Genomic DNA, 55,825 nt, shown 5'->3' on the forward strand with positions numbered 1-55,825 from the left:
AGTCCGCAGTGCGAACATCGGCGGCAATATAATTTTGCCCGTTGATGAGGTAGGAGTGAGAAGGAATTAATGCTGTAAATTCGGGTAATTGAGCGTTGGCATGAATTTCCGTGGTCAGCGTATATTGTCCGGACGCATCCCCAAGCCATGCAGTTTTGCCATTGTCAAAGAGTGCGTACCATTCGTTCCACATGCCATCCGAATAGCGCAGCTGTATTCGCCCGATGATCGTAAATGCATTGCCCCCAAACGTACCAGTTGTGCCAATTTGAATGGGCGAATAATCTTCCAAAACGTCGGACATCTTGCCCAGGTTTTTAACCGACTCGGCATCTTTTAAGACGGTGGTTTTACAGTATTCGCACACTGCAAGAACCGAGGCATGTGATCGGAATTCAATTTGCGCGCCACAATTTGGGCAAGGAACAATTTGCATGGATGTGTTGTGTACTTTAGCCGATTAATTTTTTGAGCAATTCGGCTTTAGCCGTTTCGTAATCGCTGGCTGAAATCAAGGCTTTATCCAACAGTCCTTTGAGCTTTTCAAGGCGCACTTCAATGGCGTCTTCGGCTGGCGCAACGGGTGGGGCCGATGGGTTCGTCGATGGAGTTGCCGGTGCCGCCAGACCTTGCGCCATCACTTGACCAAAAGCGACACCGGAAGCCAGGCCTGCTCCGAGCCCGGCCAAACCGCCTTCATTTTGAGCCGCTAGGGGAATGGAGCTGGCAACTTGAAACTGGGTAAAGCCGCCCATTTTTTCAGCACTAAGGCCGCCCTTCATGCCAGCAGAGATGCGTTCGTCCAGAGCCGCTTGCAATTCGTCCGGCAGGCTGACGCTAGTCACATTAAACTCATCTAAACCCAAGCCATATTTTTCAAAAGCTTGTGCTAAATCGCCTTTAACATGCTGCGCCATCAGCGTTTGATTGGCTGCCATATCAAGAAAGGGCACATTGGCAGTACCGATTGAGTTAGCCATTGTCGCTAATGTGATGCCACGCAATTGATCTTCTACTTCGTCGCGGGTGTATTGTTCCCGCGTTCCGCTAATCTCAGTGAAGAATTTTTTGGCATCCGTCACCCGGTATGAATACATGCCGAACGCACGGATTCTAACCATATCAAAGTCTTTGTCACGTATCGTGATGGGTTGAGTTGTGCCCCATTTACGGCCAGTTTGAATTCGCGTGCTGAAAAAATACACGTCGGACTTGAAGGGGGATTCAAACAACTTATCCCAATTCTTCAAATAAGTTAAAACCGGCAAAGTCTGTGTCGTCAGTTTGTGGTTGCCCGGTCCAAATACATCGGCGACTTGGCCTTCATTGACAAAAACGGCGATCTGCGACTCGCGTACGGTGAGCATGCCGCCATTTTGAATTTCGAAATCCTGCATAGGAAAACGCCACGCAAGAACACCTTCGGTGTCTTCATTCCACTGCAAGACATCTATAAATTGTTTCTTAATGAAAGAACCAAGGCTCATGATTTTATCGTCCGAGTGAGAGATCTATTGAAGATGGAAAAACAATTTAAGAGGCACAGTTAGTAAACGTAATTAATAAACGAAGTTAAAAAACGTAACTAAGAAACATTTTTAAGAAATACAGGCAGCGTTAATCGCGCCGATAGACAAGGAAATTGCGCCCATTAACCCACCAAAGGCGGTATTGCCTGACTCAATATGTTCTTTTGAAATGTGCAGCAGCCTGACCGTCACCGCATAAGCTAATACCTGTACGACCATCGCCCCTGCTGCCCAAGCCATAAATTCAAGGTAGTTGGATGTATGCAGCAGACTGGACCCGATGGTGAGCGAGAAGCCGATTAATGCACCGCTCATGGAAAGCATCGCCGCATTGTTCCCTTGTCGAATCAGCAGTACTTCATCGATCGTGGTGACATAGGTGTAGACCATAAAAAAGACCGCGAGAAGCGCGCTGGCCGTCAGTAAATGTAAAGCGTAATTTGTAATTGCAGCCAAGGCGTTCTCTCAAAAGTAAATTAATCAACTACCAGGACTTATGCAAAACAGCCCCAGCGGCGTTGCATTCTCCTTGCCGTACTGAAACTACCAAAGATGTTTACCAAAAACAATTGTTGAAGTATATTAAACCAAAAGATAATCTATGCCCAAAAAAATTTTAATCCTCTCAGTCTTCGTCGTCGCCTCTTGCGGCCTCGCCTATGAACTCATCGCTGGGGCACTTTCAAGTTACTTGCTTGGCGACTCAATTCTTCAATTTTCCACCATTATCGGCTGCTACCTGTTTGCAATGGGCGTTGGAGCTCACTTTTCAAAATACATTCATGACGACGACTTACTGGCCCGTTTTGTTGATATAGAACTGGCCGTCGGGTTAATCGGAGGCATCTCTGCAGCGTTGTTGTTTTTGACCTTTTCGTGGATGTCGGCACCGTTCCGTACGCTTCTTTATGTTTTGGTCTTCATGATAGGTGCGCTAGTTGGCATGGAAGTGCCTCTGGTCATGCGGGTCTTAAATTCGCGACAGACCGAGTTCAATGAACTGGTTAGTCGTGTGCTCACTTTTGACTATCTTGGCGCACTGGCAGTTTCGCTGCTATTTCCTTTAGTTCTAGCTCCCTACCTTGGGCTGGTGCGCACCGGTTTTTTATTTGGGATGCTCAACATTGGCGTCGCGTTGTGGACCATACACACCTTCCGTCATGAATTGAAAAATGTCGGTGCGCGGTTGCTACGTGCAGCAACTATTCTTTGTTTATTAATGGCTGGATTTTCCTTATCTGACCGCATGGTTTATTGGGGTGAACATGGCTTGTACGGCGACGAAATCGTCTTCTCCACCACGACGCCATATCAACGTTTAGTCATCACCCGCTGGAAAGATGATCTGCGTTTGTATATCAACGGCAATCTGCAGTTTTCGTCACGGGACGAATATCGCTATCACGAGGCATTGGTGCATCCGGCCATGCAGGCACTTCCTTGGGCGCGCTCGGTACTGGTTTTAGGTGGCGGCGACGGGCTGGCCTTGCGTGAAATTCTCCGCTACTCAAATATTCAGCACGTGACGCTGGTTGACCTTGACCCGGCCATGACCAATGCGTTTACGCACAGGTCCGAATTAACGCAGCTTAATCACAGTTCGTTCAGTGACCCGCGCGTACATGTCGTTAACGCAGATGCCGCAATTTGGCTGCAAAATAATCAGGATATGTTTGATGCTGTCATTGTCGATTTTCCCGATCCATCCAGCTTTGCATTAGGTAAGCTGTATTCGGTACCGTTTTACGGCATAGTGAAAAAGCACGTTGCGGCGAATGGATTGATTGTTGTGCAATCTACCTCGCCATTTTTTGCACCGCACGCCTTTTGGACTGTAGAGGCGACACTAAAAGAAGTAGGCTTGCTGACCTATCCCTACCATTTGTACGTGCCATCATTTGGCGAGTGGGGATTTATTCTGGCATCACCACAACAGCATTTTGAACCACCCACGCAATATAGCCTGCCTATGCGTTATCTCAGCAAAGAAACAACGCATGAGATGTTCACTTTTCCGCCGGATATGCAGCGCATTCAAATGGAGCCGAATCACTTGGATACCCAGTCGCTGGTGCGTGAATTTGAGCAAGACTGGCGTCAGGTGATACGTTAATGGGCAGATTATGAATCGGCGCTCATTTTTATTGTGGGCTGGCGCCAGTAGTGCAGTAGCAATGGGCAGTGCCGCAGAATTTTGGCGCTGGCAAGAGATTACAACGGACGTCAACTACCCTGGCATGGCTGAGGGGCATTTCTTACGTGACCGGCATAAGCTTCCACCGCCAACAGAAATTATACAAACCGATGTCGTCGTGCTCGGTTCTGGCATTGGCGGTCTGACCGCAGCCTGGAAAATGAACAAGGAAGGCCTTAACGATTTTTTGGTCATCGATGGCCCGCAAGTTTATGGTAATGCAGCCGGTGGACACTTCGGTGATTTGGCGTACCCCACTGGTGCGCACTATCTGCCAGTCCCTTCAACAGAGTCATTTCATGTTCGTGAAATTCTGACTGATCTCGGCATTATTTTACGTAATCCGATGAGTGAGAAGCCTTATTACGATGAGCGATATCTTCTTCATGCACCAGAGGAGCGTCTTCTGTTTAATGGGCGATGGCAAGAAGGTGTCATTCCTAATGAGGGCGTACCACCGGATGAGTTAAAAGAGCACAGTCGATTTTTTAAGGAAATTGAACGCCTGCGTCATCTGCGTGATAGCAACGGAAAACGCATCTTCGCCATTCCCAGCACGTTGTCATCCACTGATCCTGAATGGCAAGCATTGGATAGCATTACCTTTAAAGCTTGGCTCGAAAAAAATGGCTACAGCTCGCCAACGCTGCATTGGTATTTGAACTATTGCTGCCGTGATGATTATGGAACCCGCTACGACAAGGTCTCTGCCTGGGCTGGTCTGCACTATTATTGCAGCCGCTCCGGCAAGGCAGAAAATGCGGAAAGCGGTGCATGGCTGACTTGGCCGGGAGGTTTAAGTCCGCTGGCAGAAGCGATGGATAAGGCAGCAGGTAGTCGCCGTAAAAGCGGTACGGCTGTTTCGCTAAAAACGACGGCCGATGGCGTTGAAGCGCACTGTTTTGAATTGATCAACGGCATTCCGAAAACGTTTATCGTACGCGCCAGAAAAGCGATATGCGCTATGCCCTTGTACGTCGCATCACGCGTTGTCGAATCAATTCAAGATTACGGCTTCGACCCTGCCTTGCACTTGCCTACGTACGCACCTTGGTTAGTGGCCAATTTTTTGATGAATGACTTTCCGCATGAATTACCAGATGCTCCGTTATCGTGGGATAACGTCGTTTATCAGGAACCGGGTCTTGGTTATGTCGTATCGACTCATCAAGATATTCGCATAACACCACCCCCTAAAACAGTCTTCAGTGCCTATGTCGCGCTGTCGGATCAGAGTCCCGATGCAGCCCGAAAATGGATGGCGCGGGTAACAGCTAAAGAATTGCTTGCCGCCGCGAGTGCTGATTTGAAGGCGGCCTATGGCTGGAAATTCGCATCTTGCGTTGAGCGTGTTGATATAACTTTGCGTGGGCACGCAATGGCTGTGCCGTTACCGACGTTTCGTTCTAACCCCGGGCTTAAGGCATTACGCGAATTAGATGGTCCGATACTTTTTGCGCATGCAGACCTATCTGGATTTTCGGTATTTGAAGAAGCCGCTTGGTGGGGATATCGTGCTGCCGGATTAGCGTTGAAGCAAACTTAGTATTGAGGCTGGCGACCATCGTAACTACATACGTTCCTAACTTGTCCCTTTACAGTACGTGGCAAGCCCATCTTTCAAGTAATTGAAAAGAAGCATAATGCGGCGGCAATTGCGCATGTCCTCATGCATCACAAGCCACATATCCAGTTCCAGGGCAACCACCTTCGGCAATACAGGGAGCAAGTTTTGATCTCTGGCGGCGATAGGTTTCTGGCATGCGCCAATGCCTATTCCAGCGCGCAAGGCGGACAATTGCGCCAGTTCATTGTCGCAGCGAAAATTAAACTGATCGCGGCTTAATTGAATTCCTAATTGCTGCGCCGAATGAATGGCGAAGGGGTTGCGGTCATAACCGATTAAGGTATGACCGTCCAGTTGGTCAATTCTCTTGGGCAGGCCGATGACTTCCGCATAGCTGCGGTGCACATATAAACCCACCGCCACAGGCCCTACGCGCCTGGCGATGAGAGCACCTTGGGTTGGCCGAAACATGCGGATGGCAATGTCAGCGTCTCTTCGTAGCATGTCTTCCGGTTCATTGGTCAGCACCAGTTCTAGCGTAATTTCAGGGTACTGTCGGTGAAAAGGCGCCAATAATCCCGGTAATACTTCGCCGCCGACTATTGTGCTTGCAGTAATTCGTACCGTCCCGTGCTCTTTACCCGCTTCTCCGGAGGCGCGCCGAATTAACGCTTCAGCGGCGGCTGCCATTGTTTCAGCATGAGGAATTAATTCAAGGGCGATAGCATTGGGAACCAGACCGACGGGAGAGCGAGAGAACAACGCCGTCTTTAGCTGCATTTCCAATGCCTCGATATGGCGGCCAATTGTGGGTTGAGTCGTGTCCAATGAGCGAGCCGCCGCCGACAAGCTGCCTAGCCGTGCGACGGCGAGAAATGAGCGGTATAACTCCCAACTGGGCTCTTCAGTAGTTAAACGTTTTTGCATAATGGCCATTCGGTTATATGTATTCTAGTTTATCCCATGAAAGACTAAGCTGATACCCATCTTCACTTATTTAGGAATTTTCGGCATGGAAACGACTGCTACTCGCAAGACGGCACTCATTCTTGGCATCACTGGTGGCTTTGGAAGCGCCGTTGCCAATTCACTAGCAGCCCGAGGCTGGCAAGTGCGCGCTCTGCATCGTAATCCGGAAGCCGGGCTAGCTATGTTGCCCGCGTACGACATTGAGTGGCGACTTGGTGACGCCATGAATCAGGTGGATGTTTGTGCTGCAGCACAGGGTGTCGATTTGATTGTTCATGGCCTTAATCCACCGAAGTACCAACGCTGGCGCGAACTGGCTATTCCTATGCTTGCCAACTCAATAGTGGCTGCCAAGGCTTCCGGCGCGCGGTTGGTATTTCCTGGAAATGTTTATCTCTATGGTGATGACGCAGGTGATGTAGTCAATGAAAATTCGCCCAGGAACCCAATCACGGAAAAAGGGAAGATTCGTTTGGAAATGGAGCAGATGATCGCCGAAGGTGCGCGTCATGGGGCTCGGGCGATCATCGTGCGAGCAGGTGATTTCTTTGGCCCCGGCGGTCAAACCAGTTCCTGGTTCGGTTCCGCGATGATAAAGCCAGGCAAGCCCGTTCGTTCGGTAATCTATCCCGGCCAACCGGAGATTGCGCATGGCTGGGCCTTTCTGCCGGATGTTGCTGAAACCGTGGCGCGACTCGCGGAACTGGAAGCAGATTTACCGGATATTGAAATTTATCATTTCGGTGGACACTGGCTAGCTTCGGCTTCCGCAATGATGGCGGCGATTCAGCGCGTGGTGGGGCGGAAAGTGCCGTTGCGTACCTTGCCCTGGCCACTGATGAAGTTGCTCACGCCATTTTCCGGGTTGATGCGGGAGCTGATGGAGATGCGATATTTGTGGCAAAAGCCGCTGCGACTGGACAACAGTAAGCTGCTGCGCGTGTTGGGTGAGGAGCCGCATACGCCCCTAGATGAAGCAATGCGGATAACGCTGATAGGTTTGGGCTGTACGCCGAGCCATTGATTGACGCGATACTTCCAATGCAGGACAAATCTTACGCGGCGTACTTCTTCAGGCGATGCGTTTTATTGGTTGAAATTTCCTGCCACTTACTTCATGAGTAGGTGGCAGGAAACGGCCATAGAAAAATAACTGCAACAATAAACGGTTATTTATTGGCTGGTATTTGTACATCCAACTTTTTTAATATTTCATAGGCGGCAGTCACTCTGGCATCGTTCGGATAGCTTTTGTTCGCAAGTATCACAATACCGATTTTCTTTGCTGGGACATAAAGTGCATAAGCGCCAAAACCGCCAGTTGAACCAGTTTTATTCAAAAAAACATTTGATTGTGGTGCCAGCGGCGGGCTTAATTTAGTGGCTGCCGTATCTTCATTAATCATCGTAGGTGAATTGCCTGCCACCATCTGCTTTAACTTTGCCGTATCAGGATATTGCTCCCAGATTAAATCCTGGATTATCTCGCCAGCTTTAAAATATCCCGTGTGGGTAGCAACTATCGCATTTTGCAATTTTTCGTCCAACTGCACTTGCTGCATATTGGCGTTAATAAAGCGGATAAGGTCAACGGTATTTGTTTTTACGCCATAGGCTTCAGATGCCAGAATATCTGGGTTGACGCGAACAGGCTTATCCGCTTTGTTATAGCCTTGTGCATAATTACCCATTTGCTCCGCAGGTACATTGATGTAGCTGTTCTTCATTCCAAGTGCAGGAAATAATATTTTTTCCATCGCGTCGTCAAAAGGCATATTCATACTTTTGGCGGTGACGATGCCAAGCAAGCCAACTCCCGGATTAGAGTAAGTTCGGTAGGTTCCAGGTTTATACGAGGATTGAAAGTGCTTGTAATAGTCCATCAGCTGATCATAACTTTGAACGCTATCTGGAACTTGTAATGGAAAATTTCCCGCAGTATGTGTCCCAAGATTAAGCAGGCTGATTTTGTCAAAGCTACTGCCACGCAAATTCGGTAAATATTTGCTGACCGGGTCCGATAAGTTAAGTTGCCCATTGGCCTGAGCATAAGATGCCAATGTTGCGGTGAACGTTTTGCTGAGCGAGCCGATTTCAAATAGCGTTGCATTCGTCACTGGCTGCTTGGTGTCTTTCGATGCTACCCCATAATTATAAAAATAATTTTCTCCGTTAAAACTAATCGCGATTGCCATGCCCGCTATATTGTATTTTTGTAGCAATGGTTTAATCGCGTCATCGACGGTATCTTGGAGTTTAGGTTGATCGGTATTGACGGCGGCGAAGCTGGTGCCTGCGATAAAGCATGCTAGTACGGATAATTTTTTGACAGTGTTGACGGTGTTTTGACGCATGATTAATAACCTTTTGTTTCGAACGGAAAAGTGGATGACTCAATGAGTGAGCTGATTATGAAGGATTAGCGGCCATAATGCATGCGAAGCGTTTGCCTAATCTTAATTTTTATTTGATCACTAAGCGAGGCAGCACATCAGTATTTGCATACCTATTTAAGGCGGCGCGGACTAGTTATCCAATTGAGATACATCTGCCAAAATCAAGTTTGCCATCCCATCAAGCACTTTTTTTGTTTTCTCCCAATTGGGCATGACCTGCTTCATTAAGCGATAAAATCGCTTGCCATGATTATGCTCAGCGATATGGCAAAGCTCATGCAAAATCACATAATCGATACACTGCCGTGGTGCTTTAATTAAATGTGGGTTGAGTGTCAATCTGCCGTTTGGTGAACAACTTCCCCATTGTGTCTTCATCGTTAATACGCGGATTGATGGCCTTTCTTTAACCCATAAAGCCTGTTCCAGCATCGCATCTAAACGCTTGATAAAAACGTCTTTTGCTCGCTCTTTATACCAATCTGAAAGCATGTTCTCTATTTTTATTTGACTTTTTTGATGCACCGTAACTTCAAGTTTTCCCCTTAGTAATTTAACGCATTGCTCCATTTCTGGCGCTTCAATCACTTTTAATACATATTGTTTGCCAAGGTAATAATGACTCTCGCCACTCACATATTTACGCGGCGTAATATATGCCAATTGCTTTCTAAAGTCGCGTAGTTGCTCATAAATCCAACGGCTCCGTTTTTTGACAGCATCTAGCACTGCCTGACTATCGGCGTCGTCAGGAGCAGACACCACTACACGGCAATCAGGGTGTACTTGGATCAGCACTCGCGCCGATGTTTGCGACCCTTTTATGCAATCAAAGCTAATCTTTTCATCACCGTAAGTAATGCTCATTTTTTTTACCCCGGTAGGTTCGAGGTTGCGCATAATTGACACAGTCATGATGTAGTTACACTCCGTTTAAACCAACGCGCGTGATTTGAATAATCATTTCTACGATTTTTTTTGCTTGGTCCATTCCGCCGCCAACATCTCTGCATTCCTTAAACATAAGGGGCAATAATTTTTTACGAATATCTGCCTCGATATTTTGCGGATTAATTGAATTCTCAGCGACCGAAGCCCTTGATGATGTACTCCTCAAGCAGCGGCGTTGCCCATTGACGAAACTGTGTACCGCGCACCGAGCGCACTCGGTAGCCAACTGCCAAAACTAGTGGCAGGCTAAAATACTGAACACGGTAATTTTTGCCATCGGCGGCAGTTGTTCGGTAAAACCGAACAACTGAATTTTCATCCAATTCGCCTTCTTCAAAGATGTTCTTGACATGCCCATTAATCGTCCCTTTAGCCTTGCCATACAGATCACAAATCATCGCTTGCGACAGCCACAAGGTATCGTTTTCAAAACGGCATTCAATGCGCACCTTGCCATCATTAGATGAGAACATGACGAATTCGTCATTGGGGGCTAACCGAGAAAGGCGTCAGCTATGATCAACTTTTTTCGACCCTGCTTTTATACCGCCGTATACATTACCAAAGCGACGAGACAGGTACAAAGCAATTGCCAAACCGCCTGACCCGGCTGTGCTTAGATCTAACAGCGATCGAGCGTTGAAATCTGAGAGTTGAAATAGTAAACAATACCCAATAATTATATTTAAAGCCCCCCAAATTACATTCAGCATGGAAGAAGATTCGCCTTGACCTGGCGGTGTTGCAAACGGGGTTGGGAATGGGCGGCCAGACATTCCGTTTGTAATATGAGGAATGCTGTTGGCCAGAAATGCGCCGCCGAAAAAGTATGCAATATAGTAAACCATCAAAAATCCTTTAATGTTTATGGCGTGCTTCGCGCTCGGAGCCATTTAATTTTTGTTTCATAATAATGCCGTATTGCTCGACCAGTCCATTGTCCGTTTGGTACCACCAAGCGTCTGTCACCAAAACACACTGACTGCCTCCCGACCTTCGCATTGTCGACTTTGCCAAGTTAAGCACAGTAATTTAAAATTTTAAATTCGGCAACTTCTTTACTCTATGACAGCAATAGGAATGGCAAAAGACCATTAGTAAACAACCCCGTATGCTTCGGGTTTGCCGACTCCGGTTATACCGATTTCCCTATAGCCGTCATTCAACGAAAGGGTGTGGCGCGCTCATCGGCAGTTTGTGCAGGAAAGGCCGTGTTAAGTGAATACCAATTGAATGATCAATCTGATTTTTCTTGAAGGCATCTAAAGGATGCTTGATATGTTGGATCTCAACCTTTATCCTCATGCCACAATGAATACTGGCAAAATATTACACTGATCTTGAAGTACATACTCACTCGACACAAGATAGGAATGGAAGAAAAATGACGATCGCCGAACTACCTTTTCGGGCAACAACGGAGCAAGCTTGCGACTGGCTTACGCAGCAAACCGGTATGCCATGGACATTAACGAGCTTGATCGAAAACGGTTTGACTCCCTACGTTTGGCTGGACTATGACGCTAACTATCCTGAGCTGTTCGGTGAGGCGAACGGTGGTTACCCGGCGCCGATTTTTTTCGAAGGTGACACTCAACGACTTGCGGCTGGAAGCGAGGATGTACTCATCACGATTACAAAAGACGTTTATACGATAGTGACGCAACTCAAACCTCCTGGTTTTCGGAGGGCCTTGCATGAATTACGTTTTCTGAAAAAGGATCTGGAACGGCTGGCAAACAAACTCAAACGCGAAGCCCAACCCCAGCTCCAGCCAGTCAATATTAAGGAGGCAACGGAATCGCAGAAAGGCATCAACAAAGAGCAGGTATTAATGGCATTTTCCAGCCTGGTAAAAATAGACCTTGAGCAGGCTCTGGACAGTGGTGGCGGTATATTTGGCGACGATGGCGCAAGAGTTAAAGGCAGTGCCAAAAAGGGAAAAAACAAAACTGTCTGGAATCCAATCACGTTGGCGCTGGGATTGAATGACGTATATCGGGTACCCATGTCACGCCTGACAAGAGCATTTAATGCGCATGATTTTTTGGACGCATGGGCTGCGGATTGGAATCATACTCTGGCGCTATTGGGAAAATAAGGCGTTAATATTGCCAGTTGCATCGAAAAAATATCGGTGCGGGGTAGCCAATTAGATTAAGATTTACAGTCTAATTGGAATGCAAATATGCGCATTTAAGCTTACAACGCGAATGCGTCTTTTAATAAATTTTAGTAGGGGTTACTTCAAGTCGATGCTGGCAATTAGTCAAAAAATAAAGTTTTATAGGAAACGTATTCCGTCATTCGAATGCATCCCCGGGTGTCACGATTGTTGTGGCCCAGTGACGACTTCATCTTTTGAAATGTCCTTCCTGCCGGTAAAAACTGACGAAGAGCATGACGCTGCGCTCAACAATTTGAGCTGCCCACATTTAGCAAGTGAGGGATGTTCAGTTTACGAAGATCGTCCGCTAATCTGCCGTATGTTCGGGACAACTCCGAAGCTCTTATGTCCACATGGCAAACGTCCCGAAGAGATGATCGATCCATTGATTGAAGCAGAGATCCACGAGTTCTTCTTATCTACTCGCCAGGTATTGGTTTAAATGTGCGCGTGTCAGCGGGGTTCATTCTTTGAAATAATGCATGTTGTCGCCAACATGCATCGAAGCATCGTGTAAATCAATCGTTATTTTAATGATGTTATTCCGAACGTTATCGCTGGTTTCCGGCTAGAACGGACTTTCCGACGCTTGCCAGCAGGTGAAACTTGATTTGGATTTCGTTTGCGACTATGTCAACGCTTGACCATGCTCCTTCGCCGATGTTGTAGTCAGTGCGCAAAATTACAAACGCACCGTCAAAGCTGGCAGTCTTGCCAGATATGGTCATGTTGGCAGACGTCGTGACAATTTTTGTATGACCTTTGATGGTCAGCGGTCCACTGACTTCATAACGATTTCCACCCAGCGATTTAATGCTGTTGCTAGTAAAACTGGCTTTTGGGAAAGCTTTAACATTGAACCATTGTTTGCCAATCACTTCATCATTACCCTCGTCGGAGCCGATATCGATACTGACCAGATCAAGATTAAATTGTGCTTTTGAGGCGATCAAGTTGGCTGGGTCAAAATTCATTTGCACATCGAATTTCTTGAATTTCCCATTCATGCTCACCCCCATTTGCTTGAAACCAAAAGTAAGCGTGCTTTTATCGGATTGCACAGTGTTGTACTCATCCGTATGGCCGATTGTCGGCAGGCTGAGTGCAATTGCACATGCCAGAAGTAACGCCAATTTCATTTTTACCTCTAAATTTATAACAACGTTAAAACAGCGTAGATCCATATTTTTTTTATTTCCGTTTGAAAAAGTAAAAAATTTTCACAATCAAACTCAATGCCACACCAATAAATCCACAAACAATAATCAGAATATTTAACATTTTTATTTTCCTAAAAATAGAAGTGATTTCTAGTCAAACTCAACATCGAGGTGGATTATTAATTCACCTCTATTAACGTTCGTAGCTTATTAAATCGTTGTTGAGTTTAGTGCCATTAATCTTGCCGAATCGATTCCACGCCGAAAATCAACGTCATTTCATCACTAACGTACGGCGCATACTTTCCTGCATTGAAGTCCGAACGATTAATTTTTGCTGTTGCGTTGGCACCGCATGCGTCTTTCTTCAGCATAGGATGCGTCATGCAATGAAACGATGTAATTGTCAGGGTCACAGGTTTGGTGATGCCTTTAATTGTTAAATTACCTTCTACCGATGTTGGTACATCTCCTGAGAAACTGACTTTAGTTGATTTGTAATTGATCGTTGGATAGGTACCGGTATCAAGAAAATCTGCGCTTTGAATGTCGTGATTGAAGGCGGCACTTCCTGTGTCAACTGAATTACTCAAAATTTCCACTTCGACAGATCCACTCTTAGCCTGCCGGTCTAGCGTAATCTTTCCCGTTGTGCTGTCGAATCGACTCAATTGGATCGAGTAACCAAAATGGTTGTATTCAAAACGCGGCATAGTGTGACTTCCATCAATTACATAAATCTCCGGCGCTGCGAGAGCCGTCACGGATATTCCTAATACAGCAATAAGTACAAGTAGTTTTTTCATATTTAATTCCATAAGTTTAAAAGCAACGGTCATTACGTAACTGGCGAAATACCAAACTGATTGGTATCAGCCAAACAAAATTAACACTTCCCCCCTGTCATCTTTCTTTAGCTTCGCGTCTTCGTAACGAGGTGATGTTCTCACCGGCCAGTCCCCAATTATCAGTATCAACTTCGTCGATAATGACGAATGTTGTTGACGGGTGTTTATTCAATATACGACTCAGCAAATTGGTCGCACCTTCGATCAGTTGTAGTTTTTGTTCCGGAGTTACACCTTCGCGAGTTACGCGAATATTGATGTACGGCATAGTAGATTTCCTTTAATTGGCAAACAGGTTTAATAAAACCTGTTTGCATTTTCGTGCTTGCCAAAATACGGGGAGCGATTCAAAAATATTGTCGTTATGAGAAAAACGAAATAAAAAAATAGGCAGAATTGGGAAGAGCGAAACAACAAAATCGCTCCTCAAAAACACCTAATTCAATTACCAGTAACCGGTTACCAGTTACCAATTTCCAGCGGTTGCACCGCCATCTACCGCAAGAACTACACCGGTGGTGAACTGCGCTTCTGTTAAATAAAGAACTGCGTCAACGATATCCTTGGTGGCACCGATCTGAGCCGATGGCGCCATTGTTTTTAGGAATGCTTTGGTACCTTCGTCATTGCTGTGGAGTGGTGTGTCAATCATGCCAGGTGCCACTGCTGTGACTTTTACATTTGAAGTAGCTAGTTCGATCGCCAATGCACGAGTGGCGTGATTCAAGCCGCCTTTGATTAATACGGGCAACAATGCGGGCACTTTTGCGCTTGGTTGCATGGCGATACTGGCGGTGATCGTGACGATATGACCTTGCTTGTTCGCTGACATATGAGCAGCAGCCAATTGGGTTGGGTGGAAAAATCCCTTTAAGTTCGTGCTAACAATCGAGTCCAGATCTTCTTCTGTGTAAGCAGTAATTGGTTTGGCAATAAAGATGCCTGCATTGTTAATCAGGATGTCAACCTTAGTGAATTTGGCGATGGCACGGTCAAATATTTCCTTTGCAGTTTCCGGTTTGGATATATCGCCTGCGACCAGTAAAAAATTGTCGGGCTTACCGAGCTTTTCTGCTGCAGCCTTCAGCCGCTCACTGGTCCGGGCGTTGCCGACCACGTTGTAACCGCGCTTCAGATATTCTTCTGCGAGTGCGAATCCAATACCGCTCGATGCGCCGGTGATAATTACCGTCTTTTTATTTGTGTTCATTTGCAATGCTCCATTAGTTAATTACGAATCAACGGAAAAATTCACAACAAGATCCCCACTAGGTGATGCTTAAAAGTCTTGTTAAGTCCCGATGCGTTGCACTTTACTGGTATCGTGTGGTGTAATAAATACCGCTTTTGGCAAATAACTTGATACACCATGTAACTAATAGAGGATTTCAATGAAGCGCAACTTTAATGATCTGATGCTTGGCAGTATTGAGCTTTTTTGTCTCGCCGCTGAACTGAGCAGTTTTACTGAAGCCGCGACTGCCGCCAGCGTTACGCCCGCCGCTGTAAGTCGATCGGTCTCGCGTCTGGAAGTACGGCTTGGTATTCGTCTTTTCGTACGTACCACGCGCCAGATAAGGCTAACTGACGCTGGGCGTATTTATTTCGATCAATGCCGGCAAGCTTTGTCTCAATTAATCGACGCCGAGAGGGCAGCCGGTGGTCAACAGGTAAAGCCCGCAGGGCTGTTGCGCATTAGTATGCCAACGCCCTACGCGCATTGTCGTGTCTTGCCACTGCTTAAGCAGTTTCGCGCGCGGTATCCAGATGTTCTGATAGACGTGCATGTGAGTAACCGAAATATCGATTTTGTGGACGAAGGATATGATTTGGCAATTCGTGGACGTGCGCCCGCCGACTCAAATCTCATTGCGCGCAAACTGGAAGATGCTGAATTGGTGTTGGTCGCGGCACCGTCTTATTTGAAACGTGCCGGCACTCCGAAAACGATCGATGATTTACAAAAACATGAATGCATTCAGTTTGAATTGCCAAGTACTGGGAAGCATATTAGCTGGCGGTTTCTGGTTAAAGGCAAAGTCGTTGACGTTGCCACCAGCGGCGGATATAGCTGTTCGGAAGATTATCTTGGCATTGTGACTTTGGCGCGTGACGGCGCAGGTATAGTTCAAACTTACCGCTTCATCGTTGAGAACGATATTAAACAGGGTTATTTAGTTGAATTATTGCCAGAGTTTGGGGGCATGTCTTTGCCGTTTCTGTTGATATACCCACATGCTCGGCACATGTCATTACGCGTTCGTGTTTTTGTTGATTTTTTACTTGAGCAGCTAGCTCGAAATTAGGCTACGATTAATTCAAACCGTGTTCGATGCGCCGCTAGCGCCCTGCTAAATACACTTTATCGTGTTAAAAAAATTCTTGATTAACCAAAGCGCTCGCGATACTCAGTTGGAAGTACGCCGAGATTTTTTGCAAATGATCGGCGCAAATTATATTCCGTGCCAAACCCAGATTTTTCTGCAATTTTCTTGATTGAGTGTGAGCCACTTTCAAGCAGCTTGCAGGCAACTTCCATTCGCACACGCGACAGCAATTGCGCCGGTGACAAGCCAGCTTCTTGTTGCAATCGTCGATGAAGACTTCTTGAAGATAGCGATATGGCGTCTGACATTCTATCTACGTCTATCTGCTCGTGAATTCGCGGACGTAACCAGTTGATTAATTGGTCGGCAAGGCTACTAGAACTAGATTCAGATAACAACGCAGTGCTGAATTGACGCTGGCCACCCGGCCGCTTTTGAAACACGACCAAACTTTTTGCAACACTTAAGGCCGCTTTTCGACCTAGATCTTCTTCGATCAAACTCAAACATAGATCGATACCTGATGTAACTCCAGCGGAAGAATATATCGATCCGTCCTTAATGTAGATAGCGTCGTCAAGTACATGAATATCTGGGTATTGAATCCTAAGACTATCTGTGTCCTTCCAGTGTGTACAAGCTTTCTTGTTGGTCAATACGCCTGCTTTTGCCAACAGGAACGCGCCGTTGCATACCGATGCGCAGCGTTTAACAATGCCAGATGCTTTTCCAATCCAACAAACGAGATCATCCTCCGCAACGGCTAACTCAATCCTGTGCCCTCCCGAAACGACAAGGGTCGCACCTGAGAGAAGCTTAATTGCGGGTAATGGAGTCGTCGATACACCCACTCCGGAGGATGATTTTATTTCGCCACCATGCTGAGAAACCATATGAATTACATATGGCGGGCTACCACCACTATCGCTGTATTCATCATTGCATGTCGAGAATGCTTGCACGGGCCCGGTCGCATCCAAAAGTAAGAAGCCAGGAAAAACCACAATCCAAACATGAATAGAGTTGATGTGATTGGCTATTTTTGTATTTCGGTAATCAAGATCGGCCGTAGGTTTTTTCTTAATCATATAAATTGGCGGTTATTCAACCATTAATGTCATAAGCGCCAAGACTACCATATTTACAATGCATGAAACAAATCGGGAAAAGACTAACTGGTAACGACGAAAAGGAAAATTGATGCTTGAACTTAGACCAACTTGCGAACATTGCAAAACAGCTTTACCACCTAACGCGACAACCGCCCGGATATGTACTTTTGAGTGCACATTTTGTGCGGACTGTGTCGAAAATGTTTTAAATAACGTCTGTCCGAACTGCGGTGGTGGATTTGAAAAGCGCCCAGTCAGGCCTTCTGTAAACTGGAAAAATGATAATTACTTGGGGCGTTATCCCGCTAAGGATGAAATTAAATACAAGCCAGTAGATCAGGTAGCGCATTCTGAATTTTCAAGTGCAATTAAAGATATTCCACCAGAAGCAAGGTAGTAGGAATGACTGCCTGAAAGTGGCCCATTTCAACAACTGAAAAATGAGAAATATTCTATTTTGATTGCTGAACGAGTTTTGAAATCCATGAAAGTTAAAAAACTAAAATGAAACCGGCAAATATTGTTCGCCTACTTCTTCTCGGTGGCATGTGGGGCATGAGTTTTATATTTATGCGCATCGCTTCACCAGCATTCGGCCCCATTCTTACTGCGTTTGGGCGTGTTTCTTTTGGTGGGTTAGTCCTCATAGCGCTGCTCTTACTTAATAATTTGTCGCTGGATTGGCGGCGGAATGCCCGGTTTTATCTCGTAATTGGATTAGTTAACACGGCGGTGCCTTTCAGTTTGTTTTCCTGGGCTGCGCTATCTATACCCTCAGCCTATATGGCGATAATTAACGCCATGGCACCCTTGTTTGCGGCTCTTTTTGGTGCTGTTTTATTGAGTGAATCTTTATCTGCCGTGCGAATTTTCGGCTTCGTACTTGGCGTAATAGGGGTGGCAATATTAGTTGGCATCGGACCAGCACACGTTAATTTTGAGACATTGTCTGGCATAGCTGCCAGTGTGATTGCTGCAATTTGTTATGGTTATGCCGCTATTTACATAAGACAGGTTGCTGTAAAGGCGCCACCGCTCGCTGTGGCTGCCGGCAGTCAAATTGCAGCGTCATTGTTTCTTTTTCCGATTGCATTGATCGTGACATGGGTGCATCCGCCTTCTTGGCCGACAACGTTATACCTTACCGTTCGGTCAGTTGGTGCAATTGTTTTGCTTGGGGTTATTTGTACCGGCATTGCTTATGCTCTTTATTTTCGACTCATCGCAGACGAAGGTGCCAGTCGAGCAGTAACCGTCGCTTTTTTGATACCAATAGCAGCGACTATTTGGGCTTCTCTGTTTCTGAACGAACGCATAACCATCGGAACACTTTGTGGAATGGGCTTAGTCATCATCGCAATTGGACTGGTTCTTGGATTAGTGCGAATGCCGCATCGGCAATGGATATCCAAAGAGCAAAAAAATAATTGAGAAGAAAAGCTGACCGCTGCATTTGACCTTCGATTTAAGTATTAAGACAATCCCTGATAAATACAAAAGGAAATTCTTTGATGAGCGTACTAAGCGATGCCCGCAAGGCAAAGGTACGAAATATATTCATTGGCCCAGACGGATTGCGCGCCGGCTGGAGCGTTTTGCTGTTTATAGTAATTTATGCCTCTATTGGTGCAGCTACGGCGCTAATATTGAACTTGATAGTTCAAATGATGCATTTACCGAAAACATCCCAAAATATCGCGACACTGAAAGACACTTACATCGGTCAATCAATATTGGTTGCACTGGTAGTAATCGCAACAGCAGTTATGGCGCGTATTGAGAAAAAGTCGTTTGGCTCATACGGGCTGGGAGGGCAACGCGGCGTTCCGAATTTTTTTATTGGCGTGGTAGCCGGGTTCATTTGCCTTTCAATACTAGTCGGATTGCTATATGTCAGTGGACACTTGGTTTTTGACGGTATTGCGTTGCAAGGTATATCGATTTTTAGTTACGCCTCACTCTGGTTTGGCGATTTTATGCTGGTGGCAATTAACGAAGAAATGATGATCCGCGGATACCTGCAGAATGCATTGTTTCGTGGAATCGGTCCTTGGCCATCTATCCTCGTGCTCTCACTTCTATTTACAGCCATGCACATGGGTAATTCCGGTGAAAATATTATTGGTCTGATTGGCGTTTTTGTTGCTGGTATATTCTTTTGCCTACTACGCTGGCTGAGTGGATCTTTGTGGCTAGGAATCGGTTTCCACGGGGCTTGGAACTGGTCACAATCCTATCTGTATGGCGCCCCTGATAGTGGCGTCACTGCCCAGGGGCATCTGATGATTACGCACGCCGTTGGTGATATTAAAATGAGCGGAGGCACTGCTGGGCCGGAAGGGAGCTTATTTGCAAATCCCGTAGTGTTCATTGGCATGATGGTCCTGCTGTGGATTATCCGTCGGACCAAATCGCCGACAATCCGATAAGTCAATACATGTTCCCTACAAATATAGTCGCAAACTAAAATCACTTATCTGACAGTTGAGTGCCGAGACTGTGTAAAACAAAAAACTTCCAACTTTTTCTGAAACTTCGTGGCTAGAGAGATCATTCCCTACGTCGAAAAAATTGAATAGAGTTTGCTTTAAGAGGTCGATTTTTTCGGATGTAAATTAATTTGAATTTTTACGCAGTCTCTGCCCGTCACCTGTCGAGACCCTACAAAGCGGGCGTTCAGATTGAAATGGTTATCTAATGACATCCCGACGCATCTGCCATGTTCTTGGCATAGTTGTATTGCTGATCGACGGGCCCGCTGAGTCGGTTGACATTGCGTATTCCTGCACTGGTCGGACTCCCGATACCCGGCGCTATCAGCTCTTTGCGCTGTGCCTCGGCATCTGCGACAGCCTTATTGAGTTTTTCGCAATCTGGTGGGTGTGCTTCTGGGGCGTCATTGCGGCTTGTTGTTGGACTGGCAGATTTGTCCCACGCGGATTTCTTGTCCTTGTCGGCGCGATTTTTGGCCTCATTGATGGCTTGCGCACTTGGCCCGCTGTCGATATGCATCAGCTTTCCGCCAGTTTTGCACGGGTCGGACTGGAATGTGACGCTACCGTTTTCTGTGCATTTATAGACCTGTGCGCTACACAGCATGGGTGACAATAGCAGCAAAGCTGCACCTAAGAATTGCGAAAATCGGTGAAATGGATTCTGGTTCATAGATGTGTATTCGTAAGCGATAATCTGTGCGGAATGATAAATCCATATTCGATGTTTTGCAAATCAGACCGCAACGAAATGACGGCAAATTATAAAAAGCCATCCTTGTTTCCACCCATGCCATAAAGCCGACATTCTGCCGCCAGCGCCAATAAATTCGGATCGCGTTCCCTGGCTTTCGACAACAACAAGGTAATTCTCTGCTGTGCGCCAAACTTGAATTCCAATGGAATCAATTCAATATGGCTACTAAAATTCGCCACCCGTCCAGGCAATAGACTATAGCCAATTCCTCCACTGACCAGATTGATCAGTGAAAAAATGTCCTGAACCCGCATGCTGATGTCGGGAGCAAAGCCAGCCTTTTCGAAGCAATACCAAAAGTCCTGTGAAGTAACAAAGCCCTCAGTCAGCGTGACGAATTTTTCTGATTTCAGATCAGTCAGATCAATTTTTTCCTGCCCACTAAATTTCGAGCGTAATGGCGCAGCCAAAAAAATGTCGTCATCGAAAAGAGGAATTGAGATCAGTGTTGAATTTGGTTGATCAGGAAGACCTTCCTTGGTGTGGACGCCAATGACAATAGCATCCAGTTTCCCCGCATTGAGCTGATCTATCAAATCGCGATTGGAACCAAGCGTCAAGTCAATATCCAATGCAGGTTTGCGCAGCTTCAATCCAACCATTAACTTGGGAATACAGCGCAATGTCAGCGAGTACAGCGATCCAATTTTTAACCGCTTGGCGTTGAATCCGGCCGCATCGCGTACTTTTTGAATACCCTCCTCGCAATCATCTAACGTGCGTTGCGCGTACTCGGCGAACGTGTAGGCGGACTGAAGCGGAATCAGACTTCGTCCGTCACGTTTAAAAAGTGGACATCGCATGGCTTCTTCAAGTGAGTGCAAAGCGCGATGCACACTTACTGTGCTGATGTCCAATAACTCGGACACGCGAGCCATATTGTTCAGTTTCATAAAAGCCAAGAAAATTTCCAGCTTTTTGAAGCTGATTGCTTCGTCAATCGTCATTACAAGCTCCCCTAAATATGCCAACCTACTCATGGCGCTATGTTACGCCAATCATTACTCTACGCGTAACGAAATTACCTTTTGCGTGATTGACGTGCTACGTGCATGTTCTTATTCTGTCTTCGGATTCAGTCATCTTTACAGCATCGCATTCTGGGGGAAATGATGGGAAATATTGCGCAAACAACAAGGCCGCTTAGCCCGCAATGGAGTAAAAGGCGTGCTGAAAAGCTTCGTAGAATAAGCCTGGCTGCACATCTTGCAGACGGTCCTGTCCTGAAAACGGAAGACATCGTCGCTGCATTGTCTGTCCTGATATCTTCGAATGATCGAGTGGTATTGGAAGGGAACAATCAGAAGCAGGCAGATTTTTTATCGCGCGCTCTGGTGCAGGTCGATCCGGGCAAGATCAATAATTTACATTTAATTATGCCCAGCGTCAGTCGCACAGAACATCTTGACCTGTTCGAGCGCGGCATTGCCTCGAAGTTGGATTTTGCTTATGCCGGCGCTCAAAGTCTGCGCATCGCCCAGTTTTTGCAGGACGGCATTTTGGAAATCGGCGCGATTCATACTTATGTAGAACTGTATGCGCGACTGTATGTGGATCTCACGCCGAATGTTGTGCTGGTGGCCGGATTCAAGGCGGACCGACAAGGCAATCTATACACTGGCTCCAGCACCGAAGACACGCCGGCTTTAGTTGAAGCAGCGGCATTTCGTGATGGGATAGTGATCGCGCAGGTAAACGAAATTGTCGACGACCCGGCAGACTTGCCTCGGGTCGATATTCCTGGATCGTGGATTGATTTCGTGGTGCAGGCCGACAAACCATTCTTTCTCGAACCCTTATTTACGCGTGATCCGCGCTTGATCAAGCCGGTGCATGTGCTGATGGCGATGATGGCAATTCGTGGCATCTATGAAAAACATCAGGTGCAATCTCTTAATCACGGCATTGGATTTAACACTGCGGCGATCGAATTGATTCTGCCAACTTATGGCGAACAATTGGGCCTAAAAGGCAAAATCTGTAAAAACTGGACGTTGAATCCGCATCCTACGTTGATCCCGGCAATCGAATCTGGCTGGGTAGAAAGTGTGCATTGTTTCGGTGGCGAACTGGGCATGGAGAAATACGTTGCGGCGCGTCCCGATGTATTTTTTACTGGGCGCGATGGATCGATGCGTTCTAATCGTGCTTATTGCCAGCTCGCCGGACAATACGCTGTGGATTTATTTATCGGCTCGACGCTGCAAATGGATGGGCTGGCGAATTCCTCAACCGTGACACACGGCCGTTTAACTGGCTTTGGCGGCGCACCAAATATGGGACACAACCCTGGAGGTAGGCGGCATGCGAGCCCGGCTTGGTTGGACCTGATCGAAACCGAAGATCCCATGGCAAGAGGGAAAAAGCTTGTCGTGCAAATGGTGGAAACATTTCAAAACGGTGCGCAACCTACTATCGTCGAAACGCTTGATGCGGTACAGGTTGGCAAGGAATCAGGCATGCCTATTGCGCCGGTAATGATTTATGGTGACGACGTAACGCATGTGCTCACTGAAGAAGGCATCGCTTATTTATACAAGGCGCGCTCGCTGGAAGAACGCAAAGCGATGGTGGCAGCGGTCGCCGGAGTCACGCCAATCGGGCTGCGTCACGATCCAACTACAACGGCAAAATTACGCCAAGACGGCCTGATCGCATTCCCGCAAGATATGGGTGTTAATCGTCATGAGGCAACGCGTTCACTGTTGGCCGCAAAAAGCGTGGCAGAGCTGGTTACCTGGTCAGACGGATTGTATGAACCTCCAGTCAAATTCAGGAGTTGGTAATGGTCGAAATCTATCAGGTAATTGAGAGTAATGCGTTAGCTGAAAAACTGGCCGATATGGTGATTGCAGCTCTGATCGATGAAGCCACACTGACACCAAAACCCGGTTTAGTGGATATGCGAAGTCGTGGTGCGCATTACGACATGAGCTGGAGTCTTATGTGCGATTCAGCCTTGGCACTTCGCCCTACATTTTACGCAATGGCAGACGCAGGCATGCAGCGCTACCCACAGCGTCAATTGCGCGAAATCATTGGTGCTCTTGGTCGAGCCGGTGAAGTGCGCATGATGGAAGTAAGCAACGGCGTAAACACCCATCGCGGTGCAATATGGGCACTGGGCCTGCTAGTCACCGCAGCGGCTCAAAATCTATCTGCGTTGAGCGTCAACGCCATTACCGAATGCGCGGCGCGGCTGGCACAAATCGACGATCAATTTGCGCCGAAATTCACTGGTAACAAAGGGGAACAGGCTTGTTTTAGGTATCAGGTTGGCGGTGCGCGAGCACAGGCGCAAACTGGCTTTCCATTCGTAGTCGACCACGCGCTGCCAACCCTGCATCGGTCACGCAAGCAAGGTGACAAAGAAACTTGCGCGCAGCTGAACGCGTTGCTTTCCATCATGGCGGTGCTGGACGATACCTGCATATTGTCGCGCGGTGGCACCAGCGCGCTGACTTCTGTTCAAATCGGCGCAAGGAAAGTGTTGGAATTGGGTGGAGTCACGACCGCGCCCGGAAAAGCAGCATTGCATAACCTGGAGGCAGACATGTTGCGTCGACACGTATCACCTGGCGGCTCGGCTGATATGTTAGCTGCCGCACTGTTCGTTGACAATCTGACGAAACAGCCCAAATGGTTGAGCAGCAAATTTGTCGATTCAGATAATCAGATTCAAACTATTGGATGGTAAAGAAAATGGAAAAACTAAATTTCGAATTTGATGCATCAACGGATGGACAGACAATTCAGTCACAAGTCATGGTCGGCGTAGTTGGGTCCGGTGATCTGGAAGTGTTAATCGAACCGGATGTCGCATTGATCCGAATTCAGGTCACTACCAGCGTGGATGGCATGAGATCCGTCTGGGGAGCATTGATGCATCGTTTGTTTAGTTCTGGCAATTTACCAGCCATGAGCATTGAGTTGAATGATTTTGGTGCGACACCCGGCGTGGTTCGCCTGCGTATCGAGCAGGCTTTGGAAGAACTTGGGCTAACACACTATTAAGCATAAAGGACGCACGCTATATGGATACCCATCATTCAATTGATATCGATACATTACTAAAGCAGAAAAGCTTTATCGAGCTAACCGCGCGAGATCGTGCCAGGGCACTCTTAGATCAAGGAAGCATGCGCGAATTGATCGGTCCGTTTGATCGAGTTAAATCACCGTGGTTGGAGCAACAGGGTGTGGTGACACAATCTGACGATGGCGTGATTGTCGCCAAAGGGACATTCAATTTACAGCCATGCGTCTTGCTGGCTATTGAAGGTGCGTTCCAGGGTGGCAGCCTGGGTGAAGTTGGTGGCGCTAAAATTGCAGGTGCGTTGGAACTGGCCGCAAACGACAATCGTAACGGGATACCTACCGTTGCAATAATTTTGTTTGAAACGGGCGGCGTTCGGTTGCAGGAAGCGAATCTCGGATTGGCGGCCATTGCCGAAATTCACTCTGCGATTGTCGACCTGCGCAGTTATCAGCCCGTGATCGGAATTTCTGCAGGTACGGTCGGTTGCTTTGGCGGCATGTCGATTGCCGCGGCTTTGTGCAGCTATCTGATTGTCACGCGCGAAGCGCGGATTGGCTTGAACGGCCCTGGTGTCATTGAACAGGAAGCCGGGATTGCCGAATATGATGCGCGCGACCGGCCATTTATCTGGAGTTTTACCGGAGGTCAGCAACGTGTCGACAGTCATCTGGCAGACAGTTTGGTCGAAGACGACGTTGCCGGGATTCGAGATAACGTAGGCAGGTTGTTAGCACTTGGCGTTCCCAAAGTACATCGCAGTCAGCAGATCGCACATTTTATCCGGGCGCTTGATTTGGTTGATGCACAAACACAGGCAACGCCAGAGATGGCACGGCAAATTTACGCAAGTGGAGGATAAGATGAACAGTAAATCCGAAGCACTATCCAAGCGCGGTGCAACATGGTTTGGACACTTGGCAGCAAATGCTAATTTTCATTCAGGCTACCCACCTTCCATACTGGTTGCGGACGCAGATCTTGATGGTCAAAGCGCGCGCTATATCGCCGTGATTCCAGACCCAAACAATCGCTTCGCCAGGGCTCGTAGCGGTGAGGTGGGGCTGCTGGAAGGCTGGCATATTGCACGCGCGGTAGACGAAATCGTGAAACAGGATCAGATCAGCGCAAATAAAACGCCGATTGTGGCAATCGTCGATGTAGTCAGTCAGGCATACGGACGTCGTGAAGAAGCTTATGGCATACATGTGGCGTTGGCCGCTGCCGCAGGGGCTTATGCGACAGCGAGATTGGCAGGGCATCCGGTGATTGCTCTTCTGGTTGGCAAAGCCATGTCGGGTGCGTTTCTGGCACATGGGTACCAGGCCAACCGTATTATCGCTATCAACGACCCAGAGGTTATGGTGCACGCGATGGGTAAAGAGTCTGCTGCAAAAATTACGATGCGATCCGTCGAAGCGCTTGAGAGCCTTGCATCAACAATTCCACCGATGGCATATGACATTCAGAGTTTCGCGTCTCTCGGTCTACTATCAAAACTTGTTTCACTCAACAATCCAGACCAGCCAGATACTGCGGACATTGAGCGTGTGCAAGAAAGTCTGCGTGACGCGTTGAAAAGCATTGTCAACGATAATAATAGTGATCTTTCCGGCCGACTCACAGCGCCAAATCGACAGGCTACGCGCACTGTGCGGCGGTTACTGCAAGACCAGTGGGGTGTCCATTCAAATACCTAACCGACGATTGCAACTTGACGTAGTATCTGCCACAAACAAACGATTCATTATTCTAAAACGCAGCCTGATCAATAATTGGCGCTGCGAACAAAAAAGGAGACAACTATGATTATCTATGGAACCGCCCTACTAGCCGTGTGCCATTTACTCGGCATTTTTATCGGTGATCTGCTGGGAAAAATTATCGGGGTTCAAACCAATGTCGGCGGTGTCGGCATCGCGATGATGTTACTGATTTTTGCACGCATGTTTATGGAGCCGCGCGGCCTGATGCCCAAACCAACCGAAGCGGGCGTCACTTTTTGGGCCGCGCTTTATATTCCAGTAGTCGTCGCGATGGCAGCGCAACAAAATGTGGTTGCTGCTTTGCGAGGCGGTCATGTGGCAATCCTGGCGGCCTTTGGGGCGGTGGTATCTTGCGCCTGCATCATTGCGCTGATCAATCGAATGGAACCAAAAAGTGATGTTGATCCCTTTGCCGACGACACCGAAATGCCTGAAGCTGCGGCGGTCGACATTAAACCTACAGCCTGAAGGGAATCACCATGTTATCCACATTAGAAAAGGCCATCACCAGCAATGGTTTGGTTGCCGCGTTTGCGCTGGTCGGATTCATTATTTTGATTTCCGGGTTTATCTCGCGTAAATTGACTTTCGGGAGAATGCACGGCTCCGCCATCGCGATTTTGATTGGCCTGGCATTGGCATACTGGGGTGGAATTTATAGCGGCGGACAAAAGGGATTGGCAGACGTATCGCTGTTTGCAGGAATTGGCTTGATGGGGGGCGCGATGATGCGCGACTTCGCCATTGTTGCAACTGCATTTGAAGTACGGCCTGACGAGGCGCGTAAGGCCGGTTTAATTGGTATCGTTTCTTTGTTGCTTGGAACGCTTGTGCCATTTGTTGTAGGTGCCGCGCTGGCATATTATTTTGGTTATAGAGACGCCGTCAGCATGACGACTATTGGCGCAGGCGCAGTGACTTATATTGTGGGGCCGGTAACCGGCGCAGCGATTGGAGCAAGTTCAGACGTAATGGCACTGAGCATAGCAACCGGCGTAGTTAAAGCAATTATGGTGATGATCGGCACGCCAATCGTAGCGAAATTTTTAGGATTGCGAACACCTCGCTCCGCGATGGTGTTCGGTGGGCTGGCCGGCACGGTAAGTGGTGTATCGGCCGGATTGGCTGCGACCGATCGCCGGCTGGTGCCATATGGCGCATTGGTGGCAACCTTTCACACCGGGCTCGGTTGCTTTTTAGGTCCGTCGGTTTTGTATTTCGTAACCAAAGCGATTATGGCGTGACGTCAGATCATGAAAACTTATCGGCCACATGATCTGCTTTTTATTAGGCTCGCCCATCAGCAGAGACGAGATATTTTTAATACACCGTTGCCGTCGTGGGTAAATCCGCATTGGCCAGTGGTTGTGCGGCGTGCGCCACCCAGCGCAGGTGGAGTTTGGTTGCCGGTCGGGTTGCGGGGCACAGCTCGGTTCGAGCGGCTTCCAGCCATGATGCGCAGTGACGTTGTACAAGACAGTGTTTCGCCCGAATCGCTTTTAGCAGAACACGACTGGCAACGCCACTTGCAAGGTCAAGACTTTCCTTGTGTAAGGGCCTTGCATAGTATTGCCGGAGCTTTGAATGCACTAGGTCTTTCTTGCGGACCAACTGGTAGCGTTGGCTTTGCCCTCGCCACCGGCGCTTCGATATTGCGTATCGACAGTGACCTGGATTTGCTGGTGCGTGCGCCGAATACAATATCGAACCAGCAATCAGATAAGCTGCAGCACATAAAAGAACTTGTTGTATCGCACCAGTGTCGGATCGACATACAGATCGATACGGGAAACGGCGGCTTTGCTTTTGATGAATGGGCGCGCAATCCCAAAAAAGTATTACTCAAGACCGCCACAGGACCAATATTGACGGCAACTCCCTGGATTTCTCCGATGGAATTGGACGCATGAGCCTGTTATTTATGTATCCTGGTCAGGGTGCGCAGCGGACTGGCATGTTGCACAAGCTCCCTGACACCATCGAAGTCGACGATACACTTAGCCAATCTAGCGAGATCCTTGGTTACGATTGTCAATTGCTTGATAGTGCAACCGCACTTGAGTCAACGCACTCAGTCCAATTATGTCTGTTGATAGTCGGTGTTGCGATGACACGGGTGTTTGCCGCGAATGGAATTGTCCCAAACATGGTAGTAGGATTATCAATCGGCGCCTTTCCCGCCGCAGTTGCCGCTGGCGTATTGACGTTCTCAGATGCGATTCGGCTGGTTCAACTTCGCTCGCGCTTAATGGAGAATGCTTACCCAGTCGGTTTTGGTATGGCAGCAATAAATGGACTCGATAAATTTGAGCTTGAAAGAATTATTGAGAAGTTCCACAGTAGTTCGACCCCAGTATATTTGGCGAATTTGAACGCGCAAAAAAAACTGGTGGTTTCTGGTTTGAAGCTGACATTGGACAAAGTCATGCAACAGGCACTTCATTCAGGCGCATCAAACGCTTTGCATCTGGCAGTCAATGTTCCTTCGCATTGCCCCTTGTTTGAGACTGCGGCAAAGCAGATGCAAACATCGATTGATTCCATCCTATTGCAACGACCTGGATTAAAGTATTTGAGCGCGAACGCTGCCCGTTCTTTGTTTGATCCTCAACTAATCGGGATTGATCTGGCCGCCAATATGGCAAGGCAAGTGCATTGGTTTGAAACGTTGAGGCTGGCGCAGGAACTGGGCGCCCAGCTGGCCTTTGAAATGCCGACCGGAACCGTATTAACTGAATTGGCCACGGCACAATGGAGCGATGGCACCGCCTTGGCATGTGATACATCCAGGCTAGACACGCTGATTGCGCTAGCGAAACGCTTGCAATCTAGGGAGCAGTGACTGCTAGCCTGCAATGGTTGACCGTTGAATGTTCCGAAAAATTATATGAGGTCAAACGTCGGATAATTCGCAGCTCAAATTGACGATCACCAGTTCGAAAGTCTCTCCTAGTCTTCCTTATTCCAATTTTTACAATCCGTAATCTGAAGTCGTAAATTCAATATTTAGTATTAAATTCAAATCCGATTAATTTACATTAAAGTCGTAAATAGATCCTCTATGATCGCAATGGATTTTGTAACGGGCCAACAGTAAAATCCGCCTATGCTCGGTCGGTTCTCTAAACGGCCTGTCGCGATTCTACATAGCTGCCATTCAAACTAAGTTTTCAATGCTTTCAGGACTTGCAGTAACATCACAATAAATATGCCAGAACTGCTAGATGGTAAGCAAAATCGCCATGATTGCGACATACCAAAGAACGAAGGAAAACGCCAAAATAATATAATCCTCGATAGTAAGCCTTCGTCTATCGATGACAGATATCTGTGGATTGTTCGGGTCGTAATAGACTTGCAGTTTAAATCCTTCCACACGCTCCGGATGGGCATTCCATAATCTACTTCGAGCGGCAGGAAGTTTATACATCATGTGCCCGTAGCGGGTGGATACGTCGTTGTAATGGAGCGTTCCATTTACGGTATAAGAAAATCCATCGCTGTTCTCCATGGTGCCAGTTACGGTCGGCCAGGTCCGCTCTTCGAAACTCCAATACAGAGATTGGAGTAACGGTCGTGACACGATACATGCGGCACCCACTAACACGACGCAGAAAAACAGCATGGTCAATCTTCTATCGGATGACAAAAATGGTCGATTTGTTCGTCGCCTGATGACCGCATGGGTCAGTTTGGCCATTGCGCTGATTGCGACCAGAGCGGCTACCCAAGGCATTAGCAGAAAAAATAGGGATTGGTTTGAATGCAGCCAAGAATTTAATTCCATATTGAAGCTTTCAAATTTCCACTCGATGTTTTTCTTGGCCAACGACCTGAAATCGCCGCCGTCTCAACTGCGAACCTTGGCATATCAACTCTCCCTTAACTTAAATCTAGTTGTATCAATTCACTTGAGCCACAATCGACCTTTTTAGTCAGCCGCCGGCCCGGATAGACTGCAATTCAAATCCGCCATCGCCATTCAGCCAAGTGTCTTTATCGCGAATGATAGCCTGGCAGGGTAAAGTCGCAGTTTGAACCGAAAAGCCTGGTAACTTGCGCACCGCTGTTCCGATCGCCACGATCTCGATCAATCCGGAACCCAATTCGACAATATAGGTTTTCGTGCCAACGACCTCTTCGGCTCCAATTGCGTTCGCTTCCGATTTTAAACGGTCAAATACGTTTTCTCGGGCATCGTAGACCAAGGTCGTCAGTTCCCCGATTTCACCTTGGGCCAGACCGCGAAAAATAGCCTTCACCCCTCCAATCGCACCGAGCGAATAGACCGAGGTTGAAATCAATAATTTGATCGGCGCGTAACCCATACTCGATAGTGCCCACAGTTCTTCACCGGTCAGATCACTGGTCACCGGAAGTTGGTCGCATTCTACCGGTAGATGCGGATGCCTCGCGGCAGTGCCTGACATGACCATTTCATGAAACCCGTTGAAGCGCATGACGTTGGTCCGAATTCCCACTACGGCGTTGGCTCCCGCCCGTACGGCACCAGAAACAAGGCGACTCAATGCGTGGTGCCGGGTCTCGTTAAAAATATCACTGAATTCGCGAATCTCGCCACGCATAAGCGTTTTCAACGAGCCGAATATGCCGCCAACCAGACCTACTGAATAGGCGATGTTACCGAAGACGAAATGTATCGGATCGTAACCAGCATCCATATGACAATACAACTCCTGGGCGTCACCAGCACTTGTAAATAATTTGCCCGGATTATTCCCCAATACACCGGATCCGACGAACAGAAACTCGGAGTTTCCTGCCAGACCGCGCAATTCAGAACTGACACCAACAATGCCGTGCACACTCTCATGTTTGGCTTCATTCACCATGTGAATAAACGCAGCCTGTCTTCCGGCATGGATCATGTCGGTCACCTCTTTGATCTCACCCCCCATTACACCGCGGAACCCTGATGTGAGTCCGCCGAAAAATCCCATCGACTGAACGCTGTTTCCAATCAAAATGCCAGCAGCTCTGTAGCCCTTCAAATTCATGCAATAAATTTCGTTTCCTGATAATCAAGTTACAGTCGCTTGTGACATTCGTTAGTCTCCATGGTGAAAAATATGCGTAATTGACGTTGACCAGGTGTCTGATGGCGCCACAAAAAGAGTCATAACATTCTTAAATCATTCAAATTCCAAAGGCAGGCTTCAAACTGTACTTAGGGTAACGAAAATTTAATACGGTAATCCAGCGCTGGTATTACCACACCTGCCGGCCGCAAAGTGTCGGTATTTAACCAATAGTTTTGTTTTTTATTTAGTGAATCAACAATGTAATCGCGGAGCTACATTAACTGCAAACTTCAAGAAGGCGATTTGGATAACAATCGTTTCAGTAACACTATAACCACGGTAATAATCGCGGAGAACATGAACAGAATTATGTAATAAAAAAATCTGCTCCCCTGGTAATACATTTTTATAGTGAGCGGGACGAGTTCTCCCCAAACAAGATTGCCGGTCAAAAAAAGAAGTGCAGATATACGGAAAAGTACCAGTTTTGCGGCAATTGGATAAGTTCTGTTCGGTCCCGTCGACACCAAATATATACTAGCCAAATTAACGTGCTTATCGAAACTATCAGGTATTCGCTTGGCCGAACATTGTTAATATTTTTGCATCAAATTCAAATCCGAGAATTTACATTAAAGTCGTAAATAGATCCTTTATGACCGCAATGAATTCTGTAACGGACCATCAGTAAACGTTCGACTATGCTCGGTCTGTGCCGAGACTGTGTAAAAACAAAAAATTTCCAACTTTTTCTGAAAAATCATGGGTAGGGAGATCATTCCCTGCGTCGAAAAAATTGAATAGAGCGTGTTTTAAGATGCCGATTTTTTCGAGTGTAAATTAATTTTGAGTTTTTACACAGCCTCTGCCCTGACCCGTCAGTTGGAGCGCTCCATAGCGGGCATCCAAATGATAGTTCCCGTTGACGGGGTCAACCTGACTCTGTGCTGGTCCGCGCAGACCAGCACACGGGGCGCTGACAATTAAAAGGTCAACTTGTAGACCATCCCTTGACCATACGACCCGCCACGACTGGTCGTGCCATACATGCTGCCGTCCCTACCACGAACTAGATTTGCCACAGGCAATGTGTTGCCATCAAACGAATCGACTACTTCCTCTTGCCCCGACAGCGTCATTCGGTACACAGTACCTCCTCCGTTGACTCCGCCTGAAGATGTGGTGCCGTACATGTTCCTGTCCGGGCCGAAAGTCAATCCGGCGCTTGGCTGCGTACCGTCATCGGTCGTCGTGCCAAAGGAATAAAGAATAGTCATCGTGCCGTTTAATGAAATTCTGAATACGGTACCTTGATTGTAGGTTCCGCCAGCAATTGTCGTGCCGTACAAATTGCCATCTGGGCCCTGTACAAGTTGTGCGAGCGGCCGCGCGCCATCTGTAATGCCACCGGCACCAAATGAGTAAATTATCGACTCCGTTCCGTCTGGCGTAATTCTGAATACCGTGCCACTCCCTTGAACGCCAATCCCGTAGGTCGGCCCATATGCGCCGCCAAATTCAGTCGTACCGTACAAATTACCGTCGCTCGCAACGATCACAGATGCTTCCGGGGCGTTACCGTCATTGACAATACCATTGTCACCAAATCCGTATAGCGGTATCTGGACACCGCTTGTGTTTATGTTAAACACCATGCCGCAACAGCCGTAGTTCACCCACTGTGGTCCGCCTGCAGTTGTGACTCCATAGAAATTGCCTTTGGTGCCGATGGTCAGACCCGCCGGAAATTCAAAACCCTGTGACCAACTGACAATGGAAAACAGTTGAGTTTCGCGGCCACCCGGCGTCATTTTGAACACAGTTCCACAACCACCGTCGCTGAAACACGGAGCACCGCCTACCATCGTAGTTCCATACAGGTTGCCATCGTGCCCAACAACTAGTGTTCCCATAGGCAAGGCACCGTCCGTTGCGGAAGCGCCAAAATTATAAATAATGGACTCTTTGCCGTCTGTTGTGATTTTGAATACCGTACCGGCAGCTCCCCATGTCGCGTTCTGGTTGGTTCCGCCTGAAAACGTTGTGCCGTAGAAATTGCCGTCATTGGCCTGAACCAACCCGGCTTGCGGTCCGCTACCATCTAGTTGACCACCGTTGGTGCCAAATGAATACAGTAATGTCACCACCGGCGTGTGGTGCGTGCACACATGTCGATCAATACCTGGCGTTGTGGCTACTGGCTGCGTAACTGAATATTTACATTCATTCGTGGCGTTAATAGCCTCTTCCGCACTATTTCGCAACGTCAATTGGGTACCCGTTGCCAATTCAGCGACATTTGCATGCATAGAAACTGCAAGGATTGAAATGCCTGCACTATTAGAGCTGGTGGTGCTTGTATTGCTGGCATTGTTGCCAGCAGTACTACTGCCGCCGCACCCTGACAATGCGAGTACGCATATTCCAAGGCCAACTAATGTTTTTACCACTGCATCGCGTCGCTTTAAGTTCAAGTTATTCCCCTGTTTTTTAATGAAAAATCAAAGTAGTACAAAAATTGATTACCGCTTAGTTAATTTCAACCAAGAAGTGTAAGGATTAACGTTCTACTTTGATATGCCCTATTTAGGGCATTTTGAAAAATGTTGAGGAATTGAGACGAAATGATTATTGAATATCCAGCCTATATAGCAATCACTCTTCAGCTCGGCGCAACATTGCGGAAGTTGAATTGCTTAATGAATTTATGGATTGGTACACAAATTCAAGGTTTGAAATAAACCACCAGCATCGCCTGATTTATTTTCCGTATTTTTGGTGGTATATCTGGCAGTCCGGCTTTTGCCGTTCGCCAAAGTCTTGCTGGTTCTCTGTTTCGATTACGACGGCGACTGGAACTTAATCTGCCGAGCGATGCGTTACGAGATATCGGAAAGGCTGCGCGGCAAGAACGCATTTCCTCATCTTGATCCAGTTGCATTGCAAATATACTTCAGTGACAATGGACTCAGCGATCATGCACTGCATGGGCGCCAGAGCCAATCGCCATGCGGTTGACCACAAAAAGGCCAAGACCGATGCGATGCAGCTCAGGAAATCGCGCCAAACATCAGAGGAATTAAATATGCAGATGACGGCCGCAGATATTGTTTGGATAAAGGGGCAGGCGTCCTATGAGGATGGTGACACGCCGGAGCAAGCAGGCATCAAGGCTTTGCAACACGGTTATCTTCCGGAATCAGAAAGCTATGCCGGCTTCGGCAAAGGCATTGTCCAGTTGATAGAGCCTGGCGCGCATGATGGGAGTGATTCATGATTGGCTGGTGGATTGTAGTTGCGCGACAGACCCCGGAACAACGGGATGCAGCGCGCGATAATGAGGCGATCCTGGCAACCTAGGAGACGAGTATCAGCGGTATTGATTGGATTGAAGCGCTTGTTAAGGCGGGCAAAGTGACGCAGCTTTTGTATAGCGGTTATCCAAACCGTTATACGGCAGTCGCCGGTGACATTTTACCGAATATCTCCAATGGACCTCCGCGTCATGATGGCCAGACCATCATTGGCGACGATTACGTGATGCCGGGCAAATGGACCGGGAATGTTAAAATACGCCGCGACAAAATTGCTGCCTGCCCACCCGATCAGATACTGACAATTGATGTCTGGGATCAAAGTTAGCCTCCTGACGTGTCTTTAATTTTGATACAAGGACACTGAAATGAACGAAGACAAGAAAGCGGCGCGTCGAGTGGCAATTGAACACGCCAAGGCTAATAACTTCCCGAGTGGATTCGAGTCGACCAAGTATGGTTTGTCGATTTACGAGCAGTCGGAAAGAAAATAACCGTATGCCAGATGGCAAGAAGCTGTGGAAGGATGAATGATGGCAATCAGTGTTGTAGTATTCGATGCCTTCGGTACGCTGGTGCAGATCGGTGAGCGGCGGTCTCCGTACCGCAAGTTGATGCAATGGATGCGCGCTAATGGACGTCGGCCGCAAACGAGCGACGCGGGGCGTATCATGTCGCAGCCAGGTGGCCTTGCCGACGTCGCCAATCTATTCGACCTGTCACCGCCCGTTGATCTGCTGGCGGCCTGGGAAGCGGAGCTGCACGCTGAATTGGCTACGGTAAAACTTTTTCCTGACTCGCTCCCGACCATTGCGCGCCTGCGGAATGCTGGCTATCGCATCGGCTTGTGCTCGAATTTGGCCGCACCCTATGGCACGCCGGTTAAGGCACTGCTGCCATCCTTGGACGCTTACGCTTGGAGCTACGAAGCTGGTGCAGTGAAACCGGAACCAGGTATCTACCGTTATCTTCTAGATCGGCTCGGCTGTGCGGCAAGCGATGTGCTGTTTATCGGCGACACGCCAGCCGCCGATCTGGACGGTCCGCTGACCTTCGGCATGTCGGCGCGTCTAATTGACCGGAAGGCTGGGCAAACCTTGGATAAAGTACTTGATGACATGTAACGGTTTAGCCACTGACCTGCTTGCATACGTTACGTTATTAATCGGAAAAGCTTTGTGCTGTTGCACATAATACCGAAAAATGGGGTATTTGAACGCTTAACAAAAGTGCGAATTCACTTGGGAGTTAACGTATGAAAAACATCCATTCGTTCGTTGTTGCAACCGTTCTTGGTCTCGTTTGTTTTCATGCTCGCGCGAAGGAAGTGTCTTCGCATAGACTGTGCGTGGCAAACGATGAGCCTGTGTTTTCCTGCACGTTGCAGGGAAACACCCACAAGATGGTATCTCTCTGCGCGTCGCCTGCCTCCGCGCAAGGTGAAAGAACGTTTCGTTATTTGTTCGGATACCCGTCAAAAATCGAATTGACTTATCCATCAAGCGACAGCGACGCTGATTCGTTCACCCTCACGCATTTGGTTTATGCTGGGGCCACTGGTGGAAGCGCGTATGCTTTCACCAATGACGGCTATAAGTACATTCTGTATTCTATCGAAGGCACGGGACTCAAACGTTCGGGCCTGCTAGTGCAGCACGTGGGGCAGTTACACGCAGCCAGCGATTTGAATTGCACGCCATCGGCATTGGTTGAAAGCGGTGATGAGCTGATACCCAAGTGGAAGGCCGACCAAGACATTGATGCTCACGGCCTTCCAAGCACTCGTTGAATCTTATTGGTGTTCTGAACATACTTTAAAGAATATCCAATATGCCTACAGGCCCAAACCACACTGCACCGAAGGAAAACGGCAACTTCCTGTTGCCGGCGGCGCAAAGCGCGAGTCATCGAGAGGAAGGAATTGGCCAGCTTCATGTGCCAGATGCAGGTGGAGTCGCAAAACTTCACTCGAATGGATAAGAATTTGAACTACTCGGGCGACCGATTGTTTGACGTGTTCTCAGGACGTAATGGGATAGAGAGCCTTGAGAAATCCAATGCGAATGCAGCAGCGGAGCCGAGACGAGAGGGGAAGCGATCTATGGTGGCGAATGGGGCCGGAAAAACCTTGGGAATACGGAGCCGGGCGACGACTACAAATTCCACGGTCGCGGCCTTGTCTGTTGACAAGCGCCGAGCGCAAGCGTAACTTTCTCCGTTCAAACCATGAGTAAAATCACCATGCAATTTAAAAATAATTGGTACGTTTTATCGTCTATTGTAGTACTTGCGATAGGTACTTTTGACGCACAAGCGCAAACCAACCATTCCTTTTTAAAAACGGACTCTTTGATGTGCGACGGATGGACTGTTTCAATCCGAAGCATTTGTTCGGCCAGCGTAAACGGCGCTGTACCGCACTGCACTCAAAAGCTGACCTTTAAAACTGCAATTGGCGACGATTATTCAGTCAATTACGAACCCGATCCGGTTCAGCACAAAGACGAGCCTTTCGTGAGTCAGTTGAGTTGCAATCCAGGTGAAAACAAACACTATGTCGTTGCACACAGTGGGAATTTTGCAAATTGCTCGACTTGTGAATGGATTGACGTTTTTACCTTGCATGGAGACCTCATCGGTTCAACGCCCTCCATCGTGCGAGCTTTAAAATTGCCGCGCAAAAAATTATCGCGCAGTTTTGAGTCCTTACTTGGCGAACCTCTTAAAAACGAATTGATTTCTATCGACAGAACTTATTCTGAAAAGTAGGAGATCAGCGACAAACTTTGGTCATCATGTTGATCTGTCCATGGCCGGTGTGAGGGAACCAATTTTGAAATTCAATGATTCAAATTTACCAGTTTAGGAACTCAAATATGTTCAAATCAATTTTGCTTTGCTTCGGTCTCTTAATCGTTGCAGCAGCACACGCAAGTTCCGATGATGGGAAGCAAGGGAAAGATGAATCAGCGGTTATTCCGCCAGTTCAAAATATCAGATCGATCACCCCAATATTTAGTCAACTCTTACTGGCTCCATATCCGTCTGGATTCGTGACTATTTTCGAAAATGTGAGTGACACCCAGTACATCCGCGAATCAGTTCCTGAGGGAGAGAACGAAAATCAATGGTCTCAGATGATTACCCTTAATGGAGCTAAAGATCTTGCTACGAAAGCAGGAGTTACTTCTCAAATGTTAGTCGAACGGATTGCAGGTGGATTTCAGCGCGCCTGTCCTACGTCATTCTTGGCAATTAGGGTTTCTGACGATAAGATTGGTGGCAATGAAGCATTCGCTGCAATTGTAAGTTGCGGAACTTCTCCAACTACAGATGGGAAACAAAGTGAGACAGCATTGATTGCTGTGATCAAGGGAGATAAAGACTTCTATACAGTGCAGTGGGCCGAGAGAGCAACGGCATCAAAGAGGCCGCTAACTCTAGATGCTTCAAAATGGGTCGAAAGATATAAAACGCTGACCCAAGTTAAATTATGTCATATTGTCCCTGGAGAACAAGCGCCTTACCCTAGCTGTGTTGATTGAAAATACTTAGCAATAGGTGATATCCATCACCGACTGGTGTCGAAATCATCTTCACGCACCACTGGAATATCAGCAGCGTATTCTCAATGGGATATTGCGCTGCCACTATCGGAACTACGCTCGTCCGACGAATTGCCGCCTGTATAGTTCTTATCTGGCGATCCGCCACATCTGGCATATTTGGTTAGCGTGTCGAACGTGCGGGAGGAACGTGCGTTGGTCACGATATTTGAAAATGCTCGAACGCTGTACCCTATTGCGACCGGGCATTGCACATACTTGGAGCGCTTGGTGAAACTAACTGAAGAACTCAATGCGGCAATTCCGCAAGGTGGGATATGCGAGGACTGAGAGGAGTGACCCTCACGCTTACTCGTACATTCGTCGCTGTCGGCGATTGTCATCATTCTTCACTTAAAAATGCTCTAAATAGAGCGACAACCAGCGGACATTTCTATAGACTACCGGATCGTGCTACTCAGGGCTCGTGCGGTCACTTATAACGATTTGCATTTTTAGTCATCGGTTTAAATACATGAAGCTACCTCCCTATCAATTATCGAAGCGAGAAGGTCAACCTTGGCGAATTCCATTGAATGTCTCGTTACTGATTTTCCAGAGTTGGGTCGCATGTGCCTTATTTGCACTTGCCATGATTGGGATCTCAAATGCGTTGGGATGTAGTGTGAATGAAGGCGGTACAAGTCCATGTCTTATTGCTGGAATGGATATTCAGATTCTGATTTTGACGCCCACCTTACTTGCAGTGTTTGGTGCCCCGCTTTTTCTTATTGGAATATCGGGTAGTGCGGCAGTAGCATTGACTACTTTTCTGTTTGTCAGCATGAAAGGCAAGTGAACTCTGCGCGCAGGACCCGTGAAATAGCGGAGCCATCTGTTTTTAATTTTGTTCCCGTTTATTATTGCTACCTTCCTATGCAGACTTGGCAGAAAGCGCCGCTTCGAATGTTTTTGGGAGAGCGTCCAAATGATCTGGCAATTTGTCACCGTAATATGATTTGCCATCAGTTGCATCTCGTAGCGATTCAATAGCATCTCGCACTAGATCAGCCCAGTCTGATTCGCGGTTTAGTTGGTCCGAAGGAAGTTGGGCGAGACGATTTTCCAGAGCCAGTATTGCTTCGCCTAACGTATGGCCAATGACGTAAGGCAGCCAATTTGCAGAAAACACGTAATCCGTCGCGTAGAACATGTCATTGTCTCCTCCGCTGGATAACTCACGAACCGTGTCAACTTGATTCTCCGATGTTCCCAATGCAGCCCAAACGCCTTTACTGTAGCGATCATCCCACGCCTGGAAGCTGAACCCGTGTTTTGTCACAAGGTTATCGATTCGATCAAGAATCCTTATTTCCCGATCAAATAGACTGAGCGGTTTATCTTTGGCCCTGACGACAGTGAGAATATTGCGAACTTTGAAGAAACAAACCACGCTGGTGACGACGCAAATCAAACCAAATCCAATTACCATGGCTTCAAGTTCGTTATTGGGATTTTCTGCGACGATTCCAATAATTCCGCACAAGGCAAAACCAACCACCAAGGCCAGGGCAATCGATATGCCAATTACTTTGTAGATCCTATCCATTCTGTCACGACCAATTCTTAAAAAAAGCAGTGTTTTGTTCCAACACTAGCTGCCTAAATGACATTTGTGTAGCGGTTGTAATTTCGTTCTGTTCGAGGCTCATCACGCTCTGAACCATTCAATCCGTAAATTTTGGCCGGCTGGCCATTGACGGGCATACGCCGTCTGCTGATTCATATCAAAGCTTACAAACAACCGCTGCTTCTCAATGCAGTCATTCGATGGCGCGAACCGCCTTTTCGTTCAATGTGTAAGGCCAACATCGCAAAGCAGTTGGGCTGACATTTCAACTAGTCCCGTAGTCGTAGTAGCGTCGATTTTGCATCATCGGGAATTTCATTAAATCGTCGATGATACGGACTATTTCCTGACGGGTTTTCAACAAGGGTATTCGATTTTTCGTCAAAGACTAATGTGCCAAGAGGGCCCTTTTCATTGCCGTCATAAGCAATAATTTCAATAACGTTTTTTGCTTTATTATACGTCCCGGTAATTTTGAAACCAATTGGCGGAGGGCCACCAAGCATCGCGCCAACCCCATTAGCGCCAAGGTAAACGGCACTACCTTTATATAATAACCCGCCATGCAGGACCGATCCATCGGTAGTTCAAACACCGACTAATTGCGCCGGAATTATATCTTCGGCGAAAACTGAGTTTGCTATCAAAATTAATGTCGCAAGAATCGTTCTACGTAAAGTAACGTTCATAATCTTTCTTTCGTAGCGAGGGTTCAGAAACTCGATTTCTGCACGTTGAATCGAGCGACCGGAGCGTGCGGCGACGACCAGTCAATTAAAAAATACTTTATTTTTCAATTGCGCCTAGACAGATCGAATGGATCTACACTCAGTGGCCATCAATATAATTTACAAGGGCTTCCAACTCACCATACATCGGGATTCGGGAATCAATATTAAATGCCCCTGATTCCATTAGCCCAATTACCTTCTTGCACTCGTCGTGTTTGTCTTTATTTTCAAAGAAGCCATTGACCGCTTTATCTCCGTTTTTCCGGACGGCTGCGAGTAGCGCATTTGCTATATTATTTTTTCCCTCCACGCCGGTTAGACTTTCAGCTTCGGCCAAACGACGATTCATGTAAGTTATGGCAGCGGAATAGTGTTTAGAATTTTGCTTTTGCCAGCCTGCGACAAACTCCTTCGGCGTATCCGGTCTTCCCAAATCTTCAAAACAATAACTAGCAGTACGACCAATCATGTAATTTTGAGTGAGTGTGAAGCCTATCGCGGCATCCCGCGATTCAGAGGCTACCGGCTCCTGGGTCGCCGCTCTGGCAGTCACTGAAAAAATAAAAGTAGAAAAATGCGTGGACTCATAGGTATCTCATTGGTTATAAAGGCATCAGGCCCCTGTTTATGGAGTGAGCTCTATTGGACGAATGAGCTCCACGGCATGCGATCATTTTATAGTTGCCTGGCCGCCTTTCTTATTGCAAATAAGTTCGTCTCACGTACATCGACAAAGCTTTTGCGTTGCGGTATGTAATATATTCGTTCTGCAATTTGCGATTGTTTTTTTCAGTAGCTGGCGGCGTTGCTTTATTCATAAACTCAATGTTATCCGCCTGACTCTTATCTGCGCGATCCTGAGTGCTGCGAAGAAATACTTGGTAATCTTTGACGACGGAATCCATTTCGCCGCGCCACTTCGAAAACAATTCAATCTGGTGCGGCGTAAGTTTCCCCACAACCACATCGGGGCCGACCGTGAAGTAGCTGTTATCGTCGCTGTGCGCCTCCGAGAAAAGTTCCGCATATTCTGGCTTGGTGTAAACCATCTCATATCTGGCGTTGAGTTCCTTCGCTTTTGCTAGACTTTCGACCAGCAATTTCCCTTTGGCCGCTGATTCCGCATCCGGTGTAGCTGATCCTGATCCCCAGTAAAGATCGGAACACGCCCCCCTGGTTTCAAAATGCGTAATTATGCCGTTTGAATCGGCATTGACTACTATTTGGCATTCAGCTGTGCCGATTTGCTTTTGATAATAAGTCGTTTGGACACCATTACTGGAAGAAGAAGTGCCGACCTGTGCATTGTAAGCATATTTAGAATTCCACCCCCATTGATAAAGCCCTGTTCCATCTCCGACCGGTGTAACTAAGGGTTTCCCCCATTTCCCCATAGCTTCATAAATAGGGTGGCCAATCCAATTCTTATTGGCGATTGCTTCGGGAACGGAGATCATATGACCATCCGATGCGCAAGCAGATAGCAGCGCGCAGCAAATCGCCATGCAAGTAATTTTTGTCTTATTGAAAATATTTTTCATTATCATTAATTTCCCCTGATTACTTAGATTCGTCCATTCTTCAAGCACAGCTTGATAGACGCGTTGGAATTACCATCACCACCATTTCACTGCGCTCGTTCATGTTGCCCGCGCCATGATATTGGGGAACAAGTGTTTGTGCAATAAATTCTGGCGCCATTACACAGCAACAAACTGGCGAGCCTTCAGCTCAGACTCTCCTTCCCACCGATACGCCACCAACGCGCCTCCCTTGCCCACACTGTAGTCCACGCAGGCAATATGCGGGGTAAGCGGAGCCAAAGCGCCTCTATTCCAATAGTGGCCAATGAAAAGCGGCTTGTCGTTGGCGTAGAGAATGCGTGCCGATGCAGGAATCTGGTCGGTCGGCAAACGTTCTCGCTCTGCCCTGGCAAGCAATGCAGCGCGCCGATAAGTCGTTGCATCGGCATCCCACCAGCATGTGCGCACCTTGTTTCTTTTATGACCATCCTCGTCAAAATAAAACACGCCATCCGGCAGTTTGATTTGCAGTCCTTTGATCAATGCTTCGACGCTCTGAAACAGCACGGACTCAGGGTTGTTCGCCGCCTCAACGACCACCTGGGTAAGCCGATTTTCTTTATCCAGATATGGCTCCAACTCGTTCATATAAGCCGGATGCCAACAAGCATGAATGACACGCAATTCATCCAATTCCAGCCAAAGTGGCAAGGTCATGAACCAATCGATGACTTCCTTGTGACGCGCCTTGTCATGCTCGACTTCGGCCAGAAATGCCGCATGCTGATGCCGGTTCTTGGGGCGATGGACACGCAAGTATTCTCCGTCGTGAGCGGGATCCGGTGTATGCCATGCAATTGCATTAAATTCGTGGTTTCCGAGTACCGCCTGCGCCGATCCGCAATCGACCATGCGCCGGACGATATCAATAGTCGCTAGTTGCCCGGGGCCGCGATCGACGAAGTCCCCCACAAAAATAGCTGTTTTCTCTGAATGCCTCCAAGCCCCGGCTTGCTCACGGTAGCCAAGCTTTGCCAATAAGGTAGTAAGTTTGTCCGAGTGCCCATGGATATCGCCGATGATGTCGTAATTCATTTTTACACCACATAATCATTTTGATGATGTTATCGTACCTAATCTTTTTTATCATGTCAACGTGTAAAATGGAGACATTCTAATCATTTGGCATCCGCAGGGGCAAAGCTCGTCATGAATATCCGCTCAATCGAAAACTTCGCGCAAACGCAGCGCGACCGTCTGGCTTTTATTGAATTCCGTCTTTGGTTTCTCGGCGATATTTCCCGCCGGGACCTGATGGAGCGCTTTGGCATTGCCCCGGCAATGGCAACGCGCGATCTCGCGGCATATCGCGATTTGGCACCAGGGAATATCGATTTCGAAGGTAGCAGAAAAATATACGTCACCGGCAGAAATTTTTCACCCTTGTTCGAACATGACGCCGAGCGTATTCTTTCCGCCTTGTCCAAAGGTTTTGGCGACGGCACGAGCGAGGCCACGCAGGGTTACTTGCCGTTCGAATCACCCCTCCGACTCAACAGGCCATCATTGCCGGTGCTTGCAACCATCAGCCGCGCCATTCATCAGCAGATGGTCGTTCGGGTGAAATACCATTCATTGAAACGCGGCCCGTCCAAAAGGGAAATTATTCCGCATGCATTGGTCGACAGCGGTTTGCGCTGGCATGTGCGTGCGTACGACCGGCGTCTCGCGCAATTTCGTGATCTGGTGTTATCGCGAATTGAAGCGCCAATATTGCAGGCGGATTCAATCGTGGAGGAACACGAGCTTTGCGATCGGGATGATCAGTGGACACGAATAGTCGCTCTCGAATTGGTGCCTCATCCCAACCATGCCTGGAAAGAAATCGTTGCGCGAGATTTTGGAATGACGAAAGATAAATTGATCGTCAAAGTCAGAGCCGCGATTGCCGGTTATCTTCTCCGGCTTTGGAATGTCGATTGCAGTGCGGACAACCACCTGGATCCCGCAATACATCGTTTATGGTTGCGCAATACGAATGTACTTCGCGGCGTCATTAGCGCTGAAATCGCTCCGGGTGCTTGATTGCATTCGGCTTACGTTGATCTAATGAAAAACTATCTCCCCGATTCTTTTTCAATAGTAGACAATTTGGTCAAGAAGTCGGCTGCGCCAAGTTCTTGCAGCGTCTTTTGCAGATCTGCGCTGGCTTGCACTTTGGCTTTTGCCTCCGACGCGAGACGCGTGCAGTGAGTGATCCACAATAGCTTTGCCTTGGCCAAGTCGGGTGAGGCACCTGATTTTTCCAACACGTTACGCACCTCCTTGTATGGCGGTGTCGGGTTGGAAGCGTAATACGGTTGGCTCACGACCATTGGCACGAACTTTGTCGGGATATCGAATATTTCAGGATTACAAACCCACATGGTTTGCTGTATCGAGAAATTTGCAGCGATCCACGGCGTAAGCCCGGATCTATCGGCGTCATTGATATGTTTCTTTATAATACTGGACGTGAGTAAGGCTGTAACGACATTCGGATATCCCAGATAGGCAGCGCTAACCAGTGGGGAATCTTCGTCCTTGCCATCCGCAAGAAGACCGGCGGTTGCGCCGGTTGCAATATACTGGCGAATTTCGTCTGCAGCCTTCGCCTCGGCATCAATCATTGCTGTGGGATTACCGCCTGTTTCTCCCAGAACGTAAATGCGGTCATTCAGTGAGTTGAGAACGGCGAGGGGTTCCCTTGGCGCATCTGCTGCATTCGTGGTGTTCGAAAATATGAGTAGAGGCAGCAGAGCGGCAAAACCTGTCAGAGTGTTAGTCAGTTTTTTCATGAGTTTGCAGGTGGATTTCCATACGGGTTCCCCGATGTCGTATCTGTGGGGCGTCCCACGTTGTAACCTAAACAGCATTTGCTGTCAATTTGTCGGCGTCAAACCAGATATAGAGATCCCGACGGCGCAGGCTTTCTATTCAGCTTATGCTGCAGCTTTGAAATCATTGTTACCTAAAGCCGCCGATTCGCGAAGCAAAAAGAGGATTGAAGATGCGCTTGCTCATGCTGAAAAAGCCGAACCTGAACCGGCTAATTACACAAGGCCATAACTTAAGCAAAAAAGATTGGCGAGGTGAGTAAATGGTTTGAAATCTCTTAGCCAATCTTTTAAAATTCCGACCTGCGCAAAGAGTCTGCAGGAGTTGTTGTCAGGTCGGACATCCGAACATCGTGAGAGGTAAACAGTTTGCGACTTTAATAGCAAGGAACAAATATTATTCCTTGCCATTAATACCCACTACCTCAATATAAACTCACTCTACCGTAACCGATTTCGCTAAATTTCTCGGTTTATCCACATCCGTACCACGCGCTAATGCGGTGTGATAGGCCAGCAACTGCAAGGCGACTGTATGCAAAATCGGGGACAGTTGGCCGTAGTTTTCTGGCAGGCGAATCACATGCACGCCTTCGCTGGAACTGATATTGGAATCGGCATCGGCGAATACATATAACTCGCCGCCACGTGCCCGTACTTCTTGCATGTTGGATTTTAATTTTTCCAATAACGCGTCTTTCGGGGCGACAGTTACCACCGGCATTTCCTTAGTAACTAAGGCTAGTGGGCCGTGTTTTAATTCGCCTGCCGGATAAGCTTCGGCGTGGATGTAAGAGATTTCTTTGAGCTTTAATGCGCCTTCCAGAGCGATCGGATAATGCATGCCGCGTCCTAAAAATAACGCATTTTCATAGCGCGCAAAATCTTCTGACCAGGCGATAATTTGTGGCTCTAACGCTAATACGGCGCTAATCGCTACCGGCAAATGGCGCATAGCTTTGAGGTGTTCGTTTTCTGCTGCTTCGGTGATGCGGCCCTTGCTTTGTGCTAAGGCTAAGGTAAGTAAAAACAGGGCGGCTAACTGGGTGGTGAAGGCTTTGGTTGATGCGACGCCAACTTCCACGCCAGCACGGGTGATGTAGGCTAATTTGCATTCACGCACCATCGCGCTGGTGGCTACGTTACAGATGGTAAGGGTGTGTTCCATTCCCAATGAGCGGGCATGTTTAAGTGCTGCCAAGGTATCCGCAGTTTCGCCGCTTTGTGAAATGGTGACGACTAAACTGTTCGGGTTTGGCACGCTATCGCGATAGCGGTACTCACTGGCTACTTCAACTTGTACCGGAATTTTAGCGATTGATTCTATCCAATATTTAGCCGTGAGTCCGGCGTAATAACTGGTGCCGCAAGCCAGGATTAGCAGTGAATCGATTTTCTTGAAAACACCGTGTGCAGCGTCGCCAAATAGTTCTGGCATGATGCCGGTAACGCCGTCCAACGTATCGCCAATCGCACGTGGTTGCTCAAAAATTTCCTTCTGCATGTAGTGGCGATAAGGGCCTAATTCTGCTGCGCCGGTATGTGCGTGTACTGTGCGCACTTCGCGCTGTACCGGGCGGCCATTGGCATCGACTATCCAGCAGCGTTGCAACTGTAAATCAACAACGTCGCCTTCTTCTAAATAGATAATTTGATCGGTGGTGCCGGCGATTGCCATGGCGTCGGACGCGAGGAAATTTTCACCTTGGCCTACGCCGACAATTAATGGCGAACCTTGTCGCGCACCGATCACCCGATGTGGTTCATCGCGGCAAAAAACGGCAATCGCATACGCGCCATGCAAGCGTTTTACGGCTTGTTGCACGGTTTCAAATAAATCGCCTTGGTATAAATGATCGACCAAATGCGCGATGACTTCGGTGTCGGTCTGGCTTTCAAAAACGTAACCTAAAGCGCGTAGCTCTGCGCGTAATTCTTCATGGTTTTCGATAATGCCGTTATGCACCAGAGCGATCCGTTGGCGGGAAAAATGCGGGTGGGCGTTATCGGTGGACGGTACGCCGTGGGTTGCCCAGCGCGTGTGGGCAATGCCGGTAAAGCCGGATAAGCCGGACTGTTCAATTTGCTTCTCCAGCTCCGCTACGCGGGAAGTGCTGCGTGAGCGTTGTAATTCGCCATGGGTGTGCAAAGCGATGCCGCAGGAATCATAACCACGGTATTCGAGTCGCTTTAAGCCTTCTAGCAGAATGGGGGTGATGTTACGTTGTGCTACTGCGCCGACGATGCCACACATAGGGAGCCTCTAATGAACTGGTTGGGATAGCCGTATCGTAAAAGAAGTTGAGAGAAATTATTCTGCATAATTTATATATTTATGAAATTTATAATCAACATCTAGTTATTGTGAAATATAATTACATTTAATTTAAATATATAGTGAAATATTTCAATGAAAACCGTAAAAATCATCCTTGATGAACTAGACAGGCGCATTTTGAATGCCCTGCAAGATGACGCGGCACAAACCAATCAGGAATTAGCTGAGCTGGTTCATGCTTCCGCACCAACTTGTCTGCGGCGCGTAAAGCGCTTGGTTGACGGCGGCGTGATTGCGCGGCAAGTGGTGCTGTTAGATCCGGAAAAAGTGGGCGCAAGTTTGAGCGCGATTGTTGAGATTACGTTGGATGTGCAAGCGAGTGAGCGTTTGATTGAATTTGAAAAATTAGTGGCAACCGAGGCCGCTGTGCAGCAATGTTATCGGGTTTCGCCAGGGCCGGATTTTGTATTGATCATTCAAGTGGCGGATATGGCGGCTTACCATGAGCTGGCGCATCGACTCTTTGCGCAGCACGCCAATGTGCGTAATGTACGGAGTTTTTTTTCGGTGTTGCGCAGTAAGTTTGAAACGCGGATTGCGGTGTGATGTGCTGGGGATAAAAAGCGAAAAGCGCGGGATTACAGTTCAATGTAATCCCGCGCTTGGCTTAATTATTTTTCAGGGTAGAGCACAACCTGTACGTAGTTTTCTGTATTCAAATAACGCTTAGCGCTTTCTCTTACATCCGCCAATGTAATCGCATTAACGCGATTTTCTACTGTCAGCAGTTCTGTCGTATCGGTGTTAAACAGTGTGGCATCTTGCAGGTAACGCAGCCATTGTTCATTGGTGCGCATGGCGATGTTGTGATTTTTAATCCAGTTCAGTTTTACCTTATTCAATTCTTCTTGCGTTGGACCGGCACTGTTGATTTTTTCTTTTGCCTGCTTTTGATCCTGATCTTGACCCTGATCTTTCACTGGCTCAGGTGGCGTTTCACTTTTTATTTTTTCAATTTCAGCAAACGTCGCGGCGATCACTTTATCGACATTGTCGGGGCCGCAAGGTAAGTTAATAGCGATGCGATAATTTTGGTAAGGAATGCGATCAATTGATCCGCTCATGCCGCCGCTGTAAATGAGGGTTAATTTTTCACGAAGTACGTCGGTAATACGCAAATTCATCACTTCAATCAGCGCATTAAAACGCATATTTTCTTCTTTGGAATAGTTAGCCGGTCCTGTGAAAATGATCGAAACCTGGCTCTTTGGTTCACTACCACTATGGACTTCTTTCTTAACTACGCCAGTGACCGGACGGATGTTTAAATCATGGTAAGAAGTGCTGAGTTCCGTGGTTGGTAAGCTGGCTAAGTAAGTCGCTATTAATGGCTTGATTTTTTCTAAATCAAAGCTGCCTATCAAAATAAACGTAAACCCTTTTGCGCTGTTAAATCGTTCGCCGTAAATAGCGGATGTACGATCTAAATTGATATGGGTAAAATCGTCTGGTTTAGGTGCCAGTGATAAGCGTGGATGGTTGTTGTACAGCGTGGTTGATAGCGTGTTAGAAAATACTGATTCCGGCCGTGCCATCGAGTTTTTTGTTAAGTCTTGCATGCCGCTGATAAATGCCGTGTACAAATCCGGATCTTTACGCGGATTTGCAAAACGTAAGTAGATGGATTGGAACAGTGTTTCAATGTCCGAGCTGGCCGCATAGCCAGACAAATGCTCGGTATAGTTGCTCAAACTGGTATTGAAGGACAGCGATTTTCCGGCAAGTATTTTTTGCAAATCGGTTGGCGTGTAGCTTGCTAAACCCATGCTTTGGGTTACTGCTGTGGCGTACAGCGCATTGTATTTATCTGCATCATCAAACAGCGATAGTCCGCCAAAGCGAGATGCGCTTAATAACACTTGATCGCTTTTAAAGTCGGTCGGTTTGAGAATAACTTTAAGGCCGTTGGAAAGCGTTAATTCTGTTGTGCCGAGCCTTACATTGACTGTTTCAGCCGTAATGCTGCCAGCGTTGGGTGCTTGTGCTAATAAACTGGTTGGAATGGCTTTGTCGCTATTGGCAAGCACCGGCGCTTTTTCTGCCGAGTTGACCCAATTTAATAATTGCGTATTGGTCGGAATAATTTCGCCTTCTTTATTCGATCCTAAATAGGTGGCTAATTTGGGGATGTTGTCAGGAATATTTTTTTGCGCGTAATGGTTAACTTCATCTAGCGTAATGCCTGGTAGTAGCTCGGTAGCGTAGGCGTATTCATTCACAATTCCGGGTATCGATTCTTCTGTTAAGAAATGGCGGATGTATTCGGCGGCATACTCGGAAGAGTTTGATTTATCTCTTTCGTTGTATGCCGTTTCAAAGAAGCGTAAATGATTTTTTTTGGTGCGCTCTAATTCGGCACTACTAAAACCAAATTGGCGGGCACGTTCATTTTCTTGAATCAGCGCAGTAATTGCTGATTCAACACCTGTGCGGCCGATGATTGCGGCGGAAGAAAAAGATTCATAACCGTGCGCAAGTGCTCCGATTGAACTGCCTCCGCCTATAAACGGCGGCGTGGCTTGTTGTGTGAGCTCTTGCAGACGCTGATTGAGAATGGCAGAACTTAAGTTTTTGATCAGCGATTGACGGTAATCTGCAATGCTTTTGTCTGGCGTACTGGGTTGAACCGGGTAACGAATCATGACGACATTATTCGTTGCTTCTTTATCGGTAATCACCAAACCGGCTGATGCGTCGCGAGTAGGAATTTTTGCATAGTTACGCGGGCGTTCGTTGGCGGGATTTTTCAGTTGGGCAAAGTGCGCTTTTATCATTTGTTCGGCTTGTTCTGGCTCTATATCACCAATCACCACCACCGCCATTAAATCAGGACGATACCAATCCGCATAAAAACGTTTAATCGCGTCATGTTTAAAATTGCTGATGATGTCTTCTTTACCGATCGGTAGACGCTCGGCATATTTGGAGCCGTTAAATAAAGCGGGGTATAACTGCTTGTTCATGCGGTCGCCGGCGCCTTTACCTAAGCGCGCTTCTTCCAAAATGATATGGCGCTCGGAATCGATATCTGCGTCATTCATTGTTAAGCCTTGCGCCCAATCTTCCAGCACCAAAAAGCCGGTTTCCAGGTTTTCTTTTTTTGTAGTCGGAACCGGCAAAATGTAGACGGTTTCATCAAAGCTGGTGTACGCGTTTAAGTCGGCACCAAATTTAATGCCGATGGATTGCAGATACGAAATCAGCTCATGTTTTTTAAAATGACGTGAACCGTTAAACGCCATGTGTTCCGTAAAATGCGCCAGGCCTTGTTGGTCATCGTCTTCCAGAATGGAGCCGGCTTTAACGACTAACCGTAGCTCTACCCGTTTTTCCGGTTTACTGTTTTTTTGAATATAGTAAGTTAAGCCATTCTCAAGCTTGCCCATTTTTAGTAGCGGATTAATAGGCAGTGGATCTGAAAGCGTGATGGCACTTTGTGCCGACCAAGTGAGCGCCAGCAACAGCGCGCCAGCGAATATTTTGCGTAACGAAAATGTCGTCATTGTTTCGTCCAAATAAAGTTTGAACGTGAATAATACAATATTGATAGCAATATTGCGGAAAATGATTGACGTTACAGAGAGCGATTAAACAGGGGAGAGCGGCAGCGCAAGAGTCAGATATCTTGCGCTGCGTTTAGACAATAAGCAGTATTAAGGTGCTGAAGGTGCAAATACCCGCAAGCGGTTGCCATCCGGGTCGAGCGCTACAAAGGTATAGCCAAAATCCATCGCCGTCGGGGTTTGTGCAATCACGAGGCCGCGTTCTTTCCAGTCGTTATGCTGCGCAGTGACGATGTCGTTGTTGGCTACTGCAAAAGCTAACTCACTTCCGCCTTGCGACGCGGTCACAGCGGGCTCTACCGTGTGTTTGGCCCATAAGCCCAACTTGACGCCGGATTCCAGCGCGAACATGGCAAAGGTGGGTGATTTTTCGATTGCTGGTTTGCCCAGCAGCTTAGCGTAAAAATCGGCACTGGCTAAGGGGTTGGCAACATACAGAAGAATGAAGTTGGGATTAAACATGGCGTTATTCCTTAAGTTAATGATGGGTTGGGCTTAAGCAGTTGTGACTGGGTTTTAAGCTGACTTCATCTTAAACTTGGTTGCTGACAGTTTCTGTCAGCAGTGTTTTTAGCTAAGGAAAGTGCGGTAGGCTGGAATGAAATCCCAGCCTACATTGTTCTCATTATTCATGGCCGCCCGCCTTAAGCCGCCATTAAGCCCTACTTAACCGGAATCTTTTCCGTAGCACGCCATTCTTTTAACAAGCTCTGCCGATTCCGTGGATAGCGCTGTTCTGATACTTTGATAGACGTAATGCGATCAACCCGGAAATGACGGAAACACAGGCGCAGTTCGCACCAGGCAACTACAATCCTCACATCGTCAAAAAAGCCAACTGCGAATGGCCAGATCGTGCGGCTGGATTCATCTTCTTTCAAGTCGCGATAAGTGATGTGCAGTTTGTGTTCGGCGCAGATTGCTTGCCGGATCAACGGTAATTCCAAACTGCCGGTAGCTATCGGTTCACCGGGGCCGACTAGCAGCGTGGAGGTGTCGCGTGGGTCACGCAGTTCACCCGGTAGCACGGCAATGATTTTGGATAAGGCGGATTGCGCGGCGCCACCCAGTTTGGCATCACCGCGCTGGGCGACCCAGCGAGAGCCGAGCAATAATGCCTCGATTTCTTCTTCGGTCAACATGAGCGGCGGCAAAATAAAACCGGGGCGTAGCAAATAGCCCAGACCCGGCTCACCTTCAATGTGCGCGCCTTGTTCTTGCAGCGTTTTGATGTCGCGGTACAGGGTGCGCAAGCTGACGCCAAGTTTCGTGCACAAGACAGTGCCGGTCACCGGGTAACGGTGCTCACGCAGTAATTGGATTAGATCAAGTAGGCGTTCTGCGCGCGACATAGGGTTTGAGCTGAGATTAGAAGCATTAAATTATATCTGTTCAAATGCGCTTACTGACAGAAATTGACACAAGCGGCTTTTAAGATGATGACTGGTTGAGCAGGAGTGTATTCCTGTATCGATTCCATCCACTATCGAGGAGCACTAACATGAGTCGCAACTGGATTGCTGTCGCGTCAGCAGAGCATGTGCGTATTGGTCGGGAAGTGGGTTTTATGCAGGTTTGCCATGGAAAGGCTGCGCCGTTACATCGTATCAAGCCCGGTGACCGCGTTGCTTATTATTCACCAACCGTGGAGTTTGGTAGCAAGCACAAGTTACAGGCGTTTACAGCAATCGGTGTCGTGAAGAATAACGAACCATATCAGGTTGAAATGACGCCAGGATTTTGTCCGTTCCGTCGCGATGTTATGTGGTTTCCTGCCAAAGAGGCGGTGATTCAACCATTGCTTGGCTCGCTGGATTTTTCAAGGGGAATAACAAATTGGGGCTATCAATTACGGTTTGGGCTTTTTTCCGTTAGTGAACACGATATGCAACTGATTGCCGCTGCAATGGGAGCGGTATTTTTTGAGTAGATTGTCTCTTCAAAATTGAAAACGTCATTCCCGCGCAGGCGGGAATCCAGGAGTTAATACGTCTAGCGGTGAAGGTACTACGTGCTACTGGATCACTGCATTCGCAAGGATGACGATTTTGTGCTTTGTAGCGAGGTAGGCTGGGATGCAATCCCAGCATCTATAACGTATAAGCTGGGATTGCATCCCAGCCTACACATGCCCGTTAAATTGGCGGAAACACAGGCGCAGTTCACACTCATTTCGCACAGAATGCTTCATTAATCTACACGCAAATGCCGATATTCATCGCAGGCAAATGTGCCGTGCTTGAGTACTGCTACGCGTTCGCCTGGCCCGACATTGTTGAAGCCATTTTTTTCCAGCACGCGTGCAGAAGCGGGGTTTGCCAAGCTCACAAAACCGCTCAGTTGCTTGAGCTGCCATTCCGAATAGGCCAGCTTCATCAGGTGTTTGGTTGCGGCGCTGGCTAGACCTTTTCCTGTAAGTGCTTGCGCAATCCGGTAACCAATTTCTGCGGTGCCAGCATCTTGATCAATATCACGTAGATTGGCGCGGGCGATAATCTTCTGCTCTGTTTCATCCAGCACAACACAAGCGTGAAATGTGCCTTGTTGTTGTGCTTTCAAATAAGAGCGAATATGCGCCAGCACGCCTTCTTTTGAAAACCAGCTATCTGGTCGCGGCGCAATGTGCTGCTCAAACCAGGCGCGATTTTCAAATTCAAAACTCAGCAAGTTTTCTGCATCACTGAGTTCTAAGGTGCGGATTTTTATCATCAGGCTTAGTCAGAAATTAGTTAGTCTTTTTAACCGGACGAACCCAGCCAGCAATGCTGACTTGTCTGGCGCGAGAAACGGTAAGCTGCCCGGCTGGTGCATCTTTAGATAAGCTAGTACCTGCACCCAACGTCGCGCCTTTGCCGACCGTGACCGGTGCAATCAACTGGCTGTCGCTGCCGATGAACGCGTCGTCTTCAATAATGGTGCGGAATTTATTCACGCCATCGTAGTTGCAAGTGATCGTGCCAGCACCAATGTTGACGCGCTCACCAATGGTTGCGTCGCCGATGTAGGCCAAATGATTGGCTTTGCTATGCGCACCGATCTGGCTTTTTTTAACTTCAACAAAATTCCCGATATGCACATCGGCAGCCAACTCGGCACCTGGGCGCAAGCGTGCGTAAGGGCCAATTTGCGAACCTGCGCCAACCGTGCTTCCGTCAATATGGCAGAACGGTTTGATGTTGCTATTCTTGGCAAGATGCGCGTCTTTGATCACGCAATAAGCACCAATCTGCACGCCATCTTCCACGGTGACATTGCCTTCAAAAATACAGCCGACATCAATGCTGACATCGCGCCCGCATTGCAACGTGCCGCGAATATCAATACGTTGCGGGTCAAGTAACGTGACGCCGTTTTCTAATAATAAATCTGCTTGGTTACGTTGGTACAGGCGTTCTAATTCGGCTAATTGGGTTTTGCTATTCACGCCCATGGTTTCCCATTCCGCGTCGGGTTGAGCGGAAACTAGTTCCACGCCATCGGCTACTGCTTTGGCAATCACGTCGGTCAAGTAATATTCGCCTTGCGCGTTATTGTTGGACAGCGTGGCTAACCATTGTTTGAGCTTGGTGGTTGGCATGATCATGATGCCCGTATTGACTTCGCGTATGGCGTGTTGCGCACTGGTGGCGTCTTTGTGCTCGACGATTTTGCTGATCTTGCCGTCTTCACGCACGATGCGGCCATAGCCGGTTGGGTCGGTTAAGTCGACCGTTAAAATCCCCAGCTTATCGGAACCCGCTGCAGCAACCAAGGCCTGTAATGAACTGAGTTTAGTCAGTGGTACATCGCCCGCTAAAATCAGCGTTGGTAATGTTTCATTTAAAAATGGCAGCGCTTGTTGTACTGCGTGGCCGGTGCCTAGCTGTGGTTCTTGTTTGGCAAATTGCACATCTGATGCGGCGAGTTTAGTGGGTACTTGTTCACCGCCGTGGCCGTAAATGACGCATAGCGTCGCCGGTGATAAACCACGTGCGGTATCCAGCACATGATTGACTAACGGCTTTCCGGCAATGTTGTGCAGCACTTTAGGTAAGTCGGAACGCATCCGTTTGCCCATTCCTGCGGCTAATATCACAATATTTATCATGGCGGTGTGTGTTTAGTTTGGAGTAATGCTAATTGTATTAAAAGCTTGCGGCGGTGCGCAAGGTTCATCATCAAATGCTATATCGCCTTCTGGTTTTGCTTTTCCGTCGATGTTTAAATCTTTGAAATTAAATAAATCTCTATCCATTAAATGCGACGGCACAACGGTGGATATGGCGGAGAAAATACTTTCAACTCGACCCGGATGTTTCTTTTCCCATTCGCGCATCAAACCTTTGATTTGTTTGCGTTGCAAGTTCTCTTGCGAGCCGCATAAATCGCATGGAATAATCGGGAATTTTTTTACTTCGGCATAGCGGAACGTGTCTTCTTCTTTGACATAGGCCATCGGCCGGATCACCATATGTTTGCCATCGTCAGACTGCAATTTGGCGGGCATGCCTTTGATCTTTGCGCCAAAAAACATATTCAGGAAAAAAGTTTCTAAAATGTCGTCGCGATGATGCCCAAGTGCGATTTTGTTCGCGCCCAGCTCATCCGCCACCCGATATAAAATCCCGCGTCGTAGACGTGAACACAGTGAGCAGGTAGTTTTGCCTTCTTCAATCACGCGCTTCACGATGCTGTAGGTGTCTTGGTTTTCAATATGAAATGGCACACCGAGTTTTGTCAGGTAAGCGGGCAAAATATCGGCTGGGAAATTCGGCTGTTTTTGATCTAGATTGACCGCGACAATATCAAAATTAATCGGCGCGCGCTCACGCAATGTCAGCAAAATATCCAACAGCGCGTAGCTGTCTTTACCGCCAGACAAGCATACCATCACCTTGTCGCCGTCTTCAATCATATTAAAGTCGCCAATCGCTTGCCCAACCTGGCGGCATAAGCGTTTGTGTAATTTATTATTTTCGTAAGTGATTTTTTCGATGCTTTTAATCGACAGTG

The 55,825-nt window shown here is 47.7% G+C and carries 63 protein-coding genes (2 of these 63 cut by a window edge); 31 read left to right on the forward strand and 32 right to left on the reverse strand.

The features are described 5' to 3' along the window. The 3 genes from S2091_RS03485 to S2091_RS03495 form a co-directional block, all read right to left on the reverse strand. Positions 1-436 carry the 5' portion of a DUF4178 domain-containing protein gene (locus S2091_RS03485; RefSeq protein WP_105530405.1) on the reverse strand. Its footprint begins 1,013 nt before the window's first position, so the window shows 436 of its 1,449 coding nt (coding positions 1-436); its start codon is at positions 434-436; its stop codon lies off the left edge, out of view. Between the two features lie 16 nt (positions 437-452). Beyond that, positions 453-1,487 (reverse strand): SPFH domain-containing protein, encoded by a 1,035-nt coding sequence (locus S2091_RS03490; protein ID WP_105530406.1) that lies wholly within the window; start codon positions 1,485-1,487, stop codon positions 453-455. Between the two features lie 111 nt (positions 1,488-1,598). Next, a complete protein-coding gene (locus tag S2091_RS03495; RefSeq protein ID WP_105530407.1) occupies positions 1,599-1,985 on the reverse strand; it encodes a DUF350 domain-containing protein in 387 nt (128 codons plus the stop codon). Between the two features lie 145 nt (positions 1,986-2,130). On the opposite strand from S2091_RS03495, the gene S2091_RS03500 reads away from it, so the two are divergent. Next, positions 2,131-3,642: a polyamine aminopropyltransferase gene (locus S2091_RS03500; RefSeq protein WP_105530408.1), complete on the forward strand. Its 1,512-nt coding sequence runs from the start codon at positions 2,131-2,133 to the stop codon at positions 3,640-3,642. A gap of 10 nt (positions 3,643-3,652) precedes the next feature. Beyond that, positions 3,653-5,269 (forward strand): NAD(P)-binding protein, encoded by a 1,617-nt coding sequence (locus S2091_RS03505; RefSeq protein ID WP_105530409.1) that lies wholly within the window; start codon positions 3,653-3,655, stop codon positions 5,267-5,269. 36 nt (positions 5,270-5,305) lie between these two features. Here S2091_RS03505 and S2091_RS03510 read toward each other — a convergent pair whose 3' ends face one another. Further along, positions 5,306-6,217, reverse strand: coding sequence for a LysR family transcriptional regulator (locus tag S2091_RS03510; protein WP_105530513.1), 912 nt, complete (start codon positions 6,215-6,217; stop codon positions 5,306-5,308). 85 nt (positions 6,218-6,302) lie between these two features. On the opposite strand from S2091_RS03510, the gene S2091_RS03515 reads away from it, so the two are divergent. Then, on the forward strand, positions 6,303-7,283 hold the full coding sequence (locus S2091_RS03515) for an NAD-dependent epimerase/dehydratase family protein (RefSeq protein ID WP_105530410.1): 981 nt from the start codon (positions 6,303-6,305) through the stop codon (positions 7,281-7,283). Positions 7,284-7,428: 145 nt separating this feature from the next. On the opposite strand, the gene ampC is transcribed toward S2091_RS03515, so the two are convergent. The 4 genes from ampC to S2091_RS03540 all read right to left on the reverse strand — a co-directional run bounded on the left by ampC (position 7,429) and on the right by S2091_RS03540 (position 10,454). Beyond that, positions 7,429-8,613 (reverse strand): class C beta-lactamase, encoded by a 1,185-nt coding sequence (ampC, locus tag S2091_RS03520; protein ID WP_105530411.1) that lies wholly within the window; start codon positions 8,611-8,613, stop codon positions 7,429-7,431. Between the two features lie 171 nt (positions 8,614-8,784). Further along, the gene (locus S2091_RS03525) at positions 8,785-9,570 is read right to left on the reverse strand and encodes a M48 family metallopeptidase (protein WP_341476983.1); all 786 of its coding nucleotides are present in this window, start codon (positions 9,568-9,570) and stop codon (positions 8,785-8,787) included. Between the two features lie 167 nt (positions 9,571-9,737). Next, positions 9,738-10,079, reverse strand: a complete 342-nt coding sequence (locus S2091_RS03535; protein ID WP_207769598.1) for a virulence RhuM family protein — start codon at positions 10,077-10,079, stop codon at positions 9,738-9,740. Between the two features lie 36 nt (positions 10,080-10,115). Beyond that, positions 10,116-10,454, reverse strand: coding sequence for a hypothetical protein (locus S2091_RS03540; RefSeq protein ID WP_105530515.1), 339 nt, complete (start codon positions 10,452-10,454; stop codon positions 10,116-10,118). 536 nt (positions 10,455-10,990) lie between these two features. Between S2091_RS03540 and S2091_RS03545 the strand changes: the two genes are divergently transcribed. Next, complete coding sequence (locus S2091_RS03545; protein ID WP_105530413.1) at positions 10,991-11,707, forward strand: hypothetical protein; 717 nt, start codon at positions 10,991-10,993, stop codon at positions 11,705-11,707. Between the two features lie 154 nt (positions 11,708-11,861). Next, on the forward strand, positions 11,862-12,215 hold the full coding sequence (locus S2091_RS03550; protein WP_105530516.1) for a YkgJ family cysteine cluster protein: 354 nt from the start codon (positions 11,862-11,864) through the stop codon (positions 12,213-12,215). Positions 12,216-12,324: 109 nt separating this feature from the next. Here the strand turns inward: S2091_RS03550 and S2091_RS03555 are convergent, their stop codons facing one another. From S2091_RS03555 to S2091_RS03570, 4 genes are all read right to left on the reverse strand, one after another. After that, complete coding sequence (locus tag S2091_RS03555) at positions 12,325-12,912, reverse strand: YceI family protein (protein WP_105530517.1); 588 nt, start codon at positions 12,910-12,912, stop codon at positions 12,325-12,327. A gap of 257 nt (positions 12,913-13,169) precedes the next feature. Then, entirely contained in the window at positions 13,170-13,739 is a 570-nt protein-coding gene (locus S2091_RS03560; RefSeq protein WP_105530518.1) for a YceI family protein, read from the reverse strand. A gap of 97 nt (positions 13,740-13,836) precedes the next feature. Then, the gene (locus tag S2091_RS03565; RefSeq protein ID WP_105530414.1) at positions 13,837-14,049 is read right to left on the reverse strand and encodes a 2-hydroxymuconate tautomerase family protein; all 213 of its coding nucleotides are present in this window, start codon (positions 14,047-14,049) and stop codon (positions 13,837-13,839) included. A gap of 198 nt (positions 14,050-14,247) precedes the next feature. Further along, complete coding sequence (locus S2091_RS03570; RefSeq protein ID WP_105530415.1) at positions 14,248-14,991, reverse strand: SDR family NAD(P)-dependent oxidoreductase; 744 nt, start codon at positions 14,989-14,991, stop codon at positions 14,248-14,250. 181 nt (positions 14,992-15,172) lie between these two features. Between S2091_RS03570 and S2091_RS03575 the strand changes: the two genes are divergently transcribed. After that, positions 15,173-16,087 carry a LysR family transcriptional regulator gene (locus S2091_RS03575; RefSeq protein ID WP_105530416.1) on the forward strand — a complete coding sequence of 305 codons (915 nt, stop codon included), beginning with the start codon at positions 15,173-15,175 and terminating at the stop codon, positions 16,085-16,087. Positions 16,088-16,167: 80 nt separating this feature from the next. On the opposite strand, the gene S2091_RS03580 is transcribed toward S2091_RS03575, so the two are convergent. Then, positions 16,168-17,196: a GlxA family transcriptional regulator gene (locus S2091_RS03580; RefSeq protein WP_243405306.1), complete on the reverse strand. Its 1,029-nt coding sequence runs from the start codon at positions 17,194-17,196 to the stop codon at positions 16,168-16,170. Positions 17,197-17,308: 112 nt separating this feature from the next. Here S2091_RS03580 and S2091_RS03585 point away from each other — a divergent pair, with 112 nt between their 5' ends. From S2091_RS03585 to S2091_RS03595, 3 genes are all read left to right on the forward strand, one after another. After that, positions 17,309-17,617, forward strand: a complete 309-nt coding sequence (locus S2091_RS03585) for a DUF1272 domain-containing protein (RefSeq protein WP_105530417.1) — start codon at positions 17,309-17,311, stop codon at positions 17,615-17,617. 107 nt (positions 17,618-17,724) lie between these two features. Further along, on the forward strand, positions 17,725-18,651 hold the full coding sequence (locus S2091_RS03590) for a DMT family transporter (protein ID WP_105530418.1): 927 nt from the start codon (positions 17,725-17,727) through the stop codon (positions 18,649-18,651). An 80-nt stretch (positions 18,652-18,731) separates the two neighbouring features. After that, positions 18,732-19,649 (forward strand): CPBP family intramembrane glutamic endopeptidase, encoded by a 918-nt coding sequence (locus tag S2091_RS03595; protein WP_105530419.1) that lies wholly within the window; start codon positions 18,732-18,734, stop codon positions 19,647-19,649. Positions 19,650-19,914: 265 nt separating this feature from the next. Here S2091_RS03595 and S2091_RS03600 read toward each other — a convergent pair whose 3' ends face one another. Together S2091_RS03600 and S2091_RS03605 are read right to left on the reverse strand one after the other, a co-directional pair. Then, complete coding sequence (locus S2091_RS03600) at positions 19,915-20,385, reverse strand: DUF4124 domain-containing protein (protein WP_105530420.1); 471 nt, start codon at positions 20,383-20,385, stop codon at positions 19,915-19,917. 89 nt (positions 20,386-20,474) lie between these two features. Beyond that, on the reverse strand, positions 20,475-21,416 hold the full coding sequence (locus tag S2091_RS03605; protein ID WP_105530421.1) for a LysR family transcriptional regulator: 942 nt from the start codon (positions 21,414-21,416) through the stop codon (positions 20,475-20,477). A gap of 162 nt (positions 21,417-21,578) precedes the next feature. Here S2091_RS03605 and mdcA point away from each other — a divergent pair, with 162 nt between their 5' ends. The 9 genes from mdcA (at position 21,579) to S2091_RS03650 (ending at position 29,113) form a co-directional block, all read left to right on the forward strand. Continuing rightward, positions 21,579-23,255, forward strand: coding sequence for a malonate decarboxylase subunit alpha (mdcA, locus tag S2091_RS03610; RefSeq protein WP_243405307.1), 1,677 nt, complete (start codon positions 21,579-21,581; stop codon positions 23,253-23,255). Next, positions 23,255-24,166: a triphosphoribosyl-dephospho-CoA synthase gene (locus S2091_RS03615; RefSeq protein ID WP_105530423.1), complete on the forward strand. Its 912-nt coding sequence runs from the start codon at positions 23,255-23,257 to the stop codon at positions 24,164-24,166. The genes mdcA and S2091_RS03615 overlap by 1 nt, the downstream gene beginning before the upstream one ends. A gap of 5 nt (positions 24,167-24,171) precedes the next feature. Then, complete coding sequence (locus tag S2091_RS03620; protein ID WP_105530424.1) at positions 24,172-24,483, forward strand: malonate decarboxylase subunit delta; 312 nt, start codon at positions 24,172-24,174, stop codon at positions 24,481-24,483. 20 nt (positions 24,484-24,503) lie between these two features. Next, positions 24,504-25,367: a biotin-independent malonate decarboxylase subunit beta gene (locus tag S2091_RS03625; RefSeq protein WP_105530425.1), complete on the forward strand. Its 864-nt coding sequence runs from the start codon at positions 24,504-24,506 to the stop codon at positions 25,365-25,367. A gap of 1 nt (position 25,368) precedes the next feature. Continuing rightward, complete coding sequence (gene mdcE / locus S2091_RS03630; RefSeq protein ID WP_105530426.1) at positions 25,369-26,205, forward strand: biotin-independent malonate decarboxylase subunit gamma; 837 nt, start codon at positions 25,369-25,371, stop codon at positions 26,203-26,205. 105 nt (positions 26,206-26,310) lie between these two features. Beyond that, positions 26,311-26,739 carry a malonate transporter subunit MadL gene (gene madL / locus S2091_RS03635; protein ID WP_105530427.1) on the forward strand — a complete coding sequence of 143 codons (429 nt, stop codon included), beginning with the start codon at positions 26,311-26,313 and terminating at the stop codon, positions 26,737-26,739. 11 nt (positions 26,740-26,750) lie between these two features. Next, the gene (gene madM, locus S2091_RS03640; protein ID WP_105530428.1) at positions 26,751-27,515 is read left to right on the forward strand and encodes a malonate transporter subunit MadM; all 765 of its coding nucleotides are present in this window, start codon (positions 26,751-26,753) and stop codon (positions 27,513-27,515) included. Between the two features lie 9 nt (positions 27,516-27,524). After that, a complete protein-coding gene (locus S2091_RS03645; protein WP_105530429.1) occupies positions 27,525-28,181 on the forward strand; it encodes a malonate decarboxylase holo-ACP synthase in 657 nt (218 codons plus the stop codon). Beyond that, complete coding sequence (locus S2091_RS03650) at positions 28,178-29,113, forward strand: malonate decarboxylase subunit epsilon (RefSeq protein WP_105530430.1); 936 nt, start codon at positions 28,178-28,180, stop codon at positions 29,111-29,113. The genes S2091_RS03645 and S2091_RS03650 overlap by 4 nt, the downstream gene beginning before the upstream one ends. Before the next feature lie 378 nt (positions 29,114-29,491). On the opposite strand, the gene S2091_RS03655 is transcribed toward S2091_RS03650, so the two are convergent. The 3 genes from S2091_RS03655 to S2091_RS03665 form a co-directional block, all read right to left on the reverse strand. Next, the gene (locus S2091_RS03655; protein ID WP_105530431.1) at positions 29,492-30,100 is read right to left on the reverse strand and encodes a DUF3592 domain-containing protein; all 609 of its coding nucleotides are present in this window, start codon (positions 30,098-30,100) and stop codon (positions 29,492-29,494) included. A 106-nt stretch (positions 30,101-30,206) separates the two neighbouring features. After that, positions 30,207-31,289, reverse strand: coding sequence for a heavy metal-binding domain-containing protein (locus tag S2091_RS03660; RefSeq protein ID WP_207769599.1), 1,083 nt, complete (start codon positions 31,287-31,289; stop codon positions 30,207-30,209). A gap of 1,007 nt (positions 31,290-32,296) precedes the next feature. Next, positions 32,297-33,787 (reverse strand): choice-of-anchor tandem repeat GloVer-containing protein, encoded by a 1,491-nt coding sequence (locus S2091_RS03665; RefSeq protein ID WP_133166847.1) that lies wholly within the window; start codon positions 33,785-33,787, stop codon positions 32,297-32,299. Between the two features lie 488 nt (positions 33,788-34,275). On the opposite strand from S2091_RS03665, the gene S2091_RS03675 reads away from it, so the two are divergent. The 8 genes from S2091_RS03675 (at position 34,276) to S2091_RS03705 (ending at position 38,172) form a co-directional block, all read left to right on the forward strand. Next, the gene (locus S2091_RS03675; RefSeq protein ID WP_105530434.1) at positions 34,276-34,590 is read left to right on the forward strand and encodes a hypothetical protein; all 315 of its coding nucleotides are present in this window, start codon (positions 34,276-34,278) and stop codon (positions 34,588-34,590) included. Between the two features lie 137 nt (positions 34,591-34,727). Continuing rightward, a complete protein-coding gene (locus S2091_RS24390; protein WP_243405308.1) occupies positions 34,728-34,955 on the forward strand; it encodes a hypothetical protein in 228 nt (75 codons plus the stop codon). Between the two features lie 40 nt (positions 34,956-34,995). Further along, positions 34,996-35,121 carry a hypothetical protein gene (locus tag S2091_RS24625; RefSeq protein WP_279337128.1) on the forward strand — a complete coding sequence of 42 codons (126 nt, stop codon included), beginning with the start codon at positions 34,996-34,998 and terminating at the stop codon, positions 35,119-35,121. Between the two features lie 39 nt (positions 35,122-35,160). Beyond that, a complete protein-coding gene (locus tag S2091_RS03685) occupies positions 35,161-35,751 on the forward strand; it encodes an HAD family hydrolase (protein WP_341476984.1) in 591 nt (196 codons plus the stop codon). A gap of 278 nt (positions 35,752-36,029) precedes the next feature. Continuing rightward, positions 36,030-36,416, forward strand: a complete 387-nt coding sequence (locus S2091_RS03690; RefSeq protein WP_133166848.1) for a hypothetical protein — start codon at positions 36,030-36,032, stop codon at positions 36,414-36,416. 41 nt (positions 36,417-36,457) lie between these two features. After that, positions 36,458-36,607, forward strand: coding sequence for a hypothetical protein (locus S2091_RS23945; RefSeq protein WP_165794899.1), 150 nt, complete (start codon positions 36,458-36,460; stop codon positions 36,605-36,607). A gap of 261 nt (positions 36,608-36,868) precedes the next feature. Then, positions 36,869-37,396, forward strand: a complete 528-nt coding sequence (locus tag S2091_RS03700) for a hypothetical protein (RefSeq protein WP_133166849.1) — start codon at positions 36,869-36,871, stop codon at positions 37,394-37,396. Between the two features lie 107 nt (positions 37,397-37,503). Beyond that, a complete protein-coding gene (locus S2091_RS03705; protein ID WP_133166850.1) occupies positions 37,504-38,172 on the forward strand; it encodes a hypothetical protein in 669 nt (222 codons plus the stop codon). Positions 38,173-38,255: 83 nt separating this feature from the next. Here the strand turns inward: S2091_RS03705 and S2091_RS23790 are convergent, their stop codons facing one another. Beyond that, a complete protein-coding gene (locus tag S2091_RS23790; protein ID WP_133166851.1) occupies positions 38,256-38,579 on the reverse strand; it encodes a hypothetical protein in 324 nt (107 codons plus the stop codon). A 128-nt stretch (positions 38,580-38,707) separates the two neighbouring features. Here S2091_RS23790 and S2091_RS03710 point away from each other — a divergent pair, with 128 nt between their 5' ends. Then, positions 38,708-39,031: a hypothetical protein gene (locus S2091_RS03710; RefSeq protein ID WP_133166852.1), complete on the forward strand. Its 324-nt coding sequence runs from the start codon at positions 38,708-38,710 to the stop codon at positions 39,029-39,031. A 75-nt stretch (positions 39,032-39,106) separates the two neighbouring features. On the opposite strand, the gene S2091_RS03715 is transcribed toward S2091_RS03710, so the two are convergent. The 5 genes from S2091_RS03715 to S2091_RS03735 form a co-directional block, all read right to left on the reverse strand. Beyond that, complete coding sequence (locus S2091_RS03715) at positions 39,107-39,781, reverse strand: hypothetical protein (RefSeq protein ID WP_105530441.1); 675 nt, start codon at positions 39,779-39,781, stop codon at positions 39,107-39,109. A 290-nt stretch (positions 39,782-40,071) separates the two neighbouring features. Next, positions 40,072-40,308 carry a hypothetical protein gene (locus S2091_RS03720; protein WP_105530442.1) on the reverse strand — a complete coding sequence of 79 codons (237 nt, stop codon included), beginning with the start codon at positions 40,306-40,308 and terminating at the stop codon, positions 40,072-40,074. Positions 40,309-40,630: 322 nt separating this feature from the next. After that, positions 40,631-41,002 (reverse strand): hypothetical protein, encoded by a 372-nt coding sequence (locus tag S2091_RS03725; RefSeq protein ID WP_133166853.1) that lies wholly within the window; start codon positions 41,000-41,002, stop codon positions 40,631-40,633. 229 nt (positions 41,003-41,231) lie between these two features. Further along, positions 41,232-42,080 carry a hypothetical protein gene (locus tag S2091_RS03730; protein ID WP_133166854.1) on the reverse strand — a complete coding sequence of 283 codons (849 nt, stop codon included), beginning with the start codon at positions 42,078-42,080 and terminating at the stop codon, positions 41,232-41,234. A 153-nt stretch (positions 42,081-42,233) separates the two neighbouring features. After that, positions 42,234-43,151, reverse strand: a complete 918-nt coding sequence (locus S2091_RS03735) for a metallophosphoesterase (RefSeq protein ID WP_105530445.1) — start codon at positions 43,149-43,151, stop codon at positions 42,234-42,236. Positions 43,152-43,265: 114 nt separating this feature from the next. Between S2091_RS03735 and S2091_RS03740 the strand changes: the two genes are divergently transcribed. Continuing rightward, complete coding sequence (locus tag S2091_RS03740; RefSeq protein ID WP_105530446.1) at positions 43,266-44,141, forward strand: WYL domain-containing transcriptional regulator; 876 nt, start codon at positions 43,266-43,268, stop codon at positions 44,139-44,141. Positions 44,142-44,173: 32 nt separating this feature from the next. Here S2091_RS03740 and S2091_RS03745 read toward each other — a convergent pair whose 3' ends face one another. Further along, positions 44,174-44,893: a hypothetical protein gene (locus tag S2091_RS03745; RefSeq protein ID WP_243405309.1), complete on the reverse strand. Its 720-nt coding sequence runs from the start codon at positions 44,891-44,893 to the stop codon at positions 44,174-44,176. On the opposite strand from S2091_RS03745, the gene S2091_RS03750 reads away from it, so the two are divergent. Then, on the forward strand, positions 44,892-45,164 hold the full coding sequence (locus S2091_RS03750) for a hypothetical protein (RefSeq protein WP_105530447.1): 273 nt from the start codon (positions 44,892-44,894) through the stop codon (positions 45,162-45,164). The two genes, S2091_RS03745 and S2091_RS03750, sit on opposite strands and share 2 nt — an antisense overlap. A 204-nt stretch (positions 45,165-45,368) precedes the next feature. Here the strand turns inward: S2091_RS03750 and glmS are convergent, their stop codons facing one another. Next, entirely contained in the window at positions 45,369-47,186 is a 1,818-nt protein-coding gene (gene glmS, locus S2091_RS03755; RefSeq protein ID WP_105530448.1) for a glutamine--fructose-6-phosphate transaminase (isomerizing), read from the reverse strand. 156 nt (positions 47,187-47,342) lie between these two features. Here glmS and S2091_RS03760 point away from each other — a divergent pair, with 156 nt between their 5' ends. After that, positions 47,343-47,816: an Lrp/AsnC family transcriptional regulator gene (locus tag S2091_RS03760; protein ID WP_105530449.1), complete on the forward strand. Its 474-nt coding sequence runs from the start codon at positions 47,343-47,345 to the stop codon at positions 47,814-47,816. 65 nt (positions 47,817-47,881) lie between these two features. On the opposite strand, the gene S2091_RS03765 is transcribed toward S2091_RS03760, so the two are convergent. The 3 genes from S2091_RS03765 to S2091_RS03775 form a co-directional block, all read right to left on the reverse strand. Next, positions 47,882-50,773 carry a M16 family metallopeptidase gene (locus tag S2091_RS03765; RefSeq protein WP_105530450.1) on the reverse strand — a complete coding sequence of 964 codons (2,892 nt, stop codon included), beginning with the start codon at positions 50,771-50,773 and terminating at the stop codon, positions 47,882-47,884. Positions 50,774-50,923: 150 nt separating this feature from the next. Then, positions 50,924-51,295, reverse strand: a complete 372-nt coding sequence (locus tag S2091_RS03770) for a VOC family protein (RefSeq protein WP_105530451.1) — start codon at positions 51,293-51,295, stop codon at positions 50,924-50,926. A 200-nt stretch (positions 51,296-51,495) separates the two neighbouring features. After that, positions 51,496-52,185 carry a helix-turn-helix transcriptional regulator gene (locus tag S2091_RS03775; protein WP_105530452.1) on the reverse strand — a complete coding sequence of 230 codons (690 nt, stop codon included), beginning with the start codon at positions 52,183-52,185 and terminating at the stop codon, positions 51,496-51,498. A gap of 149 nt (positions 52,186-52,334) precedes the next feature. Here S2091_RS03775 and S2091_RS03780 point away from each other — a divergent pair, with 149 nt between their 5' ends. Further along, positions 52,335-52,763 carry an EVE domain-containing protein gene (locus tag S2091_RS03780; protein WP_105530453.1) on the forward strand — a complete coding sequence of 143 codons (429 nt, stop codon included), beginning with the start codon at positions 52,335-52,337 and terminating at the stop codon, positions 52,761-52,763. 260 nt (positions 52,764-53,023) lie between these two features. Here the strand turns inward: S2091_RS03780 and S2091_RS03785 are convergent, their stop codons facing one another. The 3 genes in view from S2091_RS03785 to ttcA are tightly spaced (at most 16 nt apart) and all read right to left on the reverse strand, a layout consistent with a single transcriptional unit that may run on beyond the window. Beyond that, complete coding sequence (locus tag S2091_RS03785; RefSeq protein ID WP_105530454.1) at positions 53,024-53,542, reverse strand: GNAT family N-acetyltransferase; 519 nt, start codon at positions 53,540-53,542, stop codon at positions 53,024-53,026. 16 nt (positions 53,543-53,558) lie between these two features. Continuing rightward, positions 53,559-54,917 (reverse strand): bifunctional UDP-N-acetylglucosamine diphosphorylase/glucosamine-1-phosphate N-acetyltransferase GlmU, encoded by a 1,359-nt coding sequence (glmU, locus tag S2091_RS03790; protein ID WP_105530521.1) that lies wholly within the window; start codon positions 54,915-54,917, stop codon positions 53,559-53,561. Positions 54,918-54,932: 15 nt separating this feature from the next. Beyond that, a protein-coding gene (gene ttcA / locus S2091_RS03795) for a tRNA 2-thiocytidine(32) synthetase TtcA (RefSeq protein WP_105530522.1) crosses the window boundary here: on the reverse strand, positions 54,933-55,825 show its 3' portion. 28 nt of this gene lie beyond the right edge of the window; 893 of the gene's 921 nt are visible here — the last part of the coding sequence; its start codon lies beyond the right edge, outside the window; the stop codon is at positions 54,933-54,935.

It is taken from the genome of Solimicrobium silvestre (genome assembly GCF_002976435.1).
GTDB classification, from domain to species: domain Bacteria; phylum Pseudomonadota; class Gammaproteobacteria; order Burkholderiales; family Burkholderiaceae_D; genus Solimicrobium; species Solimicrobium silvestre.

Bases quoted from the DNA above. Each gene is read 5' to 3' on its own strand.
- S2091_RS24625 (WP_279337128.1), top strand. From the start codon at position 34,996: ATGAACGAAGACAAGAAAGCGGCGCGTCGAGTGGCAATTGAACACGCC.
- S2091_RS03600 (WP_105530420.1), bottom strand. From the start codon at position 20,385: ATGAACCAGAATCCATTTCACCGATTTTCGCAATTCTTAGGTGCAGCT.
- S2091_RS03720 (WP_105530442.1), bottom strand. From the start codon at position 40,308: ATGCTTGGTGGCCCTCCGCCAATTGGTTTCAAAATTACCGGGACGTAT.
- S2091_RS03715 (WP_105530441.1), bottom strand. From the start codon at position 39,781: ATGGATAGGATCTACAAAGTAATTGGCATATCGATTGCCCTGGCCTTG.
- S2091_RS03535 (WP_207769598.1), bottom strand. From the start codon at position 10,079: ATGTTCTCATCTAATGATGGCAAGGTGCGCATTGAATGCCGTTTTGAA.
- S2091_RS03525 (WP_341476983.1), bottom strand. From the start codon at position 9,570: ATGACTGTGTCAATTATGCGCAACCTCGAACCTACCGGGGTAAAAAAA.
- ampC (WP_105530411.1), bottom strand. From the start codon at position 8,613: ATGCGTCAAAACACCGTCAACACTGTCAAAAAATTATCCGTACTAGCA.
- S2091_RS03625 (WP_105530425.1), top strand. From the start codon at position 24,504: ATGGATACCCATCATTCAATTGATATCGATACATTACTAAAGCAGAAA.
- madM (WP_105530428.1), top strand. From the start codon at position 26,751: ATGTTATCCACATTAGAAAAGGCCATCACCAGCAATGGTTTGGTTGCC.
- S2091_RS03645 (WP_105530429.1), top strand. From the start codon at position 27,525: ATGAAAACTTATCGGCCACATGATCTGCTTTTTATTAGGCTCGCCCAT.
- S2091_RS03770 (WP_105530451.1), bottom strand. From the start codon at position 51,295: ATGTTTAATCCCAACTTCATTCTTCTGTATGTTGCCAACCCCTTAGCC.
- S2091_RS03650 (WP_105530430.1), top strand. From the start codon at position 28,178: ATGAGCCTGTTATTTATGTATCCTGGTCAGGGTGCGCAGCGGACTGGC.
- S2091_RS23945 (WP_165794899.1), top strand. From the start codon at position 36,458: ATGCCTACAGGCCCAAACCACACTGCACCGAAGGAAAACGGCAACTTC.
- S2091_RS03585 (WP_105530417.1), top strand. From the start codon at position 17,309: ATGCTTGAACTTAGACCAACTTGCGAACATTGCAAAACAGCTTTACCA.
- S2091_RS03545 (WP_105530413.1), top strand. From the start codon at position 10,991: ATGACGATCGCCGAACTACCTTTTCGGGCAACAACGGAGCAAGCTTGC.
- madL (WP_105530427.1), top strand. From the start codon at position 26,311: ATGATTATCTATGGAACCGCCCTACTAGCCGTGTGCCATTTACTCGGC.
- S2091_RS03775 (WP_105530452.1), bottom strand. From the start codon at position 52,185: ATGTCGCGCGCAGAACGCCTACTTGATCTAATCCAATTACTGCGTGAG.
- S2091_RS03555 (WP_105530517.1), bottom strand. From the start codon at position 12,912: ATGAAATTGGCGTTACTTCTGGCATGTGCAATTGCACTCAGCCTGCCG.
- S2091_RS03685 (WP_341476984.1), top strand. From the start codon at position 35,161: ATGGCAATCAGTGTTGTAGTATTCGATGCCTTCGGTACGCTGGTGCAG.
- S2091_RS03595 (WP_105530419.1), top strand. From the start codon at position 18,732: ATGAGCGTACTAAGCGATGCCCGCAAGGCAAAGGTACGAAATATATTC.
- S2091_RS03540 (WP_105530515.1), bottom strand. From the start codon at position 10,454: ATGGTTTACTATATTGCATACTTTTTCGGCGGCGCATTTCTGGCCAAC.
- S2091_RS03660 (WP_207769599.1), bottom strand. From the start codon at position 31,289: ATGAATTTGAAGGGCTACAGAGCTGCTGGCATTTTGATTGGAAACAGC.
- mdcE (WP_105530426.1), top strand. From the start codon at position 25,369: ATGAACAGTAAATCCGAAGCACTATCCAAGCGCGGTGCAACATGGTTT.
- S2091_RS03510 (WP_105530513.1), bottom strand. From the start codon at position 6,217: ATGCAAAAACGTTTAACTACTGAAGAGCCCAGTTGGGAGTTATACCGC.
- S2091_RS03730 (WP_133166854.1), bottom strand. From the start codon at position 42,080: ATGATAATGAAAAATATTTTCAATAAGACAAAAATTACTTGCATGGCG.
- glmS (WP_105530448.1), bottom strand. From the start codon at position 47,186: ATGTGTGGCATCGTCGGCGCAGTAGCACAACGTAACATCACCCCCATT.
- S2091_RS03565 (WP_105530414.1), bottom strand. From the start codon at position 14,049: ATGCCGTACATCAATATTCGCGTAACTCGCGAAGGTGTAACTCCGGAA.
- mdcA (WP_243405307.1), top strand. From the start codon at position 21,579: ATGATGGGAAATATTGCGCAAACAACAAGGCCGCTTAGCCCGCAATGG.
- S2091_RS03760 (WP_105530449.1), top strand. From the start codon at position 47,343: ATGAAAACCGTAAAAATCATCCTTGATGAACTAGACAGGCGCATTTTG.
- S2091_RS03605 (WP_105530421.1), bottom strand. From the start codon at position 21,416: ATGACGATTGACGAAGCAATCAGCTTCAAAAAGCTGGAAATTTTCTTG.
- S2091_RS03550 (WP_105530516.1), top strand. From the start codon at position 11,862: ATGCTGGCAATTAGTCAAAAAATAAAGTTTTATAGGAAACGTATTCCG.
- S2091_RS03765 (WP_105530450.1), bottom strand. From the start codon at position 50,773: ATGACGACATTTTCGTTACGCAAAATATTCGCTGGCGCGCTGTTGCTG.
- S2091_RS03735 (WP_105530445.1), bottom strand. From the start codon at position 43,151: ATGAATTACGACATCATCGGCGATATCCATGGGCACTCGGACAAACTT.
- S2091_RS03710 (WP_133166852.1), top strand. From the start codon at position 38,708: ATGAAGCTACCTCCCTATCAATTATCGAAGCGAGAAGGTCAACCTTGG.
- S2091_RS03615 (WP_105530423.1), top strand. From the start codon at position 23,255: ATGGTCGAAATCTATCAGGTAATTGAGAGTAATGCGTTAGCTGAAAAA.
- S2091_RS03590 (WP_105530418.1), top strand. From the start codon at position 17,725: ATGAAACCGGCAAATATTGTTCGCCTACTTCTTCTCGGTGGCATGTGG.
- S2091_RS03690 (WP_133166848.1), top strand. From the start codon at position 36,030: ATGGTATCTCTCTGCGCGTCGCCTGCCTCCGCGCAAGGTGAAAGAACG.
- S2091_RS03575 (WP_105530416.1), top strand. From the start codon at position 15,173: ATGAAGCGCAACTTTAATGATCTGATGCTTGGCAGTATTGAGCTTTTT.
- S2091_RS03780 (WP_105530453.1), top strand. From the start codon at position 52,335: ATGAGTCGCAACTGGATTGCTGTCGCGTCAGCAGAGCATGTGCGTATT.
- S2091_RS03620 (WP_105530424.1), top strand. From the start codon at position 24,172: ATGGAAAAACTAAATTTCGAATTTGATGCATCAACGGATGGACAGACA.
- S2091_RS03705 (WP_133166850.1), top strand. From the start codon at position 37,504: ATGTTCAAATCAATTTTGCTTTGCTTCGGTCTCTTAATCGTTGCAGCA.
- S2091_RS03515 (WP_105530410.1), top strand. From the start codon at position 6,303: ATGGAAACGACTGCTACTCGCAAGACGGCACTCATTCTTGGCATCACT.
- S2091_RS03570 (WP_105530415.1), bottom strand. From the start codon at position 14,991: ATGAACACAAATAAAAAGACGGTAATTATCACCGGCGCATCGAGCGGT.
- S2091_RS03745 (WP_243405309.1), bottom strand. From the start codon at position 44,893: ATGAAAAAACTGACTAACACTCTGACAGGTTTTGCCGCTCTGCTGCCT.
- S2091_RS03505 (WP_105530409.1), top strand. From the start codon at position 3,653: ATGAATCGGCGCTCATTTTTATTGTGGGCTGGCGCCAGTAGTGCAGTA.
- S2091_RS03725 (WP_133166853.1), bottom strand. From the start codon at position 41,002: ATGATTGGTCGTACTGCTAGTTATTGTTTTGAAGATTTGGGAAGACCG.
- S2091_RS03785 (WP_105530454.1), bottom strand. From the start codon at position 53,542: ATGATAAAAATCCGCACCTTAGAACTCAGTGATGCAGAAAACTTGCTG.
- S2091_RS03560 (WP_105530518.1), bottom strand. From the start codon at position 13,739: ATGAAAAAACTACTTGTACTTATTGCTGTATTAGGAATATCCGTGACG.
- S2091_RS23790 (WP_133166851.1), bottom strand. From the start codon at position 38,579: ATGATGACAATCGCCGACAGCGACGAATGTACGAGTAAGCGTGAGGGT.
- S2091_RS03700 (WP_133166849.1), top strand. From the start codon at position 36,869: ATGCAATTTAAAAATAATTGGTACGTTTTATCGTCTATTGTAGTACTT.
- S2091_RS03740 (WP_105530446.1), top strand. From the start codon at position 43,266: ATGAATATCCGCTCAATCGAAAACTTCGCGCAAACGCAGCGCGACCGT.
- S2091_RS03675 (WP_105530434.1), top strand. From the start codon at position 34,276: ATGGACTCAGCGATCATGCACTGCATGGGCGCCAGAGCCAATCGCCAT.
- S2091_RS03580 (WP_243405306.1), bottom strand. From the start codon at position 17,196: ATGATTAAGAAAAAACCTACGGCCGATCTTGATTACCGAAATACAAAA.
- S2091_RS03750 (WP_105530447.1), top strand. From the start codon at position 44,892: ATGAGTTTGCAGGTGGATTTCCATACGGGTTCCCCGATGTCGTATCTG.
- S2091_RS03490 (WP_105530406.1), bottom strand. From the start codon at position 1,487: ATGAGCCTTGGTTCTTTCATTAAGAAACAATTTATAGATGTCTTGCAG.
- S2091_RS03500 (WP_105530408.1), top strand. From the start codon at position 2,131: ATGCCCAAAAAAATTTTAATCCTCTCAGTCTTCGTCGTCGCCTCTTGC.